The organism is Pseudomonas sp. GW821-FHT02C04, assembly GCF_059421845.1.
The window spans coordinates 605,224-661,718 of sequence record NZ_JBWKVT010000004.1 but is presented as its reverse complement, the minus strand read 5'-3'; the positions used below and the strand labels follow the sequence as shown (position 1 = coordinate 661,718).

52 protein-coding genes and 1 pseudogene (1 of these 53 running past the window's edge) are annotated in these 56,495 nt (G+C 62.0%); 28 read left to right on the top strand and 25 right to left on the bottom strand.

Features of this window, described 5'->3' with window-relative positions:
• Positions 1 to 1,283, top strand: the 3' portion of a protein-coding gene (locus tag AC07VV_RS18580; protein WP_495037055.1) for an 8-oxoguanine deaminase. The gene continues 76 nt to the left of window position 1, outside the view; the window shows 1,283 of its 1,359 coding nt (coding positions 77-1,359); the start codon falls outside the window, past its left edge; it ends in the stop codon at positions 1,281 to 1,283.
• A gap of 158 nt (positions 1,284 to 1,441) precedes the next feature.
• Here AC07VV_RS18580 and AC07VV_RS18575 read toward each other — a convergent pair whose 3' ends face one another.
• Entirely contained in the window at positions 1,442 to 2,533 is a 1,092-nt protein-coding gene (locus AC07VV_RS18575; protein WP_495037054.1) for a calcium:cation antiporter, read from the bottom strand.
• A gap of 286 nt (positions 2,534 to 2,819) precedes the next feature.
• On the opposite strand from AC07VV_RS18575, the gene AC07VV_RS18570 reads away from it, so the two are divergent.
• From AC07VV_RS18570 to AC07VV_RS18560, 3 genes are all read left to right on the top strand, one after another.
• Positions 2,820 to 3,893, top strand: coding sequence for a BMP family ABC transporter substrate-binding protein (locus AC07VV_RS18570; RefSeq protein WP_495037053.1), 1,074 nt, complete (start codon positions 2,820 to 2,822; stop codon positions 3,891 to 3,893).
• A 72-nt stretch (positions 3,894 to 3,965) separates the two neighbouring features.
• On the top strand, positions 3,966 to 4,931 hold the full coding sequence (locus tag AC07VV_RS18565) for a 2-oxoglutarate and iron-dependent oxygenase domain-containing protein (protein ID WP_495037052.1): 966 nt from the start codon (positions 3,966 to 3,968) through the stop codon (positions 4,929 to 4,931).
• Positions 4,932 to 5,013: 82 nt separating this feature from the next.
• Entirely contained in the window at positions 5,014 to 5,967 is a 954-nt protein-coding gene (locus AC07VV_RS18560) for an adenosine deaminase (protein ID WP_495037051.1), read from the top strand.
• Positions 5,968 to 6,016: 49 nt separating this feature from the next.
• Here AC07VV_RS18560 and AC07VV_RS18555 read toward each other — a convergent pair whose 3' ends face one another.
• From AC07VV_RS18555 to vimR, 3 genes are all read right to left on the bottom strand, one after another.
• Positions 6,017 to 7,396, bottom strand: coding sequence for an MFS transporter (locus tag AC07VV_RS18555; protein ID WP_495037050.1), 1,380 nt, complete (start codon positions 7,394 to 7,396; stop codon positions 6,017 to 6,019).
• A gap of 126 nt (positions 7,397 to 7,522) precedes the next feature.
• A complete protein-coding gene (locus tag AC07VV_RS18550; protein ID WP_495037049.1) occupies positions 7,523 to 8,257 on the bottom strand; it encodes an ArsR/SmtB family transcription factor in 735 nt (244 codons plus the stop codon).
• Between the two features lie 307 nt (positions 8,258 to 8,564).
• Entirely contained in the window at positions 8,565 to 9,494 is a 930-nt protein-coding gene (gene vimR / locus AC07VV_RS18545) for a transcription regulator VimR (RefSeq protein WP_495037048.1), read from the bottom strand.
• A 116-nt stretch (positions 9,495 to 9,610) separates the two neighbouring features.
• On the opposite strand from vimR, the gene AC07VV_RS18540 reads away from it, so the two are divergent.
• The 3 genes from AC07VV_RS18540 to AC07VV_RS18530 all read left to right on the top strand — a co-directional run bounded on the left by AC07VV_RS18540 (position 9,611) and on the right by AC07VV_RS18530 (position 11,289).
• Entirely contained in the window at positions 9,611 to 9,904 is a 294-nt protein-coding gene (locus AC07VV_RS18540; protein ID WP_096819697.1) for a putative quinol monooxygenase, read from the top strand.
• A 31-nt stretch (positions 9,905 to 9,935) separates the two neighbouring features.
• Positions 9,936 to 10,949, top strand: a complete 1,014-nt coding sequence (locus AC07VV_RS18535; protein ID WP_495037047.1) for a zinc-binding alcohol dehydrogenase family protein — start codon at positions 9,936 to 9,938, stop codon at positions 10,947 to 10,949.
• A gap of 166 nt (positions 10,950 to 11,115) precedes the next feature.
• Positions 11,116 to 11,289, top strand: coding sequence for a hypothetical protein (locus AC07VV_RS18530; RefSeq protein ID WP_173861408.1), 174 nt, complete (start codon positions 11,116 to 11,118; stop codon positions 11,287 to 11,289).
• A gap of 10 nt (positions 11,290 to 11,299) precedes the next feature.
• Here AC07VV_RS18530 and AC07VV_RS18525 read toward each other — a convergent pair whose 3' ends face one another.
• Both AC07VV_RS18525 and AC07VV_RS18520 read right to left on the bottom strand, forming a co-directional pair.
• Positions 11,300 to 12,502 carry a multidrug effflux MFS transporter gene (locus AC07VV_RS18525; RefSeq protein WP_495037046.1) on the bottom strand — a complete coding sequence of 401 codons (1,203 nt, stop codon included), beginning with the start codon at positions 12,500 to 12,502 and terminating at the stop codon, positions 11,300 to 11,302.
• Positions 12,503 to 12,619: 117 nt separating this feature from the next.
• Positions 12,620 to 12,817: a heavy-metal-associated domain-containing protein gene (locus AC07VV_RS18520; RefSeq protein WP_495037045.1), complete on the bottom strand. Its 198-nt coding sequence runs from the start codon at positions 12,815 to 12,817 to the stop codon at positions 12,620 to 12,622.
• 148 nt (positions 12,818 to 12,965) lie between these two features.
• On the opposite strand from AC07VV_RS18520, the gene AC07VV_RS18515 reads away from it, so the two are divergent.
• From AC07VV_RS18515 to cueR, 3 genes are all read left to right on the top strand, one after another.
• The gene (locus AC07VV_RS18515; RefSeq protein ID WP_493071204.1) at positions 12,966 to 13,349 is read left to right on the top strand and encodes a hypothetical protein; all 384 of its coding nucleotides are present in this window, start codon (positions 12,966 to 12,968) and stop codon (positions 13,347 to 13,349) included.
• A gap of 149 nt (positions 13,350 to 13,498) precedes the next feature.
• Positions 13,499 to 15,889 (top strand): heavy metal translocating P-type ATPase, encoded by a 2,391-nt coding sequence (locus AC07VV_RS18510; protein ID WP_495037044.1) that lies wholly within the window; start codon positions 13,499 to 13,501, stop codon positions 15,887 to 15,889.
• A complete protein-coding gene (gene cueR / locus AC07VV_RS18505) occupies positions 15,886 to 16,299 on the top strand; it encodes a Cu(I)-responsive transcriptional regulator (RefSeq protein WP_025111722.1) in 414 nt (137 codons plus the stop codon). The genes AC07VV_RS18510 and cueR overlap by 4 nt, the downstream gene beginning before the upstream one ends.
• Here cueR and AC07VV_RS18500 read toward each other — a convergent pair.
• Both AC07VV_RS18500 and AC07VV_RS18495 read right to left on the bottom strand, forming a co-directional pair.
• Complete coding sequence (locus tag AC07VV_RS18500; RefSeq protein ID WP_495037043.1) at positions 16,253 to 17,470, bottom strand: MFS transporter; 1,218 nt, start codon at positions 17,468 to 17,470, stop codon at positions 16,253 to 16,255. The genes cueR and AC07VV_RS18500 overlap by 47 nt on opposite strands.
• Before the next feature lie 56 nt (positions 17,471 to 17,526).
• A complete protein-coding gene (locus AC07VV_RS18495) occupies positions 17,527 to 18,423 on the bottom strand; it encodes a PA4780 family RIO1-like protein kinase (protein WP_192563381.1) in 897 nt (298 codons plus the stop codon).
• Positions 18,424 to 18,870: 447 nt separating this feature from the next.
• Here AC07VV_RS18495 and AC07VV_RS18490 point away from each other — a divergent pair.
• Positions 18,871 to 19,959: pseudogene (locus tag AC07VV_RS18490) on the top strand (cache domain-containing protein); the annotation flags it as partial.
• Positions 19,960 to 20,049: 90 nt separating this feature from the next.
• Positions 20,050 to 20,817, top strand: a complete 768-nt coding sequence (locus tag AC07VV_RS18485) for a methyl-accepting chemotaxis protein (protein ID WP_371850984.1) — start codon at positions 20,050 to 20,052, stop codon at positions 20,815 to 20,817.
• A 49-nt stretch (positions 20,818 to 20,866) separates the two neighbouring features.
• On the opposite strand, the gene AC07VV_RS18480 is transcribed toward AC07VV_RS18485, so the two are convergent.
• Complete coding sequence (locus AC07VV_RS18480; protein ID WP_249482473.1) at positions 20,867 to 22,144, bottom strand: acetyl-CoA C-acetyltransferase; 1,278 nt, start codon at positions 22,142 to 22,144, stop codon at positions 20,867 to 20,869.
• Between the two features lie 177 nt (positions 22,145 to 22,321).
• Here AC07VV_RS18480 and AC07VV_RS18475 point away from each other — a divergent pair, with 177 nt between their 5' ends.
• The 4 genes from AC07VV_RS18475 (at position 22,322) to AC07VV_RS18460 (ending at position 28,250) form a co-directional block, all read left to right on the top strand.
• Entirely contained in the window at positions 22,322 to 23,674 is a 1,353-nt protein-coding gene (locus tag AC07VV_RS18475; RefSeq protein WP_495037042.1) for a 3-oxoacyl-ACP reductase, read from the top strand.
• A gap of 2 nt (positions 23,675 to 23,676) precedes the next feature.
• Positions 23,677 to 24,531: a MaoC family dehydratase gene (locus AC07VV_RS18470; RefSeq protein WP_495037041.1), complete on the top strand. Its 855-nt coding sequence runs from the start codon at positions 23,677 to 23,679 to the stop codon at positions 24,529 to 24,531.
• A gap of 348 nt (positions 24,532 to 24,879) precedes the next feature.
• On the top strand, positions 24,880 to 26,445 hold the full coding sequence (locus tag AC07VV_RS18465; protein ID WP_495037040.1) for a collagen-like triple helix repeat-containing protein: 1,566 nt from the start codon (positions 24,880 to 24,882) through the stop codon (positions 26,443 to 26,445).
• A gap of 134 nt (positions 26,446 to 26,579) precedes the next feature.
• Positions 26,580 to 28,250 carry a ShlB/FhaC/HecB family hemolysin secretion/activation protein gene (locus AC07VV_RS18460; protein ID WP_495037039.1) on the top strand — a complete coding sequence of 557 codons (1,671 nt, stop codon included), beginning with the start codon at positions 26,580 to 26,582 and terminating at the stop codon, positions 28,248 to 28,250.
• 17 nt (positions 28,251 to 28,267) lie between these two features.
• Here the strand turns inward: AC07VV_RS18460 and AC07VV_RS18455 are convergent, their stop codons facing one another.
• The 4 genes from AC07VV_RS18455 to AC07VV_RS18440 all read right to left on the bottom strand — a co-directional run bounded on the left by AC07VV_RS18455 (position 28,268) and on the right by AC07VV_RS18440 (position 31,874).
• On the bottom strand, positions 28,268 to 30,667 hold the full coding sequence (locus tag AC07VV_RS18455; protein WP_495037038.1) for an autotransporter family protein: 2,400 nt from the start codon (positions 30,665 to 30,667) through the stop codon (positions 28,268 to 28,270).
• Positions 30,668 to 30,866: 199 nt separating this feature from the next.
• Positions 30,867 to 31,274, bottom strand: coding sequence for a response regulator (locus AC07VV_RS18450; RefSeq protein ID WP_096819712.1), 408 nt, complete (start codon positions 31,272 to 31,274; stop codon positions 30,867 to 30,869).
• A 63-nt stretch (positions 31,275 to 31,337) separates the two neighbouring features.
• A complete protein-coding gene (locus AC07VV_RS18445; protein WP_495037037.1) occupies positions 31,338 to 31,550 on the bottom strand; it encodes a Flp family type IVb pilin in 213 nt (70 codons plus the stop codon).
• Between the two features lie 114 nt (positions 31,551 to 31,664).
• Positions 31,665 to 31,874, bottom strand: coding sequence for a Flp family type IVb pilin (locus AC07VV_RS18440; protein WP_244142475.1), 210 nt, complete (start codon positions 31,872 to 31,874; stop codon positions 31,665 to 31,667).
• 341 nt (positions 31,875 to 32,215) lie between these two features.
• Here AC07VV_RS18440 and cpaB point away from each other — a divergent pair, with 341 nt between their 5' ends.
• The 8 genes from cpaB to AC07VV_RS18400 are packed head-to-tail and all read left to right on the top strand — an operon-like array spanning position 32,216 to position 39,676.
• On the top strand, positions 32,216 to 33,157 hold the full coding sequence (cpaB, locus tag AC07VV_RS18435) for a Flp pilus assembly protein CpaB (RefSeq protein ID WP_495037036.1): 942 nt from the start codon (positions 32,216 to 32,218) through the stop codon (positions 33,155 to 33,157).
• Positions 33,158 to 33,177: 20 nt separating this feature from the next.
• Positions 33,178 to 34,401 (top strand): type II and III secretion system protein family protein, encoded by a 1,224-nt coding sequence (locus AC07VV_RS18430; RefSeq protein ID WP_096819716.1) that lies wholly within the window; start codon positions 33,178 to 33,180, stop codon positions 34,399 to 34,401.
• Complete coding sequence (locus AC07VV_RS18425) at positions 34,398 to 35,588, top strand: CpaE/TadZ family protein (protein ID WP_495037035.1); 1,191 nt, start codon at positions 34,398 to 34,400, stop codon at positions 35,586 to 35,588. The genes AC07VV_RS18430 and AC07VV_RS18425 overlap by 4 nt, the downstream gene beginning before the upstream one ends.
• Positions 35,585 to 36,853, top strand: coding sequence for a TadA family conjugal transfer-associated ATPase (locus tag AC07VV_RS18420; protein WP_457382388.1), 1,269 nt, complete (start codon positions 35,585 to 35,587; stop codon positions 36,851 to 36,853). Before AC07VV_RS18425 ends, AC07VV_RS18420 begins: the two co-directional genes overlap by 4 nt.
• Before the next feature lie 18 nt (positions 36,854 to 36,871).
• A complete protein-coding gene (locus AC07VV_RS18415; protein ID WP_495037034.1) occupies positions 36,872 to 37,756 on the top strand; it encodes a type II secretion system F family protein in 885 nt (294 codons plus the stop codon).
• Between the two features lies 1 nt (position 37,757).
• Complete coding sequence (locus AC07VV_RS18410) at positions 37,758 to 38,642, top strand: type II secretion system F family protein (RefSeq protein ID WP_495037033.1); 885 nt, start codon at positions 37,758 to 37,760, stop codon at positions 38,640 to 38,642.
• A 22-nt stretch (positions 38,643 to 38,664) separates the two neighbouring features.
• On the top strand, positions 38,665 to 39,387 hold the full coding sequence (locus AC07VV_RS18405; protein WP_096819721.1) for a tetratricopeptide repeat protein: 723 nt from the start codon (positions 38,665 to 38,667) through the stop codon (positions 39,385 to 39,387).
• A 16-nt stretch (positions 39,388 to 39,403) separates the two neighbouring features.
• A complete protein-coding gene (locus tag AC07VV_RS18400) occupies positions 39,404 to 39,676 on the top strand; it encodes a DUF3613 domain-containing protein (RefSeq protein WP_495037032.1) in 273 nt (90 codons plus the stop codon).
• A gap of 68 nt (positions 39,677 to 39,744) precedes the next feature.
• Here the strand turns inward: AC07VV_RS18400 and AC07VV_RS18395 are convergent, their stop codons facing one another.
• Positions 39,745 to 40,521, bottom strand: coding sequence for a response regulator transcription factor (locus AC07VV_RS18395; RefSeq protein ID WP_495037031.1), 777 nt, complete (start codon positions 40,519 to 40,521; stop codon positions 39,745 to 39,747).
• A gap of 125 nt (positions 40,522 to 40,646) precedes the next feature.
• Positions 40,647 to 41,117: an A24 family peptidase gene (locus tag AC07VV_RS18390; protein WP_096819723.1), complete on the bottom strand. Its 471-nt coding sequence runs from the start codon at positions 41,115 to 41,117 to the stop codon at positions 40,647 to 40,649.
• Positions 41,118 to 41,192: 75 nt separating this feature from the next.
• Here AC07VV_RS18390 and AC07VV_RS18385 point away from each other — a divergent pair, with 75 nt between their 5' ends.
• Both AC07VV_RS18385 and AC07VV_RS18380 read left to right on the top strand, forming a co-directional pair.
• Positions 41,193 to 41,639, top strand: coding sequence for a TadE/TadG family type IV pilus assembly protein (locus tag AC07VV_RS18385; protein WP_096819724.1), 447 nt, complete (start codon positions 41,193 to 41,195; stop codon positions 41,637 to 41,639).
• Positions 41,636 to 44,383 (top strand): PAS domain-containing sensor histidine kinase, encoded by a 2,748-nt coding sequence (locus AC07VV_RS18380; RefSeq protein WP_495037030.1) that lies wholly within the window; start codon positions 41,636 to 41,638, stop codon positions 44,381 to 44,383. The genes AC07VV_RS18385 and AC07VV_RS18380 overlap by 4 nt, the downstream gene beginning before the upstream one ends.
• Here the strand turns inward: AC07VV_RS18380 and AC07VV_RS18375 are convergent.
• From AC07VV_RS18375 to AC07VV_RS18355, 5 genes are all read right to left on the bottom strand, one after another.
• Complete coding sequence (locus tag AC07VV_RS18375; RefSeq protein ID WP_495037029.1) at positions 44,380 to 46,368, bottom strand: pilus assembly protein TadG-related protein; 1,989 nt, start codon at positions 46,366 to 46,368, stop codon at positions 44,380 to 44,382. The genes AC07VV_RS18380 and AC07VV_RS18375 overlap by 4 nt on opposite strands.
• Positions 46,369 to 46,506: 138 nt before the next feature.
• A complete protein-coding gene (locus tag AC07VV_RS18370; RefSeq protein WP_495037028.1) occupies positions 46,507 to 47,064 on the bottom strand; it encodes a DUF4136 domain-containing protein in 558 nt (185 codons plus the stop codon).
• Between the two features lie 54 nt (positions 47,065 to 47,118).
• Positions 47,119 to 47,727: a DUF4136 domain-containing protein gene (locus AC07VV_RS18365; RefSeq protein ID WP_102620074.1), complete on the bottom strand. Its 609-nt coding sequence runs from the start codon at positions 47,725 to 47,727 to the stop codon at positions 47,119 to 47,121.
• A 12-nt stretch (positions 47,728 to 47,739) separates the two neighbouring features.
• Positions 47,740 to 48,489, bottom strand: coding sequence for a methyltransferase (locus tag AC07VV_RS18360; protein WP_495037027.1), 750 nt, complete (start codon positions 48,487 to 48,489; stop codon positions 47,740 to 47,742).
• On the bottom strand, positions 48,489 to 48,791 hold the full coding sequence (locus tag AC07VV_RS18355; RefSeq protein ID WP_134825353.1) for a MazG-like family protein: 303 nt from the start codon (positions 48,789 to 48,791) through the stop codon (positions 48,489 to 48,491). The genes AC07VV_RS18360 and AC07VV_RS18355 overlap by 1 nt, the downstream gene beginning before the upstream one ends.
• Before the next feature lie 145 nt (positions 48,792 to 48,936).
• Here AC07VV_RS18355 and AC07VV_RS18350 point away from each other — a divergent pair, with 145 nt between their 5' ends.
• On the top strand, positions 48,937 to 49,230 hold the full coding sequence (locus AC07VV_RS18350) for a hypothetical protein (protein ID WP_085732747.1): 294 nt from the start codon (positions 48,937 to 48,939) through the stop codon (positions 49,228 to 49,230).
• Positions 49,231 to 49,267: 37 nt separating this feature from the next.
• Entirely contained in the window at positions 49,268 to 50,617 is a 1,350-nt protein-coding gene (locus tag AC07VV_RS18345; RefSeq protein WP_495037026.1) for an MATE family efflux transporter, read from the top strand.
• On the opposite strand, the gene AC07VV_RS18340 is transcribed toward AC07VV_RS18345, so the two are convergent.
• The 5 genes from AC07VV_RS18340 to AC07VV_RS18320 all read right to left on the bottom strand — a co-directional run bounded on the left by AC07VV_RS18340 (position 50,611) and on the right by AC07VV_RS18320 (position 56,372).
• Positions 50,611 to 51,486 carry an alpha/beta hydrolase gene (locus tag AC07VV_RS18340; RefSeq protein WP_495037025.1) on the bottom strand — a complete coding sequence of 292 codons (876 nt, stop codon included), beginning with the start codon at positions 51,484 to 51,486 and terminating at the stop codon, positions 50,611 to 50,613. The genes AC07VV_RS18345 and AC07VV_RS18340 overlap by 7 nt on opposite strands.
• A gap of 17 nt (positions 51,487 to 51,503) precedes the next feature.
• Positions 51,504 to 52,298 (bottom strand): DUF4123 domain-containing protein, encoded by a 795-nt coding sequence (locus AC07VV_RS18335; protein WP_495037024.1) that lies wholly within the window; start codon positions 52,296 to 52,298, stop codon positions 51,504 to 51,506.
• Complete coding sequence (locus AC07VV_RS18330; protein WP_495037023.1) at positions 52,295 to 53,635, bottom strand: type VI secretion system Vgr family protein; 1,341 nt, start codon at positions 53,633 to 53,635, stop codon at positions 52,295 to 52,297. Before AC07VV_RS18330 ends, AC07VV_RS18335 begins: the two co-directional genes overlap by 4 nt.
• A gap of 232 nt (positions 53,636 to 53,867) precedes the next feature.
• Entirely contained in the window at positions 53,868 to 55,781 is a 1,914-nt protein-coding gene (gene speA / locus AC07VV_RS18325; protein WP_493071234.1) for an arginine decarboxylase, read from the bottom strand.
• Between the two features lie 219 nt (positions 55,782 to 56,000).
• Positions 56,001 to 56,372, bottom strand: coding sequence for a translation initiation factor Sui1 (locus tag AC07VV_RS18320; protein ID WP_096819734.1), 372 nt, complete (start codon positions 56,370 to 56,372; stop codon positions 56,001 to 56,003).
• Between the last annotated feature and the right edge of the window lie 123 nt (positions 56,373 to 56,495).

Genomic DNA, 56,495 nt, shown 5'->3' with positions numbered 1-56,495 from the left:
TGGTGCTGCAAGACGGTGTGATCACCGAAGTGCTCGGCGCCGGCCAGCAACCGTCGACCCCATGCAATGAAGTGTTCGACGCCCGTGAACACGTGATCCTGCCGGGCCTGATCAACACCCATCACCACTTCTATCAAACCCTGACCCGCGCCTGGGCGCCGGTGGTCAATCAGCCGTTGTTTCCGTGGCTGAAAACCCTGTACCCAGTGTGGGCGCGCCTGACGCCTGAAAAACTCGCCCTCGCCACCAAAGTAGCGCTGGCCGAGTTGCTGTTGTCGGGTTGCACCACCGCCGCCGACCACCATTACCTGTTCCCGGACGGCCTGGAAAACGCCATCGACGTGCAAGTCGAAACCGTGCGCGAACTGGGCATGCGCGCCATGCTCACCCGTGGTTCGATGAGCCTCGGCGAGAAGGATGGCGGCCTGCCTCCGCAGCAGACCGTGCAGGAAGGCCAGGTGATTCTCGACGACAGCCAGCGGCTTATTCACGAGTACCACGAACGTGGTGACGGCGCGCAAATCCAGATCGCTCTGGCGCCGTGCTCGCCGTTCTCGGTGACCCCGGAAATCATGTCCGCCAGCGCCGAGCTGGCAAACAAACTCGATGTGCGCCTGCACACTCACCTCGCGGAAACCCTCGACGAAGAGGATTTCTGCCTGCAACGCTTCGGCCTGCGCACTGTGGATTATCTGGACAGCGTCGGCTGGCTCGGCCCGCGCACGTGGCTGGCCCACGGCATCCATTTCAACCCCGACGAAATCGCCCGCCTCGGCGCGGCCGGCACCGGTATCTGTCATTGCCCGAGCTCGAACATGCGTCTGGCCTCCGGTATCTGCCCGAGCATCGACCTGACCGATGCCGGCGCACTGTTCGGTCTCGGTGTGGATGGCTCGGCGTCCAACGATGCGTCGAACATGATCCTGGAAGCGCGTCAGGCCCTGTACATCCAGCGCCTGCGTTATGGCGCCGAGAAGATCACCCCGGAACGTGTGCTGGGCTGGGCTACCAAGGGTTCGGCGAGCCTGCTGGGCCGCACCGACATCGGCGAGCTGGCGGTCGGCAAGCAGGCGGATCTGGCGTTGTTCAAGCTGGATGAACTGCGCTTCTCCGGCAGTCATGATCCGATCTCGGCGTTGCTGTTGTGCGGCGCGGATCGCGCGGATCGAGTGATGGTCGGCGGCAAGTGGCGCGTGATTGACGGACAGGTTGAAGGGCTGGATCTCAAAGGCCTGATTGCCGATCACAGCCAGGCGGCTCGGCAGTTGATCGCCGGCACCTGATCCCCCTTCTGATCGTTCCCACGTCGAGGCACTGATCATTCCCACGCTCCGCGTGGGAATGCATACCGGGACGCTCTGCGTCCCAGCGTTGGACGCGGAGCGTCCATTGCGGCATTCCCACGCAGAGCGTGGGAACGATCTGTCGGTGCTGGTCGCTCTCAAAGTCCGAGCAGCGACAACATGATGAACGTCGCAAACAGCACAAAGTGGGTCATGCCCTCGATGGCATTGGTCTCGCCGTCATTGAGATTGATCGCGCTGACGATCAGCGTGATGAAGATCATCACGGTCTGCACCGGGGTCATCGCCATCTGAAACGGCTGACCGGTGTAGAGCGCCATCGCTTCCATCACCGGCACCGTCAGGATCACCGTCGATAACGACGCGCCCATCGCAATGTTGACCACCGACTGCATACGGTTGGCCAACGCTGCGCGCAACGCGGTCAAAATCTCCGGTGCCGCCGAGATCGCCGCCACCAGAATCGCCGTGATCACCGGCGGTGCGCCCGTCCCTTCCAGACCCAGATCGAGGGTCTTGGACATCACTTCGGCCAGCGCGCCGATCACCACCACACCAAACACCAGAATGCCGATCGACAAGGCCAGGCTCACCGGTTTCGGCTCCTGCTCCTCCGGCTCTTTCTTGCGGCGTTTATCCGGGTAGCTGTAGCTGAAAAAGTAGCTGTGCGGGCCGACCTGCATGCGCAGGAACAACGTATAAAGCACCACCATCGCGCCGATGGTGAACGCCGAATAGATTTTCCAGTCGGCCTCGGGAATGAACTCCGGCACCACCATCGACACGCCCATGGCGGTGAGAATCATCACGCTGTAACTGCGGGCCGAATCGTCGTTGTAGGACTGCTCGCCATGCTTGATCCCGCCCATCAATGCGGCGAGACCGAGGATGCCGTTGATGTCGAGCATCACCGCCGAATAGATCGTGTCGCGCACCAGGGTCGGCGAGGCTTCGTTGCTCATCATGATCGCCAGGATCACCACTTCCACCAGCACGGCGGCTAGGGTCAGGATCATCGTGCCGTAAGGATCGCCGACCTTTTCCGCGAGCAGTTCGGCCTGATGGGCGACGCGCATCGAGGCGGCGACGATGAACGCGATCAACACCAGCCCGCCGGTCAGGGCGACGACCTGGCCGCTGTGCAGCAACCAGTGCTCCAGCGGATACGCCACGAGAGCGGCGATCAGGGCCAGCAGCAGAAAGCTTTCTTGCTTGAGGATCGTGAGCATGGCGGGCCTTCGGGTGCTGAGGTCGAATGAGCTACTGACTGCGGGGCGGCGCTAATGGTTCGTTACACCTTAGCGCACCAGTGGATGGCAGCTTTATCTACGCCTGCACTTTTATTGGCCTTTGCGGCCTCTTCGCAAGCAAGCCCGCTCCCACATGGGAACGCGATCCTCTGTGGGAGCGAGCTTGCTCGCGAAGGCCTCGCCGCGATTTCGAATCGATTTGTTGTCCGCTTGGTCAGTCTTTTGCATTGCCCTCCCCACACACAACAAAAGGGAGTTCGCGTTCATGCAAAAACGTCCACTGCAAACACTGCTGTGCATCGCCATGGGCCTCGGCCTCAGCCTGAGCGCCAGTGCCGCCGATCCACTGAAAGTCGGTTTCGTCTACATCGGCCCCATCGGCGACCACGGCTGGACGTATCAGCATGAACAGGGGCGCAAGGCGCTGGCGGAAAAATTCGGTTCGCAGATCACCACCAACTACGTGGAAAACGTCGCCGAAGGCGCCGATGCCGAGCGGGTGATCCGCAACATGGCCAAGGACAACTACGACCTGATCTTCACCACCTCCTTCGGCTACATGAACCCGACGGTGAAAGTCGCCAAACAGTTTCCCAAGGTGACCTTCGAACACGCCACAGGCTACAAGCAGGACAAGAACCTCGGCACCTATCTCGCGCGTACGTATGAGGGCCGTTACGTCGGCGGTTTCCTCGCGGCGAAGATGACCAAGACCAAGAAGATCGGCTACGTCGCCTCGTTCCCGATCCCGGAAGTGATCCGCGACATCAACGCCATCCAGCTGGCCCTGAACAAGTACAACCCCGGCACTGAAATCAAAGTGGTGTGGGTCAACTCGTGGTTCGATCCGGGCAAGGAAGCCGACGCCGCCAACGCGCTGATCGACCAGGGCGTGGATGTGGTGTTCCAGCACACCGACAGCCCAGCGCCGATCCAGGCCGCCGAACGACGTGGCGTGTATGCCGTGGGCTACGCTTCGGACATGGCGCACTTCGGGCCAAAAGCGGTGCTGACTTCGATCGTCAACGACTGGGCGCCGCACTACATTCAGGCGACCCAGAGCGTGATAGACCACAACTGGAAATCCCAGGACTACTGGGGCGGGTTGAAGGAGGGCACGGTCGAACTGCCGATCAGCGATCTGGTGCCGGCGCCGGTGAAGGCCGAAGCCGAGCAGATCATCGCCGACATCAAGAGCGGCGCCCTGCAACCGTTCACAGGGCCGATCAAGGATCAGGCCGGGGTCGAAAAAATCCCGGCGGGCGTGAGCGCGACCAACGTGGAGCTGGCGTCGATGAATTACTACGTCGAAGGCATGAAGGCCGAGATGCCGAAGTAATCCACCTGACGCCGACCCGACCCTGATCGTTCCCACGCGGAGCGTGGGAATGATCATTAAAGAGCATTCGAAATGAACCAACTCCCGATCATCGACATCTCGCCGCTTTACTCCAACGACCGGATCGCCTGGCCCGCCGTCGCCGAACAGATCGACCACGCCTGCCGCGAATGGGGTTTCTTCTACATCAAGGGGCATCCGATTTCAGCGCAGCGCATCGACGCCCTGCTCGACCACGCCCGGCACTTCTTCGCATTGCCGGCAGCGGAAAAGCTCAAGATCGACATCACCCAGACCACCCATCACCGTGGCTACGGCGCCATCGCCACCGAACAACTCGACCCGGACAAACCCAGCGATCTGAAGGAAACCTTCGACATGGGCCTGCACCTGTCGGTCGATCATCCCGATGTGCTGGCAGAGAAACCCTTGCGCGGCCCCAACCGTCATCCGGCCATTCCCGGCTGGGAAACGCTGATGGAGCAGCACTACCTCGACATGCAGGCCCTCGCGCAAACCCTGCTGCGAGCCATGACCCTGGCGCTGGGCATCGAGCGCGACTTCTTCGACACACGCTTCAACGAGCCGGTCAGCGTACTGCGGATGATCCATTATCCGCCGCGCCACACCGCCAGTTCCGCCGAGCAGCAAGGTGCCGGCGCGCACACCGATTACGGCTGCATCACTCTGCTGTATCAGGACGCCGCTGGCGGCTTGCAGGTGAAAAACGTCAAAGGTCAATGGATCGACGCACCGCCCATCGACGGCACGTTTGTGGTCAACCTCGGCGACATGATGGCGCGCTGGAGCAACGACCGTTATCGCTCGACCCCGCACCGGGTAATCAGCCCGTTGGGCGTTGATCGCTATTCGATGCCGTTCTTCGCCGAACCGCATCCGGACACCCGTATCGAATGCCTGCCCGGTTGCAAGGATGCACAACATCCAGCGAAATATCCGACCACCACCTGCGCCGAATTCCTGCTGTCGCGCTTCGCCGATACCTACGCCTATCGACGAGAGCAGGAAGCGGTGTGATGGATCGGTTGGTCAGGTTTTGCCAATTGTTTCGGCGGGCATCTGTAGAATGCCCGCCATTGCACCTGATGAGATTCCAATAATGTACGACTGGCTGAACGCCCTGCCCAAGGCCGAACTGCACCTGCACCTCGAAGGCTCGCTGGAGCCCGAGCTGCTGTTCGCTCTGGCCGAACGCAACAAGATCGCCCTGCCGTGGAGCGACGTCGAGACCCTGCGCAGGGCTTACGCCTTCAACAACCTGCAGGAATTCCTCGACCTGTATTACCAGGGTGCCGACGTGCTGCGCACCTCCCAGGATTTCTACGACCTGACCTGGGCCTACCTGCTGCGCTGCAAAGAACAGAACGTGATCCACACCGAACCGTTCTTCGACCCGCAGACCCACACCGACCGTGGCATTCCGTTCGAAGTGGTGCTCAACGGCATCGCCGCCGCGCTGAAGGATGGCGAGCAGCAACTGGGCATCACCAGCGGTTTGATCCTGAGCTTCCTGCGCCACCTGAGTGAAGACGAAGCGCAGAAAACCCTCGACCAGGCGCTGCCGTTCCGTGATGCATTCGTGGCAGTAGGACTGGACAGCTCCGAGATGGGTCACCCGCCGAGCAAGTTCCAGCGCGTGTTCGACCGTGCCCGTCACGAAGGCTTCCTGACCGTTGCTCACGCCGGCGAAGAAGGCCCACCGGAATACATCTGGGAAGCCATCGACCTGCTGAAAATCCAGCGTATCGACCATGGCGTGCGCGCCATCGAAGACGAGCGCCTGATGCAGCGGATCATCGACGAGCAGATCCCGCTGACCGTGTGCCCGCTGTCGAACACCAAACTCTGCGTGTTCGATCACATGTCGCAGCACAACATTCTCGACATGCTCGAACGCGGCGTGAAGGTCACGGTGAACTCCGATGACCCGGCGTACTTCGGGGGTTATGTCACCGAGAACTTCCATGCGCTGCACACGCACCTGGGCATGACTCAGGATCAGGCCAAACGCCTGGCGCAGAACAGCCTGGATGCGCGGTTGGTAAAACCGTAACAGCACAAAGCCGTTCGAACACGCGAGTGTTCGAACGGCTTTTCAGGTCTCAGCGCACAACCGCTTCAGTCAACTCTTCCAGCGTCTTGCCCCGGGTCTCCATCCCGAACAGCCACACCACCCCCGCCGCAATCGCAAAGCACAACGCCCCGAGCGCAAACACCCCGCCCTGCCCGGTGATCGGAAATACCAGCCCGGTGATCAACGGCCCGAGCAGCGACCCCACGCGCCCGATGGCCGAGGCGAAACCCGAGCCCGTCGCACGTGCCGATGTCGGGTACAACTCCGGCGTGTAGGTGTAGAGCACCGCCCACATGCCGAACAGGAAAAACTGCATCAACAGGCCCGAGCCGATCAGCAGCCCGACATTGCCGCCGAACACCGCACTCTGCCCGTACAGAAACGCCATCACCCCGCCGCCAAGCAACGTGACGATGCACACCGGCTTGCGCCCCCAGCGCTCCACCAGCCACGCCGCCATCAGAAACCCGGGAATCCCGCCCAGGGAAATCAGCACTGTGTAATACACCGACTGAGTGACCGCGAACCCCGACTGTTGCAGCAACGCGCTGAGCCAGGACGTCAGTCCGTAGAACCCGAGCAATGCAAAAAACCACAGACTCCAGAGCATCATCGTGCGCTGGCGGTACAGCGGCGACCAGATCTGGCCGAGGGCCGACAGGAAGTTGCCCGGAGGCGTGATCACGCGAGGCAGGCGAACCGGCTCCGGCAACGCAGCCCCGCCAAGCGACGCCCGCACCCGGTCCTCAATGGCGCACAGCACCTTGTCCGCCGCGTCATGCTTGCCCGCCTGTTCCAGCCAGCGTGGTGACTCGGGAATGAAAAAGCGGATCGCCAATACAAAGACCGCCGGCACCGCCAACACCAGAAAGATGTCGCGCCAGCCAATCAGCGGCAGCAGGAAATACGACAGCACCCCGGCAGCAACAAAACCCAGCGGCCAGAAGCCGTCCATCAAGGCGATGTAGCGCCCGCGACGCCGGGCCGGAATCAGCTCGGACAGCATCGACTGGGCAATCGGAAACTCCATGCCCATGCCGATCCCCAGCAGGATGCGGAACAGGGTCAGGCTCTCGACCGTCTGCGCAGTGGAGCACAGGTAGCTGGCCACGCCCCACAACACGATGCTCCACTGAAACACCGGTTTGCGACCGAAACGATCAGCCAGCAGTCCGGACAGCGATGCGCCCAGCACCATGCCGAAAAAGCTCGAACTGGCGAGCAGCCCGGCTTCGGCGCTGCTCAGGCCGAATTCGGTTTTGATCGAGCCGAGCAGGAAGGTCATCATCGCCAGATCCATGGAGTCGAAGAAAAACGCCAGGGCGATGATGATGAATATGATCCGGTGATAACCGCTGACCGGCAGGCGTTCCAGTCGATCTGCCGCGCTGAAGTTTCCCGTGTCCATGCCACCTCCGCCATCCGAAATGTCTGCGGATCGAGTGTGCGCGATAGCCGTTCAGCCTTTGTGCCAGATGCGACCTGTTCGCAGTCGTAGGCGACGCCAGTCATCCGGACAATGGTGCGAAGCGCTCTACAATGCCATTTCCAGCTCGGTTTCCCGGGCGAATCGATGAATTTCCCGCTGCCCCGCCGCCGTCAGTTGCAGGGCGCGGGAATCGTTGGGAAGCATCAACCAGCCGGACTGCATGAACAGCTGCAACAACGCTGCGCCCAGCGAACCGCCCATGTGCGGGCGTCGCTCGCTCCAGTCCGGGCACGCGCAAGCCACCTGACTATTGCGGTGCGCCAGCGCCTGGATGAAGACTCCGCGACTGGCCAACTGTGTCGATCCCTTGTGGGTGACTACCACCCGATGTTCAAGCTGTTCGATCCAGCCGGCATCGAGCAGGCGCTGATAGAGGTCGGCCGCCAGCGTACCGCCCAGATGATCATCGCAAAAACGCGCTCGCAGCAGGGAAGACGGCGCGGCCTGTGGTCTGGCGATGGGGGTGGCGCGCTTGTACACGTCAGGAACCTCCCGCGGCGCGCTGGCAAGCGTGGCGCTGGCCAGGGCCTCGATGGCCGCGCCGATTTCCGGAGCGGCCAGGCGAAAGAAGCGCTTGCGCCCGCGAGCCTCGACCTTCAACAGACCGCCCGTGGACAAGCGCCCCAGATGCGCGCTGGCCGACGAGGGCGACAGCCCCGCCAACAGAGCCAGTTCCTCGGTCTGCCGGGCCGAGCCATCCATCAACGCCCACATCATTGCGCTGCGTTTGGGATCGGCCAGCAACGTGGCGATCTGGCTGATGCAAGGTGCATGTTCCATGTATTCACTCCCTGTTGAATCGTATCGTCTACTGCTCAGAGACATCTTGACCAGTAATCAGTCGTCGGCCAAGCCGCGCAAAAACGCCTTGATCCGAGGCAAGGCAACACACTGCCACCCGGCATTCGCAGTACTTGATGCAACCGTCACCGCTTCCCGGTCAGTGCCGGTCCGAGCGAGCCTGTACCCGCGTGCCGGTGCAGGCTTCAGGCGGCCGCTAGTATAAGCGGGTTGCTCGCGGCGTCCTGCGCCGGAGCGGGTACGGCTGGTGATTGTTCCTGACAGAAATTTCGCTATTTACCTGCGACTAATGATCAACCTGCGGAAAAACGGGAAATCGGCTACTCAATTCGGCGCAACGGCTGGCGAGCATCTCCCTCAGAAGGTTCACCGGCTTACTCAATTGTGCGCGATGGGCGCACAGCAGATTCAGCGGAGCCCGCTCGCAGAGCAACCCGGGCAACAGCACTTTCAATCGCCCGGCGAGCACATCGTCGGCCACATCCAGCCAGGATTTGTAGGCGATGCCCGCCCCCGCGACGGCCCATAAACGCACCACATCGGCGTCATCGCTGAAGCGGTCGCCACTGACGGTCAGGCCGACTTCGCGTTTGCCGTCATGAAAACTCCAGTGGTCATGCACCCGACTGCCCAGCATGTACAGCAGGCAATTGTGCTGAGCGAGCTGTTCCAGTTGAGTCGGCTCGCCGTGTTTCGCCAGATAGCCGGGAGCGGCACACAGTACCCGCCGGTTCTGCGCGGCGATGGGCAACGCGACCAGACTGGAATCCTCCGGTTCGCCATAACGCAGAGCGATGTCCACCGGTTGGCGAAACAGATCGGCGATGCGGTCGCCCAACAGCAGACGCACCGTCAATTTCGGGTGTTCACGCTGAAACGCGTCGAGCCACGGCAACAGCAGGTTGCGGCCGAAATCCGACGGTGCCGACAGTTGCAGAATCCCGCTGACCTGATCCTGACCGCTGGCCAGCAGACGACGGCCTTCATCCAGGTTGCTCAGCGCCGCCCGGGCGTATTCGAGGAAGCCTTCGCCCTCGGAGGTCAGGCGCAGACTGCGGGTGGAACGCGCCAGCAACCGTGCCCCGAGTTGTTGTTCGATACGCTTGAGCGCCGCGCTGGCCACGGCGGCGGACATGTCCATCACCCGGGCCGCCGCCGACAGGCTGCCCAGATCCGCCGCCCGGACAAACAACTGCAAGTCATCGAAACGCAGCATTTCAGCCTCGATTATCAAAAAAATGTTGAAAGAGACTGCTCTTTTAGCCGGTTTTATCTCGCGTAGAAATAGCCAATCATGCCTCCCATCGAATTCATCCCGTTCCGGAGTCGAACATGTCCCAGCCCTTCACCGCCATCGCCACCCTGATTGCCAAACCTGGCCAGCAGGACGCCCTCGAACAACATCTGCGCGCATTGATCGAACCGACCCGCGCGGAAGCCGGTTGCGGCCAATACGACCTGCACCAGGACCTGGCCAATCCGCTGGCCTTCTACATGATCGAACAATGGGCCAGCGACGAAGCCCTGCAGGCCCACGACGACAGTGCGCATATCCAGCATTTCCGGGCGCAGGCCGCAGGCTTCCTCGAACACTTCGAGCTCAAGCGTCTGCGCGCCATCGCCTGAATCCTTCCATTAATCTTTTTCGGAGTCCTCCATGAAAGCCATCGCCTACTACGCATCCCTGCCGATCAGCGACGAAAAATCCCTGCAAGACATCGAACTGCCGGAGCCGGTGGCCGGCCCGCGTGACCTGCTGGTGGAAGTCAAAGCGATTTCGGTCAACCCGGTCGACACCAAGGTTCGCCAGAACGTCGCGCCAGAAGGCGGCGCCGCCAAAGTGCTGGGCTGGGATGTGGCCGGCGTGGTCAAGTCGGTCGGCAGTGAAGTGACGTTGTTCAAGGCCGGCGACAAGGTCTTCTACGCCGGCTCCATCGCCCGGGCCGGTGGCAACAGTGAACTGCACGTGGTGGACGAGCGGATCGTCGGCCATATGCCGAAAACCCTTGGTTTCGCCGAAGCCGCCGCCCTGCCGCTGACCGCCATTACGGCGTGGGAACTGTTGTTCGAACGCCTGCAGATCCGCGAAGGCAACACCGACGAAGGCCAGAGCCTGTTGATCGTCGGCGCGGCCGGTGGCGTGGGCTCGATCCTCACCCAACTGGCCAGCCAGCTGACCGGGCTCAAAGTGATCGGCACTGCCTCCCGCCCGCAAACCCGTGACTGGGTAAGTGAGCTGGGCGCCGACGTGGTGATCGATCACAGCCAGCCGTTGAGCGAAGAGCTGAAACACGCCGGCCTCACTCATGTGACCCACGTCGCCAGCCTGACTCAGACCGACCAGCATCTGGACCAACTGGTCGAGGCCCTGGCGCCGCAAGGCAAACTGGCGCTGATCGATGATCCGAAGTCGCTGGACGTCACCAAGCTCAAGCGCAAGAGCCTTTCGCTGCACTGGGAGTTCATGTACACCCGCTCGCTGTTCGAAACGCCGGACATGATCGAGCAGCACAAACTGCTCAACCGAGTGGCCGATCTGATCGATGCCGGGACGTTGAAGACCACGGTGGGCGAGCACTTCGGCAAGATCAACGCGAGCAATCTGCGCCGTGCCCATGAATTGCTGGAAAGCGGCAAGGCCAAGGGGAAAATTGTTTTAGAAAGTTTCTAAAATCTGAGAGACCGCAGCCTTCGCCAGTGCCAAAAGTATCTGGCGCGGGGGCTGCGGTCGCTTTTTGCCGTCAGTCAGATGCTTGACCCTTGTCACAATTGCGATCGTATTCGGGTCTACAATCGAAACCTCTGCGATGCAATCTTTTACGTCCGGGAGGTCAGCAATGAAGATCCTGATAAAAGAAGTGGCAAAGTCCCAGTGGCAAGTTCGTCTCGACCAGCACGCCGTGACATTCCGCAGTGAGGCCGAAGCTCGGGCCTTCACCCGCACCCTCGAAGCGCGTCTGTACGCGCCCCATCAGATTCCCGACCTCGGCCAGCAACGCGCTGTCGGCTGAGTTCCTCCGTTCAGACTTCGGCCTGCGCCTTTGCCAGCGCCCGGGCATTCTGTATGCGCCGGGTAAGCATTGCCGCGCTGACCACCAACAGACCGCACAGGCTGATGACCATGGCCATCGGTACGGCGGTGCCATCGTGCAAAACCCCCACCAGCGCCGAAGCCCCGGCGGCGACGCTGAACTGCATGCTGCCGAGCAACGCTGAGGCACTGCCGGCGCGAGCGCCCTGCCCGTTCATCGCACTCGCCGCCGCATTGGGGCTGATGCAACCCAGACTGGCCACACAGATGAACAAGGGAATCAGCAGCGGCCACAGTGCCTCGGTGTGCATCGAGCTGACCGCAAGCAGCGTCAGCCCGGCGCCGAAGTAAACCCACACTGCCCGTGACAGCAGAAAGGCCGGGCCACGCTTGGCCAACAGTCGTGCATTGACCTGCGCCACCAGAATGAACCCTGCGGCGTTGGTGCCGAACAGCCAGCCGAAATGCTCGGCGGGTACGCCATACAGCTTGATGAAAATGAACGGCGAGCCGGCAATGTAGGCAAACATCCCGGCAATCGCGATGCCGCCGGTCAGGGCATGGCCCATGTAGACCGGGTCGGTCAGCAGTCGACCGTACTGACGCAGAGCACCGGACAGTGGCTGGCGCGGAACATGGGCCGGCAGGCTTTCCGGCAGGCCGAGGGCCACCGCGAGGCCGGCCAGGGCACTGAACCCGGTCAGCACCAGGAAGATCGACTGCCACCCCGTCGTGTTGACCAGCAGGCCGCCGAGCATCGGCGCCAGGATTGGCGCCAGCCCCATCACCAGCATCAATTGCGAAAAGACTTTCGCCGAGCCCACAGCGTCGCATTTGTCAGCGACCACCGCCCGGGAAATCACCATCCCGGCGCATCCGCCCAGTGCCTGAACGAACCGCGCACCGATCAGCCACTCCAGATTCGGTGCATAAGCGCAGGCCAATGACGCCAGGGTGAACAGCACAAGGCCGGTGAGCAATGGAATCCGCCGCCCGAAACGATCCGCCACCGGCCCGTAAGCCAGTTGACCGATAGACAGGCCAAAGAAATAGGCCGACAGCGTCAGTTGGACGTGTTTCTCATCGGTGCCGAACGCCAGCGCCATGGTGGGAAACGCGGGGAGATAGAAGTCGATCGCCAACGGACCGAAAGCGGTCAAGGCACCGAGAATCAGAATGGTACGGAAGTTCATCAGGCGTCCAGGTTCGGCAGGCAGTTGGGCGGGCACTTTAGTAGAGAGTGCAGCCCGACAGTCTAGCCGCGCGAGGACGCCTTGAACATTCCGGTAGCTCGCTAACTATTAAAAAGATCAGACGAGTTTGATGACATAGCCTTCTTCGCTGATCGCCTCGATCACCTGCTCGGCGCTCAGCGCACTTTCGACGCCGACCTCCTTCGCTGCCAGATCGACTCGCACGCTGGCCGACGGATCCTTGCTCTGCACCGCTTGGGTGACGGCTTTGACGCAGTGACCGCAGGACATGCCTTCAACAGTGAACACTTGCATGGAATGACTCCTTTGAGTGAGGTTGCCGGCAGTTTCGAGCTTGCCACGATGGCAAGGTCAAGTTCTGCAAAAAACTGCCGGGCTGGCAATCGGCGCCGCGCTCGGCCAAGCTGCGTGCATCAATGACATAAATTCAGGAGATTCAGCCATGCGCTGGTCAGCTTTCAGCCTGTTTGGCTTACTCAGCCTCTTTGCCGCGATCCCTTCGGTGCATGCCGCCGGGGAAGATTTCGGAGTGCTGATCATTTCCCGCGAGCGCCTGGAAGTCGCGACCTCCTGCGAGATCGGCGTGTACATCCAGGATCAACTGTCGGCGCGCCTGTTCCAGGAACAGAGCACCTCGTTCAACCTGCCGCCGGGCAATGTCTCGCTGCGCCTGAAACTGCTGCCGGGGCAAATGCCGGGCTGCAACCCGGGCATGCTCGCGCCGGGTTCGCAGGAGATCAAACTGCATGCCGGCGACATTCTGAAGTTCCGGATTGCGATGAATGCGGAAGGCATGTACCTCAAGCGCACCGACCTCGGTTACTGAATACCGCTCGTTCCCACGTCGAGACGTCGAACCGTCTGCGTGGGAACGATCAGGCGAGCAAACGAGTAACCAGCAGCGGGAACTGGTGCTTGACCTTGCCAGCATGGCAAGGTTGATCCTGTAGGCATCCACTACAGGGAGTACGACCGATGTCCGATTCCATCACGTTCGATCTGCCCATCAGCGGCATGACCTGCGCCAGTTGCGCCGGCCGCGTCGAACGCGCCTTGAGCAAAGTCAGCGGCGCCAGTGCCGTCAGCGTCAACCTCGCCACCGAACAGGCCCGCGTGCAGGCACCCGGCGACAGCCTGCCAGCGCTGATGGAGGCGGTTCAGCGCGCCGGTTACAGCGTGCCTCAGCAAACCGTGGAATTGAACATCGACGGCATGACCTGCGCCTCCTGCGTCGGCCGTGTCGAACGCGCCCTGAACAAAGTGCCGGGGGTGAAAAGCGTCAGCGTCAACCTCGCCAATGAACGCGCCCACCTCGAACTGCTTGGCGCTGTCGATCCGCAGCTCCTGATCGCCGCCGTGAGCAAGGCCGGTTATTCGGCCAGCCTCTTCGAACTTGAACACCAGACCGACAATCGCCAGCAACGCCTGAACCACGAGCGCTGGGCGCTGATCTGCGCCATCGCCCTCGCCTTGCCGCTGGTGTTGCCGATGCTGCTGCAACCGTTCGGCATTCACTGGATGCTCCCGGCCTGGGCGCAATTCGCTCTCGCTACCCCAGTGCAATTCATCTTCGGTGCACGTTTTTATGTGGCCGCATGGAAAGCCGTGCGCGCCGGTGCCGGCAACATGGACTTGCTGGTGGCCCTGGGCACCAGCGCCGGTTACGGCCTGAGTCTCTATGAATGGGCCACCGCTGACGGGCGCATGCCGCATTTGTATTTCGAAGCCTCGGCGGTGGTCATCGCTCTGGTGCTGCTCGGCAAGTACCTGGAAAGCCGCGCCAAACGCCAGACCGCCAGTGCCATCCGCGCACTGGAGGCGTTGCGGCCGGAGCGGGCGATTCAAGTCATCGATGGCCGCGAACAGGACGTCGCCATCAGCGCCCTGCGCCTCCGCGACCTGGTACTGGTCAAACCCGGCGAGCGTTTCCCGGTGGACGGTGAAGTGCTGGAAGGCCAGAGCCACGCCGATGAAGCATTGATCAGCGGCGAAAGCCTGCCAGTGCCCAAACAACCGGGCGACAAAGTCACCGGCGGTGCGATCAACGGCGAAGGCCGCTTGCTGGTGAGCACTACGGCGCTCGGCGCGGAAAGTGTACTGGCGCGGATCATCCGCCTGGTGGAGGACGCCCAGGCCGCGAAAGCGCCGATCCAGAAACTGGTGGATAAAGTCAGCCAGGTGTTTGTGCCGACGGTTCTGCTGCTGGCCCTCGCCACCCTGATCGGCTGGTGGCTGTACGGCGCGCCGCTGGAAACCGCGTTGATCAACGCCGTCGCGGTGCTGGTGATCGCCTGCCCCTGCGCCCTCGGTCTGGCGACACCGACCGCGATCATGGCCGGCACCGGCGTGGCAGCACGCCACGGGATTCTGATCAAGGATGCCGAAGCACTCGAACGTGCCCATGAAGTCAGCGCCGTGGTGTTCGACAAGACTGGCACCCTGACCTCCGGCACCCCGCGCATCGCGCATTTCAGTGCGATCGACGGTGATGAGAACGCCCTGCTGACAGCGGCCGGCGCGCTGCAACGCGGCAGTGAACACCCCTTGGCCAAAGCGGTGCTGGATGCCTGTGCCGAACGCAATCTGACGGTGCCCGACGTCAGCGACAGTCAGTCCCTGACCGGTCGCGGCATCGCCGGCCATCTCGACGGTCGGCGCCTCGCCCTGGGCAATCGCCGACTGCTGGAAGAAAACGGTCTGGAGGCCGGCACATTGGCGGAATCCGCCAAGGCCTGGGAAACCGAAGGCCGGACACTGTCCTGGCTGATCGAACAAAGCCCCGTTCCCCGCGTGCTCGGTCTGTTCGCCTTCGGCGACACCCTCAAGCCCGGCGCGCTGCACGCCGTACAACAACTGGCAGCACGAAACATCCACAGCCACCTGCTGACCGGCGACAACCGAGGCAGTGCCCGGGTGGTGGCCGAAGCGCTGGGCATCGAAAACGTCCACGCCGAAGTGCTGCCGGCAGACAAAGCCGCCACCGTCGCCGAACTGAAAAAGACCGGCGTCGTGGCCATGGTCGGCGACGGCATCAACGACGCCCCGGCACTCGCCGCCGCCGATATCGGCATCGCCATGGGCGGCGGCACCGACGTGGCCATGCACGCCGCCGGCATCACCCTGATGCGCGGCGACCCTCGGCTGGTGCCGGCAGCGCTGGAGATCAGCCGCAAGACCTACGCGAAGATCCGGCAGAACCTGTTCTGGGCCTTCGTCTACAACCTGATCGGCATTCCGCTGGCGGCGTTCGGCTTCCTCAATCCGGTGCTGGCCGGCGCGGCGATGGCCCTGTCGAGCGTCAGCGTGGTGAGCAATGCGCTACTGTTGAAAACCTGGAAACCCGAGGATCTGGAGGACAACCGATGAACATCGGCCAAGCGGCCCGCCACAGTGGCCTGAGCGCGAAGATGATCCGTTATTACGAGTCGATCGGCCTGCTCAAGGCCGCCCATCGCACCGACAGCGGTTATCGCGTCTACGGCGACGATGACCTGCACACGCTGGCGTTCATCAAGCGCTCGCGGGACCTGGGATTTTCGCTGGAGGAAGTCGGCAAACTGCTGACGCTCTGGCAGGACCGCCAGCGCGCCAGCGCCGATGTGAAGGCCCTGGCCCGCCAGCACATCGACGAGCTGAATCAGAAGATCCGCGAACTCGGCGAACTGCGCGACACCCTGCAGGATCTGGTGGAGCACTGCAACGGCGACCATCGCCCGGACTGCCCGATCCTCAAGGAACTGGCGTCGGGCTGCTGCGCGCAACCCGCCCGCGCCTGAGCAGCAGGACTTTCATCGACAGCACAGTGGCGAGGGGAATGCCGTGGAACAGCAGCACCACGGCACCCGGCGCCCACCAGTTGTAGAACGGCGCGGCGATCAGCATGCCGACGCCGAACCCGGTCATCTGCAACAGCGTCAGGAAACTGAAGATTGGCAGGCGCAGGCGTTCCGGCTCCCGTTGCAGACGTGACATCAGGCCGACTTCCGAAAACCCGTCACCCAGTCCGGCCGGCAGCGAAAACAGCAACAGCCCGACGACGCTGTGCTGCTGAAACATCAGGATGAAACCGCAGGACATCAGCAACACTCCGCCAAAGTACCTGCGCTCAAGATGGATGTTTTCAGAGCCATTCAAGCGACTGGCAATTCGCGCGCCCAGCAATTTTCCGCTGGCCCACACCGCGAGCATCAGGCCCAGCGTGGTGCTCGCCGAGTCCGGTGTCAGCAGTTTGGAAATGATCGGAAAACCAACGTTGTGCGCAGCGCTGCCCAAGGTGTCGGCCATTGTGACAGCCAGCATCGCCGCAACCACCGGGGCGCTGCGCAGGCCTTGCAGCAACGCCGACCATTCACCCTGTTTAGCGCTGGATTCGGCCACCGGCTCCGGTGCGCTGAACCGCAGCGGCGCAATCAACACCGCCGCCAGCAGATAGGTCAGCGCATTCAACGCGAACACCGTTTCAAAGCCAAACCCCGCGACCAGCAGCCCGGACACCAGACTGCCGCCGACCATCGCCATGGAGGAGGCGGACGTGATCCAGGCATTGGTCTTGAGCAACTGCGCAGGCTCGATCAATCGCGGCAACTGGCTGTTGAGGCCGATGGCGAACATCGAATTGCCGAATCCCAGGCCGAACGCAATCAGCGGCAGCAACAACGCCTGCTGACTGACCGGGACGATCAGCAACAGTCCAAGCACAGCGGCGCGCAGCAGATCGAAGGCAATCAACGGCAAGCGGCCAATACATCGACGATAAAACGTGGTGCCGATCAGGCTGGCGAATATCCCGCCGCCCACACGACTGGCCAGGAAAATCCCGACACTCATGGCGCTGTTGCTCAGCAGGTAGACATAAGTGGCCAGCGCGACCATGTTGAGGAAAGCGCCGAAATCGGAAATCAGCCGCGCCGTGATGATCAGCCGGGCATTGCGGGAAGTGGTGTCCACAATCAATCCTTGAATGTGTAAAACCCGGCCGAAGCCGGGTTTTCTTTTTCAGATGCTTACTGCATCCACGGTGGCGGAGGCGGTTCGTCGGACTTGCCCTTGGGCTCGTCGTCCGCCGCACGGATGGCTTGCTTGCGCTCCTCATCCAGACGCGCGGCTTCGATCTCGCGCAACACCCCGCCAACATCGGCCAGATCCTCGGGATCGTCGAACTCGCCGGTCAGCACGCTGGCCGGGTGCAACGTACCCGCTTCGTACAACGCCCACATTTCCTTGGCGTATTTGGTCTTCTTCAACTCCGGGGCGAACCGGCCGAAGTACGACGCCATGTTGCCGACGTCACGCTCGAGCATGCTGAACGCGTGGTTGTTGCCGGCGGCATCCACCGCTTGCGGCAGGTCGATGATGACCGGGCCGGTCGGCGTCAGCAGCACGTTGAACTCCGAGAGGTCACCGTGCACCAGACCGGTACACAACATCAGCACGATCTGCGAAATCAGGAACGCGTGATACTCGCGGGCCTGATCCGGCTCCAGCACCACGTCATTCAGACGCGGGGCGGCATCGCCGTATTCGTCGGCCACCAGCTCCATCAGCAGCACGCCTTCGAGGAAGTCGTACGGCTTGGGCACCCGCACACCGGCACTGGCCAGGCGGAACAGCGCCGCGACTTCGGCGTTCTGCCAGGCGTCTTCGGCTTCCTTGCGCCCGAACTTGGAACCCTTGGCCATCGCCCGGGCCTGTCGGCTGTTACGAACCTTGCGGCCTTCCTGATATTCGGCCGCCTGGCGGAAACTGCGTTTGTTCGCCTCCTTGTAGACCTTTGCGCAACGTAACTGATTGCCGCAGCGCACCACATAAACAGCTGCTTCTTTGCCACTCATGAGTGGACGCAGCACTTCGTCGACCAGACCGTCCTCGATCAGGGGTTCAATGCGTTTTGGAGTCTTCATCAGCTTTTATTGTGGGTCCTTTATTACCAAACACGCGAATGTCATTCGTTATACGGCAATCCTCGCATCACGGGGAGGGGTTGCCGACCTGTGAACCTGTGGATGCACACACTGTGCCGGATCATACGGGCCAATCCGCCGCTCTTGTATCGACCGCTGCGAATCATAGCCGAGCCTGCCGAACTTGTTGGCGCAGGGACTTGAGGGCATTTGCGACAGAATCTGACATCCAGCATCACTCCACCCGTAAGAATTTTCTCTTACAGCCTCAATTTCCCTCTCCGGCAGCCGAAGCCCTCAGAGACAGAGGAATTTGTCCGACAATCGTTCCAAAAAAACAGCTTCGATGTCGCACTCAGGGAATGGAGTGGAAAACACCGTTTTCGGCTGCCAATAAACCGCGAGTCATCTGCACTGCGTGGGCCTACAAGAAAATCTGGAGCGCGGATGAACATCAAACAGAAGTTGACGTGGGCGTTTGCAATCATCGCCTGCTTGCCCGTGGTGCTGGTCGCCACGCTGGTGGTACTCAACCTGCGCAGCGATGCCCGGGAAGGTTTTGTCGACGGCAGCGGACGCGAGATCCGTCAGGTCAGCAACGCCATGCAGCTTTTTTTTGACGGCATCAGCCAGAACGTCGATTACCTGGCGACGCAACCGCTGATCAAGAACACCGACGACAGCCTCAAGACCTACATGAGCGCCAACGCCGAAAGCGTCCCGCAGGGCGAGATGGACAAAAAGGTCTTCGCCTTCCTGCAGGATCTGGGCAACAGCCACCCGGCCTACGCCTACGCGATCGTCGGCACCGCTGCCGGTGGCTACGTCTCCTGGCCCGACGATCCCAAGCTGAACAACTACGATCCGCGTCAGCGTCCCTGGTACAAGGCCGCTCAGGCCAAGCCCGGAAAGCCGTTTCGCACCGCCGCCTATTACTGGGCGCAGGACGATGCGACCTACGTCAGCACCGTGCGCACCATCGACAATAAACTCGGCAGCAACGGCGGCGTGGTCAGTATCGACGTCACGCTCAAGCAGCTCACCGAGATCGTCAAACAGATCAAACTTGGCGAAACCGGTTACCTGATGCTGCTGGAAAACAGCGGCATGGTGCTGGTTGATCCGAAACAGCCCGAGCACAACTTCAAGCCCCTCGACAGCCTCGGCGACGGTTACGCGCAACTGGCCAAGGCCGGAAAAGGGCTGGTGGAAGTCGAACTCAATGGCGAGCGCTACATGGCCAACGTCTGGCCGTCGGAGCAACTGGGCTGGACCTTCATCGGCCTGATCAAACAGAACGACGTGATGAGTTCGGCCACTAAACTTACCTGGCTGATCGCAATCATCGCTGCCGTGCTGGCGGTGCTGTTCGCCGTGGTCGGAGCCAGTTTCGCCAGCCTGATAGTACGTCCGATCCGCAGCGTGGCCAGTGGTCTGGAAGGCATCGCCCAGGGCGAAGGCGATCTGACCAAGAACCTCGATATCCGTGGCAACGACGAAACCGCGCAACTGGCCAACTGGTTCAACCAGTTCCTGACCGCGATCCGCAGCCTGATCCAGCACATCGGCGGCGCGGCCGGAAAAATCCTCGCGACCTCGCAGAGTTCGACCCGGGTTTCAGGCGACATGGCCGAAGCGGCCGGACGCCAGCGTGAAGCCGTGGACATGGTCTCGACCGCGTTCCACGAAATGGTCGCCACCGCCAACGAAGTCGCCCGCTCGTGCAGCCAGGCAGCAGAGTCGGCCGACAGCGGCCAGCGCCAGGCCCGCGAAGGTCAGCAGCAGATCGATGCGGCGGTGCACAGCGTCGATCAACTGAGCCAGGAGCTGGAGCAGTCGGCGCAGTCGATGCAGCAACTGGAACGCGACAGTAACGACATTCAGTCGATTCTCGGCACCATTCGCTCCATCGCCGAACAGACCAACCTGCTGGCACTCAACGCTGCCATCGAGGCAGCGCGGGCCGGTGAGCAAGGCCGTGGTTTTGCGGTGGTGGCCGATGAGGTTCGCGCACTGGCCAAACGCACGGCGGATTCGACGGCGGAAATCGACGGTCTGCTGGGCAACCTTGCCAAGCGCACCAGCGCCGTGACCCAACAGATGCGCGCCAGCCTCGACGTGTCGCAGCAATCGGTGGCACGGATTGGTGAGGCGCGGGAGAGCTTTGGGCAGATCCGTGAGTCGGTGGATGTGATTCGTGACATGAACACTCAGATCGCCACGGCCGCCGAAGAGCAGCATCAGGTGGCCGAGGATATCAATCGGCATATCAGCCAGATTCACGGTGATGCGCAGTTGGTGGCGGAGCTGGCCAATTCGGCGCGGCTGGATTCGCAGAGTCTGGCGGGGTTGTCGAATGAGCTGGATGGGTTGGTGCGCAGGTTCCGTACCTGAGTGATCTATGAAAGCCCCTCTCCTTTCAGGAGAGGGGCGTCTTGTTCTTTCAGCGCTCGATGATCGCCGTCACCCCCTGCCCCCCCGCCGCACAAATCGAAATCAACCCCCGCCCCCGCCCCGCCGCATCCAGCAACTTCGCCAAATTCGCCACAATCCGCCCACCCGTCGCAGCAAACGGGTGCCCCGCCGCCAATGAGCTGCCCTTGACGTTCAAGCGGCTGCGGTCAATCGATCCCAACGGTGCATCAAGCCCCAACCGGGTCTTGCAGTACTCCGGATCCTCCCAGGCCTTCAGCGTGCACAACACCTGCGCGGCAAATGCTTCGTGGATTTCGTAGTAGTCGAAATCCTGCAAGGTCAAACCATTGCGCGCCAGCAAGCGCGGCACCGCATACACCGGGGCCATCAGCAGCCCCTCGGCGCCGTTGACGAAATCCACCGCCGCCGCTTCGCCGTCGCGCAGATACGCGAGGATCGGCAAGCCACGCTCCTTGGCCCACTCTTCGCTGCCCAGCAACACCACCGAAGCGCCATCGGTCAGTGGCGTGGAGTTGCCGGCGGTCAGCGTGCCCTTGGCGCTTTTCTCGAAGGCCGGTTTCAGGGTCGCGAGCTTTTCCAGGGTCAGGTCCGGGCGCAGGTTGTTGTCGCGGGTCAGGCCGAGGAACGGCGTCATCAGGTCGTTGTGCCAGCCTTCGCTGTAGGACGCAGCCAGTTTGTGGTGGCTTTCGAGTGCCAGTTGATCCTGCTCTTCACGAGGAATGTTCCAGGTCTGTGCCATCAATTCGCAGTGTTGGCCCATCGACAGGCCGGTGCGCGGTTCGCCGTTGCGCGGGAACTCGGGGATCAGATGTTTCGGGCGCAATTGCAGGAAGGTCTTGAGCTTGTCGCCAGTGGTCTTGGCGCGGTTGGCTTGCAGAAGAATCTTGCGCAGGCCTTCACTGACACTGATCGGCGCGTCCGACGTGGTGTCGACGCCGCCGGCAATGCCGCAGTCGATCTGGCCGAGGGCGATCTTGTTCGCCACCAGCAACGCCGCTTCCAGGCCGGTGCCGCAGGCCTGCTGGATGTCGTAGGCCGGAGTCGCCGGCGACAGGCGCGAGCCAAGCACGCATTCGCGGGTCAGGTTCATATCCCGTGACAATTTCAGCACCGCCCCCGCAACCACTTCGCCGATGCGCTGGCCGTGCAGGTTGTAGCGTTCGATCAGGCCTTCAAGGGCGGCGGTGAGCATCACCTGATTGCTCGCGGTGGCATACGGCCCGTTGGAACGGGCGAACGGAATGCGGTTGCCACCAATGATCGCGACGCGGCGCAGCTGACTCATGAAAAACTCCTTGTGAAATATCCAGTCTGAAAATCGGGCACTGAAAATCCCGCCGGGCCCCAAAAACACCGGGGGCAAACTACTCTGCTGTTCTAGCGTAGGCCTTATTGCGTGGATCGAACGATTGATTGCCCTTCGCAGTCCACACTTTGAACCCCATCTTCTGGAGAGCGTTCCATGTCTGACCGCTATATCGACTTCGCCAACTCGTCCATCGGCCACCGTCTGGTCGGGGCCCTGGGCCTGCCGTCGCCGGTGCGGCTGGAACGCTGGCAGGCCGGACGCCTGCGGCCGGTGGAGGGTGCGCTGCTGATCGGCGGCGGGCCGCTGGCCGAGCGGGTCAGCGCCTTTGCCAACCGACTGACCGATGCCATTTATCGCTACGGCGATCAGCCAGCGGCCGCCACCCAATGGATTCCCGGCCATGGCCCGAAACTCAAGGCGGTGGTGTTCGACGCCAGTGAATTGCAGCACACCGACCAGCTCAAGCAGCTGCGCGAATTCTTCCAGCCATTGATGAAGAACCTCGACAGCAGCGCGCATCTGGTGATCCTCGGCCGCGCCCCGGAAACCCTGCGCGAACCGTTCGCCGCCAGTGCTCAGCGGGCACTTGAAGGTTTCTCCCGCTCGCTGGCCAAGGAGCTGCGCAGTGGCGGCACCCTGCAATTGATCTACGTGGGCGAAGGCGCCGAGGATCAACTCGAAGGGCCGCTGCGGTTTTTCCTCTCGCCGAAAAGCGCATTTGTCTCCGGGCAGGTGATTCGTCTGAATCCTTGTGCCACGCCGGTGACCGACTGGACGCGCCCGCTGGCCGGGCGCAAGGCGCTGGTCACCGGCGCGGCGCGGGGTATCGGCGCCTCCATCGCCGAGACGTTGGCCCGTGATGGCGCCGAGGTGATTCTGCTCGACGTACCGCCAGCCAAAACCGATCTCGAAGCCCTGGCCGCGCGCCTCGGCGGGCGCGCCATCACCCTCGACATCTGCGCCGAAGACGCCGCCGCGCAGCTGATCGAACAGTTGCCGGACGGCCTCGACATTCTGGTGCACAACGCCGGCATCACCCGCGACAAGACCCTGGCCAACATGACGCCCGAGTTCTGGGACGCGGTGCTGGCGGTCAATCTCAACGCCCCGCAAGTGCTGACCAAGGCGCTGCTCGACAGCGGCACCCTGCGCGATAACGCGCGGGTGATTCTGCTCGCCTCGATCAGCGGCATCGCCGGCAACCGCGGGCAAACCAATTACGCGGCGAGCAAGGCCGGACTGATCGGACTGGCCCAGGCCTGGGCACCGACGCTGCAGGAACGCGGCATCAGCATCAACGCCGTGGCGCCGGGGTTTATCGAAACCCAGATGACCGCGCACATTCCGTTCGGCCTGCGCGAGGCCGGCCGGCGCATGAGTTCGCTGGGCCAGGGTGGCCTGCCGCAGGACGTCGCCGAAGCCGTGGCCTGGCTGGCGCAACCGGGCACCGGCGCTTTCACCGGGCAAGCATTGCGGGTCTGTGGACAAAGTGTTCTGGGGGCTTAGGCATGAGCATCGAATGGCACACGTTGCACCGCGAACCGAGTCTGCCGGGTTTGTATGTCCGGGCCGCAACCCGACGCAAAATCACCGGCACCCGTTTGCCCGACAGCGGTCTGCGCTGCGGGGTCGATATCGACGGCAAACGTCTGGCGGCCTATCGCAAGGTCTGCGGCTTTGCCGATGACGGTCTGCTGCCGCCGACTTATCCACACGTCCTGGCGTTTGCGTTGCAGATGCAGTTGCTCACGGCCAAAGACTTTCCCTTCCCGCTGCTGGGGCTGATTCACCTGAGCAATCGCATCCGCATTCTGCGGCCGATGGGTGGGATCAGTCGCGCGCAAGTCAGCGTTCGGGTACACAACCTGCAACCGCATCCGAAAGGTGCGACCTTCGATCTGCTCACCACCCTCGACGATCAGCTTGGCCCGCTGTGGGAAGCCGAAAGCCAAATGCTCTGTCGAGGCGTGAAGCTTGAGGGTGAAGCGCTCGAACAGGCGTGGGAACCATCGCTGCCACTGATGCAGGTCGCGCAGTGGAAAGCCCCGGCGGACATCGGCCGGCAGTACGCCAAAGTCTCCGGCGACTACAACCCGATCCACCTGAGCGCCGCCAGTGCCAGGCTGTTCGGTTTCCCCACCGCCATTGCCCATGGTCTGTGGAACAAGGCCCGCACGCTGGCCGCGCTGGCGGATCACCTGCCCAGGGCCAACCTGGAAATCGCCGTGCATTTTCGTAAACCGGTGCGCCTGCCGAGCGAGGTATCGCTGTTCGCCAGCGCGGCGGGTTCCAGCGGTGAGTTGCGTCTGATCGGTGCCGGGGACCTGGAGCACATGGTCGGCCACTGGCAACCGATTGCCTGAATCAATAGGCTGCGCCAATCGTTACCGCGCCCCTCGCGGAGTTCGATCACAACAGCGAAACATGATCAATTGTGTGTATATAACTTAAGTTTCTGCCGCCGCTATCCAACCCCCGACCAAACATCAAGCCTTGATTCTCAAGGCTTTTTTTTGCGCGTTTATATCCTCGGCATTAGTCGTTAAGCAGCAAATCACACGCTTATATAAAGGCGTTAATACCAACTTGAGAATGGTGTGGATCCAACCTTGCGACTGATATGAGCACAACGGACGAAGGCATTGCCGGCAACAGAACCGGCTAGCCGTCGAAGACAACGAACGTTGAGACAGGTGCAAGGAATACCCATCATGAAAACTCAAGTTTGGTGCAAATCAGCAACAGCGCTGGCATTGATCCTCTCCCTCGGCCTGGCCGGTTGCAGCAGTGGCGGTGGCGGTCACCACAGCAGTTCCGGCAGCTCTTCGCCGGACAGTTCCACCGCAGGCACTGGCGGGACATCCGGCAGCGGCGGTACAACCGGGACTGGCGGCACAACCGGAACCGACGGCACCACAGTAACCGGTGGGACGGGGGGCTCGGATCCGAGCAATCCGACAAACCCGACGAATCCGACCAATCCAACCAATCCAACCAATCCAACCGACCCGACCAACCCTACTAACCCGATTACGCCTCAGCCGCTGGTTACCACAACCCTGGTGCAGGATGTCGGCAGCACCGTTGCCGGCGTCGGCAATGGCGTCGGTCAGGTCGGCGACTCACTCAGTGGTGTACCCGTGGTCGGTGGCGTGGTGCAAAGCGCGGCCAGAACCGCCGGCAATGTGGTATCCACACTGGGCGATGGCATCGGCAACGGGATTGGCAAACTGGCAACCACCGATAACGGCCTGGGCGTCACCGCGTCGGCCGTCGGTGGCGTGGTGCAGGATGTCGGCAACGGCGTGTCTGACCTGAGCGGCAAACTGGCGACCGCCACCGGCAGCGTGCCTGTGGTCGGCGGCGTTGTCACCAAAGTGGCGCCGCTGCTCAACGGGGTGGGTGAAAAAGTCACCATGCTCGGCGACACCCTTAGCACCGCCACTACCACTGGCCCACTCGGCTCGGTGACCAAAGAGGTCGGCAGCAAACTGGTGCCGGTGATCGCCATGGTCGAAAGCACCACGGACAAACTCGGCGGCACCACCGGTCTGGGTGATCCACTGAACGGCGTGCTGCAGAAAGTCGGCAGCACTGTCGACGGTGTGGGCGACAAAGTCACCGGTGCAGGCAACGGCAATGCCCTGACCAACACCGTCGGCGGCGCCCTGAGCAATGTCGGTACGGCGCTCGGCAAGACCGGCGGGCTGGCGGACAACGGCACCGGTTCCGGAACAGGCGTCGGCGGTGGCCTTGGCAACAATGGTCTGCTGCAAACCGTCGGCGGCGCGGTGGTCAACGTCGGTGCCGGGCTGGGTGGTGGCAACGGCTCCCTCGGCTCACCGGGCAATGTCCTGGCATCGGCCGGCAATACCGTGGCCTCGCTCAATACAGCAATCGGTGGTTCGGGTTCACCGATCACCACGCCCACCACTCCCCTGGCAACACTGGGCAACAACGTAGGCACCGGCCTTGCACCGGTCACCTCCGCCGTCACCAACCTGACTCAGAATGTCGGCGGTGCTACCGGTCTCGGCGCCCCGATTGCCGGCCTCACCGGTCAGGCAGGTGGTGCGGTCAGTAACCTTGGCGGTGCCATCGCCGGTACCAACAGCAACCCGGTCGTGACCGCTGTCGGCAACACCGTCGCCACCGTGGGCAACACCGTCACCGCCGTCGGCGGGCTGGTCAACGGCAGCACCGCCGCTGGCACTGGTGGCGGTCTGGGCGGAGTTCTCGGCGGCCTGACCGGCGCCTTGGGCGGCAACAAACGCTGAATTGCACCTGGCCGATTCGACGGCCTAACCTACAGCGCCTACGCTTGGTTGAGGGCGGAAGATTCCCACGAGTCTTCCGCTTTTTTCTTAGGAAAAAACCCGCCAAGTGCTGCGGTTTGAACATGGAGTGTCCTATGCGCGTTATGGCATCCCTGCTGTTCCTCAGTCTCAGTTCCGCTGCCCTCGCCGACACCCTTCCCAGCTTTCTCAACAGCAACGAAACCATCCGCAACCTGCCGGTGCCGAATCTGCCCGCCGACGCCTACCGTCCGAGCGCCGCGCCGCTGCAAGTTCCGGAACCCGGTGCCGCGGCTGCCGAGCCGTTGATGATGGGCACGAAGATCAACCTGAAAACCGTGCAGATCGAAGGCGGTACGATCTACCCGCTCAACGAACTGGCGGAGATCTACAAACCCCTGATCGGCCACGAAACCAGCCTCGCCGACCTGATTGAAGCAACACGCAACATCACCCGCCGCTACCAGAGCGACGGCTACCTGCTGTCCTACGCCTTCCTGCCGCAGCAGACTTTCGACGACGGTGCCGCGCGAGTGGTGCTGGTGGAAGGTTATGTGCGGGATGTTCAGGTCCAGGGCGATATCGGCCGGGTCAAGGGACTGATCGACAGACTGACGGCAAAGATCCAGGCGGAACGCCCGCTGACCCGCAAGACCTTCGAGCGCTACACCACGCTGATGACCCGCATCCCCGGCGTCACGATCCAGGCCCAGGTGCCACCGCCCGGCACCACCGACGGCGCAACGACCCTGATCGCCCAGGCCAGCCGAAAACCGTTCACCAGCACCCTGAGTACCACCGAAGACAACCGCAACGGCACCCAGGCCTTGCTCGGCGTCAGCAGCAACTCACAGACCTCGATGGGCGAACAGCTGAGCCTCAGCGGCCTGTTTCCACCGGGCGATGACCACGAGCATTACTATCGTCTGGACTACAGCCAGTTCCTCGATGACGAAGGCACGCAACTGAGTCTGTCCGCCTCGCGTTACCGCGCCGACCCCGGCACCAACGTGCTGCTGAACAACGGTCTGGAACTCAAGCCGCACCGCGAAAACGACCGTTACTCCATCGGTTTCAGCATGCCGCTGATTGCCGCCTCCAATGAATTGCTGACGGCCGGCTCGCGCCTGTACGCGGTCAACGACAAGACCCGCTACAACGTCATCGGCTATCCACTCAGCGCCGAAGAACGCACCGACATCCGCGCCCTCGCCTTCGAAAGCGACTGGCGCAAGGCCGACGCCCGGCAACTGCGGATTCTCAGCGGCGGGGTTTATCAAGGCTTCGACAGCATGGGCGCACACACCAACAACAGCGCCATCGACCTGCATTTCTTCCGTCTGCGACTGTCGGGGGTGCAGAGCGACAAGTTCTTCGACAACTGGCAAGGCGTGATTTCCGCCGCGTTGTACTGGAGCGACGACACCCTGCCCGACAGCGAGCGCGCGGTGTTCGGCGGGCAGAATTTCGGTCGTGGCTACCCCGACGACCAGGCGTCCGGCGACAAGGGCTGGGGGGTGGCTTACGAGATCAACTACAGCTTCAACCGCGACGGCAACTGGGTGCGCATCCTGCAACCCTACGTGGTGCTCGATCGCTCGCGCAGCTGGTTCAACCAGTTGCCGGTACAGGCCAACAGTCTGTCTTCGGCCGCGGTGGGCCTGAGGTTCGGCGACGCCAAGTACTACAACATCGCCCTGGAAGCAGCCAAACCCATGTCGGATGAAGCGCTGGACACCTACAATCGCCGACCGCGCTACAGCATCAGTTTCAGCTATCAGCTGTAACCCGGCCGGCTTCGGACTCAGAAGGCGTAGCGCACTTTCGCCGTGAAGCCGTCAGCATTGAAACCGCTGGCGGTCACGTAGTTGTAGGAACCGCCGACGCTCCACGCGCCCATCCGATAGTTGGCACCCAGGCCCAGCTCATAGCTGTCGCGTACCGGTGTCGTGCCACGGCTGGTGAAAGAATCGCCACCCAGCACGAACGAGGAAGTGGTCCCGGTCTTGTCGCCAATGACGTCGTGCCAGGCCATCAACTTCGCTTCTGGCTCAAGGCTGCCGGTGCCCACTTCAAACGCTGCGGCCAGACGCGCGCCAACACCCATTTCGCCGACTTCGTAACGTTGGCTGCCGACATTCAGCGAGGCCGAACTGCCCTTCTCGCGGTAGCTGTCCATGCTCACATTGGCGTAACGCGCACCCACCTGCGGTTCAAGCACCACATCCGGCATCAGATGCACGGTGTAACCGGCCAGCGCACTGACACCGAACACATTGCTGTCGTAGTCGCCCTTGGCCCGAGTACCGGCGATATAGCGTTTGGATTCGTTGTCGTTCCAGCCGTACATTAGCGACGAATCCACAAACCAGTTGTCATGGGTCCAGTTGCCGTACAGGGTCAGTGCGTGCCCGGTGACCTGGGTCTTGTTGCCACGATCGGATTTGACGTCGGTGTCCAGATAGCTGTACGCCAGGCCTATCGCAGTATCGGCATTCAGCTGGCCATCGGCGCCCACGGCGATACCGTGGCTGTCGGCATCGTAGCCACTGACACCACGACGCTCATCCTGGTTGGCGTCGCTGCTCAAGGCTTGCAGCCAGACGCCTTTGTCCGTTGGCACGCCGGCGGTACGCGCACGGCTGGAGCGCTCGTTGAGCACACCCGAAACCAGCGTCTGACTGTTGGTGGCGGCATGAATCACCCCACGGCTGACATCGGGGCTGAGGGTCTCGGACAGCGGTGCCAGTTGTGCATCGGTGCCGGCATTGGCGAATGCCTGGAACACCGGGTCCTGCTCATCGAGCCGGGACAACAGACCCGACACGCGACCCACCGCTGTTGCGGCATTGCGACTGCCGCCAGCCACGAGGGTGTTTTGCGCCAACGTCTCTTCGGACTTGTTGGTCACCACCGACGTGATGTCGTTGCCTGCTACTCCAAAACTCTTCACATCCAGCAACGCGGAGGTAGACGTCACGGTGAGGTTGTTGCCGCCGATGAGATTGCCCGAGCTGATCAGGGTGTATTTCGTACCGCCCGGCGTCACACGGAAGTCACTGGAGCGAGCCAGCAGGCGCAATGTCGCGCCCGGTGCGATATCGGTGGTACCGGTGACTTTCAGCACCGGCAACGCCGGGTTGGTGTCGTTGCCCAGGTACATCTCCAGCACCGACTCGGACTCTTCCATGTCGAAGTCGCCGATGATCGTGGTGTGCGGTTTCACCAGGGTCAGCGTGCCGTCCTCGATGGTCACGTAGCCGGACTTGATGGTCGAACCGTCGAAGGTTGCGTCGCCGTCGATGATCACGCCGGACAGACCGATGAGATCACCTTTGACCGTGCCGCCGAAGAAGTCGAAATAGCTTTTACCGTCATCAACCTGGATCGCCGTCGTTCCACCCTCGATCGAACCGGTCAGTTGATAAATGACAAACGGAAGCGCATTGAGTGCCTGGCCACTGACATGCACGCCAATGGACTCGCCGTAAATCGATCCAGAGTTGAACAGGTTGAAGCCACCGGTTCCGGCCGAGGTATTGAAGTTCACGCCTTCGAACGTGACAGCTTCGGCATTTGCCCCAGTGGCGCGAATGGTGCCCGTATTGTTTACGATGCCCTTGAGCGTGGCACCGTCGAGGAACAGCCCCAAAGCATCCGGACCGGCAGCATTGATTGTGCCGTCGTTGGTGATTCCACTCAGTTGGGTATGAACCAGCATGACGCCAGCAGCGGTCGCACCACTGACATCGATAACGCCATCGTTGAGCAGCGAGCCAGTGAATGTGCTTCCGATATCGGAAATACCGGTGGAACTGCCGGACCCGGCCAGACCGTGGACGGCGATAGAACCCTTGTTGATCACGTTGAAGGCGACAGTGGTCGGCGTTGCGCCGGAAGCCCCAAGGTTGATGCCCATGCCATGGTTGGCCCCATCAATCCGGATAGTGCCGTTATTACGCAACTGGTCGGCCGCCAGTCCCGTGAACTGTGCACCATAGGTCAAGGTCGATGGCGATCCGGGCACGATGGTCCCGTTGCCGTTCAAATCGATAAGCCCGTAGTTCTGCAGGTTGCTGTTCAACGCTCCGCCGCTCAGGTCGTAGTTCAGACTGGCGCCGGCAGCGGCAACAAAGGAGGCGTGCAGCGAGGCTGCAGCAATGGAAAGCGCCAGCAATGAGCGGCGCAGGCAAGCAGTATTCAATCGAGATTCCCTTCCAAAACATGAAAAACAGTTTCAGCAGGGTTATCAAGTTCACTCAGGCATCCCTACCGAACCCACCAGGTCGTCCGGTCTGGGCGCGCGGAATGTACACGAGCCATCATTTCGACACCATCAAAAAGTCAAAGAGATGGCGTCAATTTTCAAAGCGACGCATTCGAAATCGAGGCTGCCTGGGCACTCAGGAGACATTGACCTTGGGCTTGGGAAACAGATTGTCCAGGGTCTCCAGTAGCCGCACGTGATAGATCGGCTTGCGGAACAGGTCCAGCACCTGCAACCGCAGCATGTCGCTCACGTCCTCCATGTCCGCATGCCCCGACGTCACGATCACCGGCAGATGCTGGCGTGAGGTGTGTTCGCGCAGACGCTTGATCAGCGACATGCCGCTTTCCTCCGGCATGCGCAGATCGGTGATCACCAGGGCGATATCGGGATGGCGAGTCAGGTGATGCAGGGCGAGCTTCACCGAGGTCGCGGTATGACAGACGAAGCCCTCGCCCTCCAGCAACTCCGCCAGCTCCAGCAATGCGTCCTCTTCGTCGTCAACCAGAAGCAACTGTTGGCGGGGCAGTGAGGAAGCAGTCATGGGGCAATCCCTGAGAAACTGAAGGTGGGTCCGAGTGTAGTGTGAGATTCACCAACCATCGAGTCAGGGCAGCTGCGTCGGCGCAGTCTGTGACGGACCGCCCAGGGCCACGAGGATGTTGTTGAAGATCGCGAACACCTTGCCACCAACCGGCGTCACGAACACCACGACCACCACCGCGACCATTGCCACCACAATCGCGTATTCGATAGCCGACGCGGCTTCGGTACTCGTCAGAAGCAACCGAGCACGCATCATCAGGTATTCAAAGAGCATGGGAGTTCTCCTTACATGCCAGGGGCTGCCGGGCACCGGAAAGACAATGGGCGGGCAATGCCTGCGCGCTTTTTTCTCGGCAGCCGGCAGGCATGGATGGAGAGAAGGACTCGGTCAGGGGATGGTGGGTTTGGCCGGGACCGTACCATTCAGCGACGTCATTATCGTAGTGAAGATGTTGTAGACCTTGGTGCCCATCGGGGACACGAACACCACGACCACCACCGCCACCATGGCTACCACAATCGCGTACTCGATAGCCGATGCTCCTTCATCGCTCTTGAGGAACAGCCGCACCCTGGCTGCCAGATAGTCGAGACTCATACGAAACATACGTCTACTCCTTCGCGCCTTTGGCGCTGATGTCACGCGACAGCGGCAAGGTTCCACCGTGCCATTTGAGCATTGTCAACAAACTCCCTCCCAACAACTGTAAGAACGAACTAATCACAAAGGATTAGTCGCTTCGTCATTTCCGGCATTTCGACTGCTAATTGGCCAACCCCCATACTTTCGTAGGTTATTTACCCGCCAGTAATGGCGTTTTGGCTTGTTTCAGCTAGCGTGGAAATAGCGAAATAGTTGGATGTTCATAGCTGCCTGATTGCGATGTTCCCTTGGTAGGAAGTGCGGGCTGGTAGTGCAGCAGGATAGGGAGAGCCGTCATGAACAGTCGTGTCACCATGGGCCTTGCAGCGGTGCTTTTACTGGGGGCCATTGTTGTCGGGTATTGGGGCCTGGTGCTCAGCCGGCAACCTGCTCCGGTTGCCGAGGCACCCGTGCCGGCGGTGGTCACCGTCGAAAAAACCGTCGCCGCCGCCGAAGACCAGACCCGCCAGCCAGTGGTGGTACTGGTGCATGACGTCCCGCCGTTCACCCCCCTCACCGCCGCCGACCTGGCTGTTGAAAAACTGCGCAGTGCGCCTGCCGGCAGCCTCGGCACCATCGAACAGGCTGTGGGCCGCACGCCGTGGCGCCACCTGAGTGCAGGAACCTGGCTCAACGATGAAAGCTTCGAGGCTGGCGGGACACTGGCGCGCATGATTCACCGCGATGAGCGCGCGCTGGCGGTGTCGGTCGATGAAGTCATCGGCGCGGCCGGGCAATTGGTTCCCGGGGATTACGTCGATGTGCTGCTGTTCCTGCGCCAGGACGCCAGCAACCTGCAGCAGTCTGCGCAGATTGTGGTGCCGGCCATGCGCGTGCTCGGTGTCGGCGAGCAATACGGCCTGACCAATGACGGTCAACCGTCCGCCCCCGCGTTGAGCGCCGACGACAAGATCAAACAGGATCAGCGCCGGATCGCCGCGCGCACCGTGGTGCTGGCGGTGCCCGAACAACTGCTGAGTCGAATGATGCTCGCCACCCAGGTCGGGACATTGCGCCTGGCCGTGCGCAGCAGCGAAGAACAGCGCCTGGCCAAGTATTGGGCCGGCGAAAGCCAGGCACCGGACAAACTGGTTGCCGCCAACAGCCAACTCTTCCAGTTCACTCAGCTGGCGCTGGGGACTGCGCCGAAAGCGCCGCCGAGCGCCGACCACGCGGGTGCGATACGGCCTGCGGTGGAAGTGATTCGCGGCAATCAGATCAACCAACAAACCCCATGACTGAGCAAGGATCCAAGTGCATGCAGAGTCGTTCCTGGCCGACCTTCAATCCCGTGCTCCGGGCCTTGCTGTTGATGGGACTGTCGATTAACGCGGCTCATGCGGCCAGCAGTAACTGCTCGGCCCTCGGGCGCCTGCCGCCGGTGATCGAAATCAACGAAGGCTGGCAACAGGACATGCAATCACCGGTGGCGATCACGCGCCTGGCCATTGGCGATCCGAAAATCGCCGACGTGCATGCCAACGGCAGTTCCTCGTTCCTGCTCACCGGCATGGCGCCGGGCGCCACCAGCCTGATGGTCTGGACGGGCTGTTCCGGTGAACCGCGTCAGAGCATGGTGTTCGTCAAGGGCGCCGCCACCTCGGCCCTGACCAGCACCGGTGCCTTGCCTTCGGATGATGCGCTGTTGCCCTCGCAAGTGCAGACCGACATTCGTTTTGTCGAAGTCAGCCGCACCAAACTCAAACAGGCCTCGGCCAAGCTGATCGGCACCCGCGGCAATTTCCTGTTCGGCTCCCCAGGGACACTGCCGCCCATCGATGGCGTCCCGCAGCCGCGACTGCCGGTGGATAACTCGCTGTTCAACTTCTCGTGGATCGGCGGCAATACCATGGCGATCATCAATGCCCTTGAGGGCAGCGGCTTCGCCTACACCCTGGCGCGGCCAAGCCTGGTAGCGCTGAACGGGCAGAGCGCGAGCTTCCTCGCAGGCGGGCAGATTCCGATTCCAGTGCCCAGTTCCGGCAGTGACAGCGTGTCGATCGAATACAAGGAATTCGGCATCCGCCTGACGCTGACGCCCACGATCATCAGCCACGACCGCATCGCCCTGAAAGTCGCGCCGGAAGTCAGCGAACTGGACTTCAGCAATTCCGTGCAGATCGCCGGCACCACGGTGCCGGCCCTGACCATCCGCCGCACCGACACCAGTATTTCCCTGGCTGATGGCGAGAGCTTTGTCATCAGCGGTTTGATCAGCACCACCAACAGTTCCCAGGTCGACAAGTTTCCGGGGCTGGGCGATATCCCGGTGCTCGGAGCATTTTTCAAAAGCTCGCAGATCAAGCGCGAAGAGCGTGAACTGCTGATGATCGTCACCCCGCATCTGGTGCGGCCGTTGTCGGCAGACGCGCAACTGCCGTCGTTGCCGGGCGAAAAACTGCGCAACTACGACCCGAATTTCTACCGCATGTTCTTCCTGGAAAACGGCAACTTCGACAAGCGCAGCGGGTTGTCCCAATGAGCCAGAACCTGAGTCAGACCTTTCTCGCCATCACCCGCAACAGCACCGATCTGGAGTGGCTGCAAAGCGCCCTCGCGCCCTTGGGCCAAGTGGTCAGCGCCGGTGCCGGCAGCCTCGATGAATTGCTCGCACTGGTGGATGTCACCTTCGCCAGCCTGGTATTTGTCGGTCTCGATCGCGAACACGTGGTGGCCCAAAGCGCGCTGATCGAAGGCGCGCTGGAGGCCAAGCCGATGCTGGCAATCGTTGCCCTCGGCGACGGCATGGACAACCAGTTGGTGCTAAACGCCATGCGCGCCGGAGCGCGAGACTTTGTCGCCTATGGTTCGCGCTCCAGCGAAGTGGCCGGGCTGGTGCGTCGTTTGAGCAAACGCATGCCGCCGGTGACCCACAACACGCAGTTGGGTGGCCTGACCGTTTTGTACGGCGTGCAGAGCAGTTCCGACGGCGCGTTACTGGCCAACCATATGGCGCTGGTGGTGCAGAAAAGCGGACAACAGACGCTGTTGCTGGATCTCGGCCTGCCCCGAGGCGACAGCCTTGCACTGCTGGGGCTGGAGAGTTCGTTCCACTTCGGTGATGCCTTGCGCCACCTGCGCAGGCTCGACGCCACGCTGATCGACAGCGCCTTCACCAGCGCCGAAGCCGGGCTGCGGATTCTGGCGTACGCCGACAATGACGAGCCACTGGAAAGCACCAGTGCCGCCGAGCTGTACATGTTGCTCAGCGCCTTGCGCCAGCACTTCCAGCACATCGTCGTGAACCTCACCGGCCAGCCCGACAGCGAAGCGTTGCGTACCTTTGTCAGCCACTGCGACAAGTTGCTGTGGTACACCGACCAGAATGTGCTTGATTGCCGGCGCAACCTGGCGGTGTTCAATCTGTGGCGGGAAAAAGGCATGAAACTCGATCACGGACGACTGCTGGTCGACCGCTATCTGAGCAACGTCGCGCCGGATGCAGACACCCTCGGCAAGACCTTCAATCTGGAAGTGATCGCCGTGCTGGCCTTGAGTCCGGAGCTGCGCATGAACGCCAAGAACCAGGGCGTCAGCCTGTTTGAACTGGCCCCCCGGGAAAAACTGACCCAGAGCCTGCGGGCGCTTGGCGAACGTCTGGCCAAACGTTCCGAAGGCCTGGCCAAACCCAAGGTCACCTGGTTCGACCGGTTGCGAGGCACCTCATGAGTCCGGAAAAACTCTTCGGTGCCCCCGCGCGAGGCCAGTCGGGCAACACCGACCACGAAGGCCTGAAGCTGGTCCTGCATCGCTACATCATCGATGCCATCGAGGAGTCCGGGAAAAACCTGCTGGAAGGTTCGCGGCAGTTGCTGGCGCAGTTCGTCACCGACAAGGTCGCCGAATACATCGCCCGTTTGCACCTGGCGATTTCACGCTACGAGATGGAGCGGCTGGCGGAAGAAATCGTCGATGAACTGACCGGATTCGGCCCGCTGGAAGTCTTGTTGCGAGACCCCGCCGTAACCGAAATTCTGGTCAACGGCCCGCACCGGGTATTCGTCGAGCGCGACGGCGTACTGCATCAGAGTGATCTGCGTTTCATCGATGCGCACCACGTCGAACGGGTCATGCAGCGCATTCTGGCGCCGCTCGGGCGACGGCTGGACGAGTCTTCGCCGATGGTCGATGCGCGCCTGCCCGACGGCAGCCGGGTCAACGCGATCATTCCGCCGATCGCCCTTGATGGCCCGTGTCTGTCGATTCGAAAATTCCGCAAGGACATGCTCAAGAGCAGCGACCTGATCGCCATGCAGACCATCGATCTGGCGATTTTCGAGTGTTTCCAGGACGCGGTGGGCAAGCGCTGCAACATCCTGATCAGCGGCGGCACCGGCACCGGCAAGACCACGTTGCTGAACATCCTCAGCCAATTGATCAACCCCCACGAACGGTTGGTGACCATCGAAGACGTCGCCGAATTGCAGCTCGGCCACCCGCACGTGGTGCGTCTGGAAACCCGGCCGCCGAACGCCGAGGGCCATGGCGAGGTCAAGGCCAGCGACCTGATCCGCAACGCCCTGCGGATGCGCCCGGACCGGATCATTCTCGGCGAGATCCGTGGTGTCGAAGTGCTCGACGTGCTCACCGCAATGAACACCGGCCACGACGGCTCGATGAGCACGGTGCACGCCAACAACGCCCAGGATGCGTTGCTGCGCCTGGAAACCCTGGTCGGCCTGACCGGGCGTACCGTGGCCGAGCGCACCCTGCGCCAGATGATCTGCGCGGCGCTCGACGTGATCATCCAGCTGACCCGCATGCCCGATGGCCGCCGCTGCGTCAGCGAAGTGGTGGAGGTGGTCGGCGTGCGCGAAGACGTCTACGTCACCAACACGCTGTTCCGACTTGATCGACGCACCGGTTTCGGCTTCCTGCGCGAAGCGGTCAACCCGGCCGGCGACAAGTTGCGGCACGAGTCGAGTCTGGGCTGAGCGCATGGAGCCTTCGTCATGATCGGAGCGGTGATCCTGATCGTCATTTGCCTGCTGATGCTGGGGCTGTCGATTCGCCTGTTTCTGCATGGTGTGCGCAAGACTGCCAATGAACGAGTGCTGACGCGGCTGGCCGCCGGGCAACCGCAGGCGGCGGCCGAAAAATCCTCGTGGGCGGGGCTGGAGCGGATGTTCCTGCGAGCAGGCCTCGGGCGTCCGAGCGAGCACTTCGGGTTATGGCTGGCGTTGTGGGTCCTGGCCATGATGCTGGGTTACCTGGCGGCCGAATGGATCGGCCTGTTGATCCTGATGCTGGCGCCACCCCTGATTCTGCGGTTGTACATCGCCTGGCGGTACCGGCGCCGGCTCAACCGCATGATCGAACAATTGCCGCAGTTGCTGGACCACACCGTGCGCAGCCTCAAGTCCGGCCGGACCCTGAGCGACGCGGTGATGGGCGGCATCGAAACCAGTGACGACCCGTTGAAGTCGGCGATGGGCCGGGTGCAGCGCAACGTGCAACTGGGGGTCAACCTGCCGGACGCGGTGAGCGATTTCGCCGAACTCTACGAGCAGGATGAACTGCGCATGTTCGCCCTGGGCCTGAAGGTCAATCATCGCTACGGCGGCAACGCCAGCGAATTGCTGGAAAACCTGATCAAACTGATTCGCGAGCGCGACCAGGGTGCCCGCCAACTGCGCGCCCTGACCGGTGAAACCCGCATGACCGCTTGGGTGCTCGGATCGCTGCCCTTGATCCTGGTGAGCTATTTCATGCTGACCAATCCCGGCTACATGCTCGGCATGTGGAACGACTCCGGGGGCCAGATGATGCTGATTATCGCGGTGGTGCTGCAGGTGCTCGGTTGCCTGGCGCTGTGGCGCATGTTGAGGAGTGTCTGACATGGTGATGCTGGCCAGTCTCATGCTGTTGCTCGGCGCCCTGTTGCTGGTCGGCAACCACCTGTTGACCGAGCGCCGTCGGGTGCGTCAGGTCAACCAGCGTCTGCAGGGCTATCTGGTGCGTGAAAGCCGCTTGCGCACCTGGTTGCGAGCGCTGGGCAACAGCCGCTTCGGCCAGCGTTCGGTGAGCATGGACAGCGAAACCCAGACCCTGCTCAACCGCCTCGGCTGGCGTCGGGCCAGTGAGCGCTCGCTGTTTGCGGCGTGCCAGATCGGTACGCCGTTATTGGCACTGGGCATCGGGTTGTTTCTGCAGGAAGTGTTCTTTCCCCAGGCGCCCAAGGGCTGGCTGGTGCCGATGTTCGCTACCGGCACCGGCTACCTGCTGCCCAAGCGCCTGCTGGCCTATGCCGCCGCCCGGCGGCAGAAGATCATTTCGGTGGAAGTGTCGACGTTCATTCCCCTGCTGCGCATCCTGTTCGAGTCCGGCATGGCCGTCGAGCAGGCCTTGCGCGTGCTCAGCATCGAGGGGCAAAAACTGCTGCCGGAACTGACCAGCGAACTGCGCCTGATTCTGGCGCGTGTCGACTCGGGTCTGGAACTCGGCCAGGAACTGAACAAGGCTGCGGCGATGCTGGCAGTGGATGAATTCACCGACACCTGCGTGATCCTGCAACAACTGATTCAACAGGGCGGCGGGGCGATGAAATCGCTGCTGGCGCTCAAGCAACTGCTCGATGACCGCCGCCTGACGCGCCTGCAGGAATACATCTCGAAGATGTCGGCGAAGATGTCGGTGGTCATGATGTTGTTCCTGTTTCCGGCCTTGCTGATCGTTTTGGCAGGCCCCGGATTTACCGCAATCACCCGGGCGTTTGCGTCCTGACACTGGCGATGGAGAGCATTTGATGAAAGCACTGATGGTCGTGGCAAGTCTGTTGCTGCTGGGAGGTTGCGCAACGGACGGTCAGGCGCCGTGGACGACGATGCTGGCGCCGGCCAGTTGCAGCAAGCTGAGTTCCGAGCAGGAGCTGTCGCTGAATCTGGTAGATGACCTGGCCAACGACGGCAAGCTGCACGCCAGTCTGGCCAACCTGCAGAGTCTGCCCGACAACCTCGTCGAGGTGCGGCTGCGCAAGGCCAGGGTCTACCGCCTGCTGGGGCGCAGTGAAGCCGAGCCGTTGTATCGCGGCCTGCTCGGTACTTGCCTGAGCGCCGACGCCGAACATGGTCTGGGCCAGTTGTATGCTGCCCGTGGCGACAACGGTCAGGCGCAGGCCCACTTGCAACGGGCGGTGCGACTGGCGCCCACCAACGAAAACATCCGCAACGATCTGGGCGTGGTGTACCTCAATCAGCTGCGACTCCAGGACGCCCGGTTCGAGTTTCTGACCGCCATCGAGTTGAAGCAGAACAATCAATTGGCGACGCTGAATCTGGTCACCCTGTTGATCTACCAGAACAACTGGCAGCAAGCCGCCGAAGTCGTCAGCCGCGCGCACCTGACCCCGGAACAGTTCACCGATGCCCAGGAGCGCGCGGAAAAACTCAAGGCTCCGGTGCCGGCCAAACCCGCCGCGAGCAATCAGGTTGCGGTGGTGGCTGACCCGCAACCGGCGACGATCAAGTGAACCTCCAGGAGGCGCCATGAACACGTTCAAGACCCTGTGCTGCCTGAGCCTGCTGAGCCTGCCGCTCGGTGCCTTCGCCATCGACGCCGGCCCGGCATCGGCCCAGCAGCAGGAAACCGAAGGCTGGCTGTTGCTGCAAAGCCGCAACAAGGCCGCGTCCCCTGACCCGCAAGCGGCCACGGCCACCGAGCGAGAACTGGCGATGCAGCGCTGGCTGAAGAAATACAAATATGAAATCCCCGATTTCTATGACCCGGATGCCGGGGGCAAAATCGAGACGAAGAACTAAGTCGATAGTGGCGCAGAGGTCGCCATTGCGGGTATCCCGGTCGGCCCGAAGGCCGCCGGGGATCAAGACTAGTGGGCCGTAACCCGCTGCCGCATGGCCGCCGCACTCGGTGACAAGGCCAGTGCCAGTTGCGTGCGGTTGTGCATGTGGGTCAGGCGCAACACCTGCGAAACGTAAAGCTTCACGGTGTTTTCGGTAATGCCCAACTCGCACGCAATCTGATAATTGGTCTGCCCCTTGCCCACCAGGCGTGCCACGTCCAGTTGCCGTGGCGACAGCTGATTGAAGATCGCCGGAATCTCCAGTGCATCGGCCTCGCTCGGCACCTCGTTACTGACGGGCCCAGGGCCGCGACGAACCTTGTCCAGATCCTGATAAAGATCATCGATGGACGACGACAGGTCCTGAAGCTTCTGATTCAGATGGCCCAGTTGCAGGGTTTTCTGCCGCTCCTGCAGCACCACCTCCTGACGCTGCAGGCCCTCCAGCAACTCGTCCAGATTGACCGGTTTCTGGTAGTAGTCGGCAATCCCGGCGCGCAACGCCTTGATCACATCCTGCTTGTCGGCGCGGCCGGTGAGCATGATCGCTTCGAACGCCCGGTGTTTGCCGGCCAGCCGTTGCAGCTCCTGCACCAGTTGGATGCCGTCCATGTCCGGCATGTGCAGATCGCACAGCACCAGGCCGATCGCGGTGTCGTCCGTAAAACGCTCGATCGCCTCTTTACTGGACTCGCACGGAACACAGCGGTAGCCGCTGCTCTCGAGAAATTCACAGAGTTCTTCGACGATCAGAGCCTGATCATCGACAACGAGGACTTTTACCGCAGATGTAAGCTTGTTCACGTGCCACTCCATGCCCAGGCCAAAACTGACCATTCCTGTACTGTCAGCCGTTGGCCGTATAACCAGTACCTTTGAAAGTAGACGCACTTTCCGACTATGTACATAAGACTAGTGGCGTTTAGCGACTAATGGATCCAGGGTAGTGCCAGTAAAAATCCGATCAGCACGAACGGAGCAAATGGCAGCTTTTTTGACATCGATGGCGCCATATATCGAAGACGATGCCTAAGCCCTTGACTCATATGCAGCCAGACTCTTGGCGCCAGCAGAATCCAGATCAGGCTCGCCGCGCCGGCACCGATAAAAATCCCGAGCAGCGACGTGCCGTCCGTCGCAAGGCCAAGAGCTGTCATTAATTTCACATCGCCGGCGCCCATTCGCCCCATGAAATACCCGGGCAACGTGAACGCCAGCGCCACCAGGCAAGCCCAACCGCCCTGCCCCGCTTCGGCGCCCATCCAGGTGGTGCCGAAATACACCAGATAAACCAGCGCCAGGGTGCCGACACCCAGGGTCAGGGCATTGGCAATCCGTCGTTGCCGGGCATCCTGTGCCGCGCAGACCGCCAGCCAGATCAGTAGGACAAGACTTTGCATCCGGTAAAAACCGTCCGTTTTTGCTGAATGATTCTATGCTGATACTACGCAGTGACTGTCAGGGTAGACGCACGGATGAAAACCGGCTCTCGGAAGGCGCAAAAAGGTGCGGTGGCGATCGAGTTCGCCCTGGTGTTCGTGATCTTTTTTGCGGTGTTTTACGGCCTCGTCAGCTACAGCCTGCCGTTTGTGTTGATGCAGACGTTCAACCAGGTCACGGCCGAAGCGATACGCCGCGCCGTAGCGGTCGATCCCACGATCCCCAACTATTCGACCGTGCTGGTCAGTACCGCCAATGCTGCGTTGACCCAGCAATTGTCGGTGCTGCCGTCGTCACTGAATGTGGTGGTCGGCACTGATACGTCAGCGGTCTATGACCCGACACTTGGCACCCTCACCGTCAGCGTCAATTACCCGGTCAGCAAACTGAATCAGGTCATCCCGTTTCTGGTGTTGCCGGGCGTCGGCACTGTGCCCAGCCTGCCCACCAACCTGACCGCCATCTCGAGCCTGAAATTTTGACCCCGGGTGACAACCTGCTCGGCCGCCTGATGAAGCGGGGCATGCTCGCCAACGATTTGCCGGACGTGCTCGGTTCGCCTTTGACGGGCCTGCATATCCACCTCGACAGCGAAGGCGGCGTGTTGCAAATGGCCGGCCCGCTGCGCCTGCTGCTGGCGCAACAGACGCCTCGTGACAAACCGTTGCCACTGCACGACTACCTGCTGCCTCACAGCACGCTGGCCATCGAGGGCCGGCCGCTGGACTGGCAAGGGCAACTGCTGGATCTGGATTTCCCAGGCCTGAGCGACCAGACCTTGCACCTTCGGGGCTGGGTCCAGCCGCTAGGCAGCGGCTGGCTGATGCAACTGATGGACATTGCCGACCTGTTGCTCGAACGCCAGCAATCACGTCAGCGCGAAGCGTGCCATCTGATCGCAGAGCAGATCAGCAAGCAGCTGCGCAGCTGCAGCCTGGGACGATTGCCGATGCTTGTCAGCGAACAATTGCAGGTGATCGCCCAGCGCTGGCAGATCCCGTGCCTGGCGCTCGCCCTGCTCGATGAACAGGAACAGGGCTGGCAGATCCACCAGCAATTCCACGCCCATGACGCACCGGCGCTGTGGCATGACGGCCAGCGTCTGGGCACGCCGCTCGATAGCCTCAATGGCACCGGCCCGCAGCGCCTGGGTGCGCATTACGGCCAGTATGAACACTCGCGGGTCCAGGGCCTGTTCGGCAACGCCGAAGGTTTCGCTGTGCCTTATAGCGATGATCGAGGCGTGATGGCGTGGCTACTCTGCGGCTTTTACGCGGTGGACAAGACTGCGCCGTATCTGACCGATCGCGACTGGCTGATGCTGGCCGGCGCACTGGCGGGGCCGCTGCTCGGGCGCCTGCGTGAACAGCAGCATCAGCTGCAACTGGAGCGATTGGAATCCTTGCAGACATTGCTCGGCACCGGCTGGTGGGAAATCGACAATGGCGAACAAATTCACCTGGCTCCGACGCTGGCCGCCCTCCTGCAACAGGACAGGCCGACACTGACGCTGGAAAACTGGCTGACGCTGATCCATCCCGCTGACCGCGAAGAAGTCCGCAGCCGCCTGCAAGCCCTGCAACTGCACGGGGAAATCCTCGACCTGTGCGTGCGTTTGCATCATCCCGACGCCGGTCAGATGCCGGCGTGGTATCGCCTTCAAGGGCAAGTCACCGGCACCGGCGATCACCGCCGGCTGGTAGGTTTCATGCTCGACATCAGCGACATCAAGAACCAGCAGCAACTGGCCGCTGCAGCCCATGCGCGGCTGGACAACCTGATCGCCAGTTCGCCGGCAGTCATCTATGTCCAGCACTACGCCGAAGGGGCGTTGCTGCCGGCGTTTTTCAGCGCCAGTCTGCAACCGTTAATGGGCTGGAGCCTGGAAGACTGCGACGCTGGTGCGCTGGCAGAACGGATTCATCCGGATGACCGGCCCCTGTATTTCGAACGAACCCGACAGCTGTTGCGCGAAGGCTCGGTGCGCGCCCGTTATCGGTTGCGCGACAGTCGCGGCGATTATCACTGGCTGCTCGACGAAGCCCGGCTGCTGCGCAATGATCTCGGCCTGCCGGTGGAGGCCGTCGGTTTGTGGCTGGACGTCACCGAAGCGACGCTGGCTGCCGAACAGGTCAGACAGAGTGAAGAGCGCTACCGGATTCTGGTGGAAGACTCGCCGGCGATGATCTGCCGCTATCGCCCGGACCTGATCCTGACCTTCGGCAACCGGCCACTGGCGACGTATCTGGAATGCGCTCCGGAAGCCCTGGCGGGCGTCGATCTGGGCAGCTGGATGTCCGACGTTCAACGCGCCGCCTTCGTGGAGCGCCTGGCGTTGCTGACCCCGCAATCCCCCGTCAGCACCGCGGAAATAAACTTGCAGTTGCCCGGGCGCGAACATGCATGGTGGGTGTGGTCGGATCGCGGGGTGTTCGATGAGCACGGAAAACTGATCGAAGTGCAGGCGGTGGGCCGCGACAACACCGAAGTGCGCCGCTCCCAACAACAACTCACGCAAAGCGCAAAAATGGCCACCCTCGGCGAAATGGCCACAGGTCTCGCCCACGAAATCAATCAGCCGCTGAACGTCATGCGCATGGCCATCGTCAACGTGCAGAAGCGCCTGAGCAACGGCGATGTGCAGATCGATTACCTGACCGACAAACTCAATCGTATCGACGCGCAGGTCCAGCGCGCCGCGAAAGTAGTGGATCACATGCGGGTGTTCGGCCGCCGTTCCGAGATCGAGCAGCAACTGTTCAACCCGGCCAGCGCCATCGAAGGCACGCTGTCGCTGCTGGCCGAGGGCATGCGCGGCAAAGGCGTGGATTTGCGCATCAGTGAAACCGCGTTTGAAGTTCAGGTGCGCGGTTATGTCGATCAGCTTGAGCAGGTGTTGATCAACCTGATGGTCAACGCTCGGGATGCGTTGCTGGGCAAGCGCGAGTCCGACTCAGGGTTCAAACCGTGGATCTCGATCTATGCCGAACGTGACGAGTCGAAGATACGACTGTGGGTCGAGGACAACGGCGGCGGTATCGACCCGCGTCTGCTGGAGCGGATTTTCGAGCCGTTCTTCACCACCAAACCGGTGGGTGTCGGCACCGGTCTGGGGCTGTCGGTGAGTTACGGGATCATCGAGAACATGGGTGGTCATCTCAGTGTGCGCAACTCGGTGGACGGCGCACGGTTCTGCATCGAACTGCCGATCGCCCTCGACGACTAGATCACCAGATACGCCTTGCCGGTCTGGCCACAGGTCATGTTGGCGCCGACGTCGACATCCATCAGATTGATCCCCAACCCGCTGAGCAAATTGTTGAGCAGCGGGTCGAGCAGCGGGCTTACCAGATTGGTAATCAACGGTTGCAGGATTGTCGTGACGCTGCTGATCAGGCTCGCAACGCCAGCGACAACGGCGCCCAAGGGATTGCTGCCGATCGGTTGATAGACGATCAGATTGATCCCGGCCAGGGTGTTCGCCAGGCTGTTGACGATGTTGCTGGAGGGCGCTGCGGAAATCACGCTCGGCGGCAGCTTCAGGTTTGGCGGCGTGGCGAATGGTGTGCCACTGGAAAACACCAGATCCTGAGTGTTCTGCGCCACGCTTGTGTTGACCATGATCGCGATGCCGCCGGCGGCGTATTGCACGTGGGTACTCGAGTCGCAGCTGCCAATACCTAAAATCGTATGGCAGGTCACAACACCCAGGTCCACCAGCGGCAACGGGGTGACCGTGGGTTCGGCAGAGGATGAAAACGCGTTGGTCGGGTCGATCTTGCCAAGTTTGAGGTCGGCAACCGAAGTGATGGTGTGGGCCGTCAGGCTTTTGGTGCCCGTGTTGTCGGTCGGGCAACTGTAGTCGGTGACGTAGCTGATGGCGCCGCCGGCATCCAGGCTGATGTCGATTTCCGGTGATGGCAACAATAACGGGTCCATTCGTTGGCAACTGAGGCAAAGAAGTGAGTTCGCCAACGAGACCAGATTCAGGGTCAACAGCTGATTGACGGTCGTGCTCAGAGTGCCGACCAGCCCCAATACCGCGTTGCTCAGCCCGGCCACCCCGGACAGCACAGGCAAATTGACCGAAAGCATCGTGCGAATCTGCGCCGTGCGCACATAAATCCGGTTCGGCCCGGTGGGATTGGCCTTGGCCAGCGCCGGATCGCCGATGGCGGAGAACTGCGGCGGCTCGATGACCTTGACCCGCACCGTGACATTCGCCAGCCCCAGCACGCTGATCGGCAAGGTCGCGGCCACCGCACTTTTGCTGTTGGCCAACTGGATCACGCCCTGGACCAGTTGCAACAACTGCAGATTGGCATCCAGCCCGGCCGCCGTGGTGCCGGTCTGCAGTTGCAGAATATCGCCGAGCTTCACCGGCGCAGCATTGATCGCCGCCACTTGCAGCTGGCCCAACGCAGTGATCACGTCGGCTGTCGCGCCATTGAGTTGCACCACCGAGACAGCGGCCTGAATCAGTTGCGTCACCGTGGCCTGGGTATTGAGCAACTGGGTGTAGTTGCCGGCGGCCACGTTGAGGTTGATCGCCAGTTGATTCAGGTAGCTGAGCAGGTTGATGTCGGTGTTGAGCAGGCCGTTCCAGCCCAGGGCCGTCAGGTTGACGTTGCCACCGAGTAATCCGGAAAACAGCGGGTTGAGGATGTTCGACTGGGCGGTGTTGATGCTGGCCAGGTTGCTGCGGATATTCAGTTGGGCGACGGTCGGCTTTGGCAGGGCAGCCACCGCCGAGGCGTAGAGCACCGTGTTGAGACTGACCGGCGTGCTACTGAACAGCGCCTGCACGCCCCCGGCAAAACTGGTGGTCACGGTGTGGTTGGCCGCGACCTTGACCGCCGCCGATTGCGTGGCATCCACTGTAAACGTACGCAGGCCGCTGGCGGCGGTCACCAGGGTGCCGCAATCGACCACGATGACGTTGTTGGCATCGGCGGTAAAACCGTTGCGGGTCGCACTTTGCCCGGCGTAACTGGCGGCGGTGAGGCCCGGCAGGCAATTGCCGCCACGGCTGACGGCTTCCAGAGCGGCGGTATCCACCAGTCGCTGCAGTTTGCGTTGCTCCATGTACAACCGGCCGGTGTCCACCACCAGCAGCATCAATATCAGCGCCAGGCTGAGGGTGGCAGCCGCCATCAAGCCGATGGCCCCCCGCTGCCGGGCCGGGCCGCCACACTGTGAATGACGCGACATGGCGCACTCCTTTGCCGGCGCATAGCCGGGCGCAACCTCCATGGGTGGGTGTCAGTGTAGACGTGGCACAAAGAGACTGCTGGCAACGCGCCATGCAAAAAAACGGGAGCCAATGGCTCCCGTTTTTTTTGCACTGGCTTAGCGCGGTGGGTAGTTCGACAGGATTCGAGTCACCGTCTCACGAATGGCGTTGCTGCGATCCGCCGGGTTCGGCGTGCGGCTGAGCATCTGTTCATCGCTACCGCGCCACACCAGTTTGCCGTCCTTGCCGTCGAGCAGGTCGATCTGGATCGTCGCGACCTTGTAGGTGATGTTGCGGGTTTCGTTGTACATCGGTGCGCCCCAGTAACCGTTCCATGGGCCACCCCAACCGCCGCCGTAGTTGGTGGTCACCTGTTGCTGGCGATCCTCGACGATCAGATAGGTCTGCACACTCAAGTCACCTTTGCTGCCCGCAGCGGCCGGACGCAGGCCACGCTGGTCGAGTTGATCGGCGACGGACTGGCGGATGCGCTGTTCGGTCAGGTCGCTCTTGATCCGTGGGTCGTCGGGACGGTATTGCAGGGCGGGTTCTTTCCAGCTCCAGCTGCGGTAGGCGGCAAAGTCGCGGCTGGCGTCGAAGTCATGATTGACCTGGTTCGCGGCGCACGCACTGAGCAGCGCGGCCACGGCCAGTAAAGCGAGACGGCGGAACATGGTTTTTCTCCGATGGAAGACATGAACCTGGGGGAGCTTCTCATTGGCAGGAAGCTAACTGGGAGGATACGCCGACATTGCCTTTTCGACAGCCTCCCGGATCGCATCGGCCCGGTCACTCTGGTTGCCCTGGGTGCCGGTTTCGGCGCTGGCACTCCAGACCGGCTGACCGCTGCCGGCATCGAACAGATCGACTCGAACCACCACGACCTGCTCCTGATAGGTGCGTACGATCGGCACCGTGTTGTACATCCCGTAGCCTCGGCCGTAACGGTCATAACCACCGTATCCGCCATACCCGTAATCGTCCTGAACCTGGCGCAAGCGGGTTTCCAGACTCAGGTTGGCACTGACAAACAGGTCGGCCGGACGATTGTCATGCAGCGGGCGTAAGCCTCGCTGATCCAGCGCATTGCTGACCGCCTCGGCCACTTGCGCCGAATCCGCCCAGGCCGAGCCCGGCGGCAAGCGCCCATTGAGCCACGCCCAACTGCGGTAGCGCCCGTAATCCCGAGGCGGCGCGGGATAAGCGCTGCGATCGAAAGTGGTCGCGGCTTGCGGTGGCGCCGGCGGCAATGGCCGCGACTGCGCCACATAGGGGTTGCTGCCCTGGCACGCGGCCAACCCCAGACAGATCAGCAGTAACCCTGAATGACCTTTCATTTCACGCTCCGATCAGATCGGCCGGCAGATCCAGTGCAAGTAACGCCCAAGCCCGGCGAAGCTTGGGTGACGACGGTGGGCGAGCTCCATCTCGAGCAAATCAATCAACTCGGCGCGGGCCTGAAACTCCACCGGCATGTAATCGTGGAAAACCCGCACCCCGCTCTGACTTTCGACCTGCCACAACCCTTCGAGTTGCGCGGCCAGCTCCCGTGGATCGAGCGGCTGCTGCGGGGTCAGGCTCTGCTTCTCGCCGGCCATGTCGTTCTTGCGCATTTTCTTGAAATGGCCCTTGAGCAGATTGCGATAAACCAGCGCATCACGGTTATAGAACGCCAGCGACAGCCAGCCGCCGGGTTTGGTCAGTTGATGCAGCACCGGCAGGATCGCGTGGGGTTCGGCCAGCCATTCGAGCACGGCGTGGCAGATCACCACGTCATAGGGTTCGGTGAGCTGGCCGAGCAGTTCCTGCCACGGCGCCTGAATGAACGTCGCGGTCTGCCCGGCCTCGGCGAAACGCTGACGTGCGCCTTCGAGCATCGGCTCGGCCGGCTCGGTGAAGGTCACGTCGTGCCCACGCTCGGCCAGCCACAGCGACATGTGGCCGAGACCACCGCCGATGTCCAGCACCCGCAACGGGCGATCCGGCAGGGCTTCGGCAAGATCCGCCTGCAACACCGCGAGGCGGATCGCGCCTTTGGCACCGCCGTAGATTTTTTCGGCGAAACGGGTCGCCAACTGATCGAAATGACGGTCGCTCATCAGCTGAACCGCCGTTCGCTGTCGGCGAGCTTGCTGCGCACCACTTCATTCATGTCCAGCCCCAGTTCGCTGCACAGCAGCAACAGATAGAGGACGATATCACCGACTTCCTGGCCAGCATGGGCCAGTTTGTCCGCGGGCAATTCGCGCGACTGGTCTTCGCTCAGCCACTGGAAGATTTCCACCAGCTCGGACATTTCCACGCTGGCGGCCATGGCCAGGTTTTTCGGGCTGTGAAATTGCCGCCAGTCATTGCGGTCGCGAATGGCGTGCAGGCGTTCGGTCAGTTCAACAAGGTTCATCGATTTCTCCTGAAGGCGTATAGCTTCGGGGGGATGCTGCGCGAAGGCAAGGGGCAGCCACCACCCGGCAAACCCTCTATGCTTGCAGGGAACTCGGCCGCCCCCGGCGCGGCCCAAGGCTCAGCTCTTTCATCAGGATGCAAACATGCAGGTAGAAAGCTTTTTCGAATGGCTGGGCCAGGCGCTCGGCTCGATCATCCGCTTCATCGTCGACGGCCTGAGCGGCCTGTTCAACATCTTGGGCAATGCCGGCGGCAACTTCGTCGACGGGCTGGCGAAGGCCTTGGGCATGGACACCTCGATCATCAGCATCATCGCGTTGATCGTCGGCCTGATGCTGCTGTGGTCGGCGATCCGCGCGTTCATGAATGCGTCGATCATTGCTGGAATCATCTGGTTGCTACTGGGGTTGTGGCTGTTGAGCTGGATCATTCACTGACCCCACCCGCTACAATGCCGCTCCCCAAGGAGCCCGCATGTCCAACCTGACCGCCGACTGGCGCGACCGCCCGACCCATCGCCGGGTCTGGGCTCTCGCCGCCCCCATGATCCTTTCCAACATTTCCGTGCCGCTGGTGGCGCTGGTCGACAGCACCGTCATCGGTCACCTGCCCCACGCTCATCAATTGGGCGCGGTGGCGGTCGGGGCCAGCCTGTACACCTTTCTGGCCTGGGCCATGGGTTTTCTGCGCATGGGCACCACCGGGTTCGCCGCACAGGCTGCCGGGCGCAGCGATGGTGCGGCGCTGCGGCAGATCCTGCTGCAAGGTTTGTTGCTGGCGATGGGGCTGGCGTTGCTGCTGGGTGCCGTGGGTGTGCCGCTGAGCGGCGTCGCCCTGCACTTCATGCAGCCGTCGCCAGAGCTCAATCAACTGACCCGCGACTTCTTCCACACCCGCCTGTTCGGGCTGCCGGCGGCACTGGCCAGTTATGCGCTGGTCGGCTGGTTCCTCGGCACCCAGAACGCCCGGGCGCCGCTGGCGATTCTGCTGACGACCAACCTGATCAACATCGTGCTGAACCTGTGGTTCGTGATAGGTCTGGACTGGGGCGTGGTTGGCTCGGCCCGGGCCTCGGTGATCGCCGAGTGGAGCGGCGCCTTGCTCGGCCTGGCGCTGACCCGCAAGGCCCTGCGCGCGTATCCCGGACACATCGCTTGGGCGGCGTTGAAGTTATGGCAGAGCTGGCGACCGCTGCTGGGGGTCAACCGCGACATCTTCATCCGCAGCCTGGCGCTGCAGTCGGTGTTTTTCCTGATCACCGTACAAGGCGCGCGCCTGGGTGACGCTACGGTCGCGGCCAACGCGCTGCTGCTCAACGGCCTGCTGCTGACCGCCCATGCGCTGGACGGTCTCGCCCACGCGGTCGAGGCCTTGTGCGGACATGCCATCGGCGCCCGAGATCGTCTTGCGTTGCGTCGTTCGCTGGTGGTGGCCGGCGGCTGGTCGCTGCTCGCCAGCCTGGGGTTCGCCGCGCTGTTCCTGTTTGCCGGGCACCTGTTCATCGAAATGCAGACCGATATCCAGAGCGTGCGCGAGACCGCGTTCATCTATCTGCCTTACCTTGCCGTCCTGCCATTGATTGCGGTCTGGAGCTACTTGCTCGACGGTCTGTTCATCGGCGCCACCCGCGCCCGGGAAATGCGCAACGGCATGCTGCTGACGGTTGCTCTGCTGGTGCCGTTCGCCTGGGCGCTGAACGGGCTGGGCAATCACGGACTGTGGATTTCATTCCTGCTGTTCATGGTGCTGCGCAGCCTGACCCTCGGCACATTGGCGTGGCGACTGCGGCGCAACGACGGCTGGTTTGCTGGCGCCACTCACTGAGGCGGCGTGTGCCGGATAAAACCGACAACCTGATCCAGTACCGGCGACAGCCAGCGCAATGGCCGCGACAGTGTTGCCACCAGCGTCACGTGGTTGGGCCGGGCATAGTACAAGTCCTGCACCGGCACGCCGGCCTCGCGCAGTGTTCGCGCCAGTCCGCCGGTATTGCGGGTCGGGTCGACCAGACTGTCGCGGCTCGCGGCTATCAGCAGTGCCGGTGGCGCACCGGGGCTGACATGCCGGATCGGCTGTGATTGCGGCGATGAGTCCGGCCAGAAAAACACCGGACGCACCTCGGGATTCTTGATCGGCAGAAAATCGTAAGGCCCGGCCAGACCGATCCAGCCGCTCAGGTCTGTCGGCGACATCCCGACCGCGCCCAACAGGTGCGGATCCAGCGCCAGCATCGATGCGTTATAAGCCCCGGAACTGTGCCCCATCAGGTACAGCCGCCGGGGGTTGCCGGAATACTCATGGATATGGGCCTTGGTCCACCCGACGGCGCGGGCCCCGTCCTCGAGAAACAACGGGTAACGCACCTGCGGATACAAGCGATAGTCCGCCAGCACCGCCACGATGCCCCGTGAGGCCAGCGCCTCGCCGACAAACCGGTAATCGCCACGGTCGCCACTGTTCCAGCTGCCGCCATAGAAAAACACCACCACCGGGGCGTCTTCGAGCAGATGGCGCGGCACGTAGACATCGAGCTTCTGACGCGGATCCTCGCCGTAGGCGATGTCCGCAGTTTTGACATAGCTGTCCGCAGGCGTCAGGCCGTTGAGCATTTTCAGCGGCGAACAGCCACTGAGCATCAACAGCAAAAAAACGGCAGGGATCGCGCAAAACCAATGCCGTAAAGAGTGGGCCATGCGCGCGAAACCTCGTGTCAGGGTGAGTCGTTCTGCCAGCGTCGACGCAGATGGTCGAGCCGCTCCCGTGGATTCAATCCTGGCGGCGGCTGCACCAGCTCTGCGCGCGGATGCTGCAAGCGTAGCCACAACCAGTCGTCCAGCACGGCCCGTTCGCTGAAACCCAATGCCAGGCCCTGTTCAACGTGGGAGGACAATGTGCGGTAATCGGTTCCCGTCGATTGGCTCCAGCGCCAGATATGTTGTTCCAGCAGGCAGCGGTGCAAGCGTTCACGCTGATGACGGGTCAGTGCCTGTTCGATCTTCAGTGGCTCGACGGCCAGTCCCGGATTTCGCAGCTGTTGCCAGCCCAGGCTGCCGCTCGCCCGGTCGGCCCAGGTGCCGCCGAACCAGCGCAGCCAACTGATCGGCCCGAGCCAGCGGCTCAACTGACGGGCATCGCAGGCGTCGAAAAAGTAGCTGGCGGTCTGCCGGTCGTAGTAATTGAGCAGTGCACGATGATTCAGGCCGACAGAAACCGTCAGCATCCGTTGCAAATGTTCACGCAGTGATTCGCTGGAGGCATCGCTGCCCAGCAGCAGCCCGCACCAGGTCTGCGGGTCTGTGTGACACAACGCCGACAGCACCGGACAATCGCGCAGATCGACCAACAACGGCCCCTGCTCGCACACCGGCTGAAACTCCGTGCCGTCCAACAGCTTCAGGCTCGGTACGCCGGAGAACGCCTGACGCAACACGCTCAACGCCTGCGGTGCATGCCCGACATCCAGCAAAAGCCATTGCGCACGCTGCCCCGGCGCCTTGCCACTCATCGTCCATCGCCAGGGCTGAACCCGGCGACCAGTCGGCAGCTGCACACCGACTCCCGGCAGTGGCGATAACTGCCACCTCCCGGCATCAGGCACAGCAGCAGCAAGGGCTCGCCTGTCGTCAGCCAGGGCGCCAAGCCTTCACTCGCCAGGGTGTCGGGCAGTGGCGGCTCGTCATCCTCATGGCACTCAGTGGTTGCCGCAGGCTGCAGAACACCGCTGATCACCGGTTGCTCGGGATCGCCTTCGAGAAAGCTCACTACCACCTCGACACCTTCACGCAATGACGTCAGCGCCGTATCCGCCAACGCGGGAGCCAACGGCAGCCAGCAGTGGCTGGGTTTTGCCCCTTCGCCCTGATAGAGCCAGTCGAATTGCACCGCGACCGGCCGCGAGCGATCCGGTCGCGGCTCATCGACCGCCACCACCCAGGCCCGCTGCAGACTGCCCATGCGCAATGCTGAACGTTCTACGACCGGTTCACACGCCTGCAAGTGTTCGGCGGCACAGAGGCGGTTGCTGTAGGAGGGTTCGAGCGTCTGATCGGCGCGGTGCTCGATACGGGTCAACAGCCAGTGGGTGTCGCTCTCTGCAAACGGCTGCGGGGACAAATTCAGCCACCGACCGCAACGCAGGGTCGGCACATCGGAATGCCCCTGCGCCGTTCGGGCCCGCAAGGCGCAATCACCGGGCCCACGGGCCTGTTCCCGCATCAGCCAGCGGCGCACTGCTGGCGCACGCCCCTGCGCCGCGAAACTCACCCTCCCCGTTTGCGGCAGCAACGCCGGATCGTCACCGAACACCAGGCAATGGTTCTCGCGTCCATGCTCGAAGTGATAGTGGATCCGCGACTCCGCGCACAGGCGCTGCACCAGTTGCAGGTCCGATTCGCCGTATTGGGTGCAAAACGTGCGGGACGGATGGTCAGCCTGCAATTCGAACCGGCGCTGGTGACCGCTGATGCCGTGCTCCCTGAGCACCTGATCGAGGATCTGCGGCACCGATCGGCCACTGAAGATTCGCTGGCTATGGCGCAGGCCCAGACAACTCAGTTTCGGGCTCAGTCGCGCCCGGCACAATCTGGCGCCATGACTCTGTTCGTGCTGGACAAGCCCCTGCAACTGTCCGTGCACGCCGTTGCCCGAAGGCCCGAAACACAGGCGCGCCGAGCGGTACAACAGGCCGGCAAGGTCGAGATGAGGGTCGTCGATCAACAGATCGATTTCGAACGAAAATGGCTCGCTGATCGCCTCGCAACCGGTAAAGGCCAGGACTTCGAGCGGGGCGGACAGACCCGCGACATCGAGACGAAACGACGACTCGTCGGCTGGATCGAACATGGGCGATTCTCTACAGGAGGGGCGGCCGGGGATTCTCGCCGAGAGCCATGGCCGAGTAGAGAGCCGAAGTACAAATTAGGAAATGGCCTACGCGAAAAGCAGACAACATCACTTTTCTTGTGAGGATGAAGGCCAATTCGCTAGCAGAAAAAGACAAGTCTCATCAGGTCATCCGAAACTTCCGCTGCGTGCGGAACAATTTCAGACAACCTGATGGATTCGGAACCTGACGTCAGGAAGACAGGTAGGAGGAGCGGGTCAGACCCAGGCGCAGCGCATCGAGGAACTGGGTACGTTCGGTAGCGCTGATACGGGCACTGGCGCACTTGTCGCGGTAGTGGGTCATCAGCTCTTCCGGCGACAAGTGCACATAGCGCAGCATGTCTTCGATGGTGTCGTGGGTTTCGATCCCGGCGTGGTACACGCTGCCGTCGGCGTTCTGATAGATGTTCACCGAGTCGGTGTCACCGAACAGGTTGTGCATGTCGCCGAGGATTTCCTGATAGGCGCCCACCAGGAAGATACCCAGCAGGTAATCCTCACCTTCATTCAACCCGTGCACCGGCAGACTGGTCTCGATGCTCTGCTCGTCGACGTATTGCTTGATCTTGCCGTCGGAGTCGCAGGTCAGGTCTTGCAGGACAGCACGACGCAGCGGCTCTTCGTCGAGACGGTGCAGCGGCAGAATCGGCAACACCTGGCCGATGGCCCAGGTATCCGGCAGGCTCTGGAACACCGAGAAGTTGCAGATGTACTTGTCGGCCAGCTTGTCGTTGAGCTCGTCCAGCACCTGACGGTGCGAACGCTGACGCGCCTTCAGCGAGTTGTGCAGGCGACGGCACACGGCGAAGTAGCACTGTTCGGCCAGGGCTTTCTCGGCCAGGGTCAGTTTGCCATCGGCGTACTGGGCGGCCACGTCGCTCATGTAGTGAGTGGCGCGCCAGTAGGTTTCGGTGACCATTTCGATGTCGGTCGGACCGAGCAGATCAACCAGCCATTGCACGGTTTCCGGCAGCGACTCCTTGTTCTCGATCTGCGGCACGTCGTCGTTGTGCTTCTCGACGTCGGTGACTTGCACCACCAGCATGGCGTGGTGCGCGGTCAGCGAACGGCCACTTTCGGAGAAAATGTTCGGATGCGGCAGGCTCTGCGCGTCGCAGAATTCCTTGAGCATGCCGACCACGACACCGGCGTAGTCGTCCATGTCGTAGTTGATCGAACTGGCATTGCGCGAGTGGGTACCGTCGTAGTCGACGCCCAGACCGCCACCGACGTCGATGTGATCGACCGGCAGACCCAGGTTGCGCAACTCGCCGTAATAACGGATCGCTTCCTTGAAGCCGTGCTGGTAGTCGGCCAGGTTGGCAATCTGCGAACCCATGTGGAAGTGCAGCAGGCGGATGCCCTGATCCAGGCCGGCGGCGCGGAAGCGCTCGACCACGGACAGCAGTTGCGCTGCCGACAGACCGAACTTGGATTTCTCGCCACCGGTGTCCGCCCACTTCGACGAAGCCAGCGACGACAGGCGAACACGCAGGCCGACCTGTGGCTTGACCTTCAGCGAAGCCGCTTCTTCGATCACCAGACCGACTTCGGATTCTTTCTCGATCACGATGAACACGTTGTGGCCGAGCTTCTGGCCCATCAGCGCCAGACGGATGAACTCGCGGTCCTTGTAACCGTTGCAGACGATGGTGCCGCCCTTCGGTGCCAGCGCCAGCACGGCCAGCAGCTCAGGCTTGGAGCCGGCTTCCAGACCGATGGAAACATTCTGGGTCGCGATGATGTTCTCGATCACCGCTTCCTGCTGGTTGACCTTGATCGGGTACAGCGCGGTGTACTTGCTCTGGTACTCCAGACGCTCGATGTTGGCATCGAACGCACCGGTCAGCTGGCGGACGCGGTCTTGCAGAATGTCGGGGAAACGCACCAGCAGCGGCAAGGACAGACCGCTCTTGCGCAACTGGTCGACTTGTTCGAACAGGTCGATCGGTGAACTGCTCGGGCCGTTCGGACGAACTTCGACGCGACCGGCGTCATTGATCGCGAAATACCCGGCCCCCCAATGGCGAATCCCGTAAACACTGCGGCTGTCCGCAACTGTCCATTGGCTGCCATCGTCTTTGCGTGTGCGTCGTACGGACATCGAAGTCCCCTATAAAGAAGTCATAGTGCGTCGCCTGATTGCAGGCCGGCGCAGTCTAAAGAATGAAAATGACGGTTCGTCAGCGGGGCGGTAGACCGCGCTGACAGCGTTGAGTTTAGAAACCGGTCATGAACAGGCTCTGTGAAAACCATGGAGACGACGCCGGGACTGATGACAATCAGAGCCGGATCAAGCCGCTGGTGGTTTTCACAGAGGCTGCTAGCCGCCGGACTTCTTCGCCTTGAAACCGTGCTTGATCAACTCGGCCAAGAGTAGCTCGACATGATCGCCCTGGATTTCGATGATCCCGTCTTTCAACGCACCGCCGGTGCCGCAACGCTTCTTCAACGTTGTCGCCAGCTCCTTGAGTGCGTCTTCGGCCAGGGGCACGCCGGTGATGGTGGTCACCGTCTTGCCGCCACGGCCCTTGCTCTCGCGGCGCACGCGGGCAATGCCGTCGCCGGCCGGGATCACGGTTTGTCTGCAGATACAGGCGTCCACCGGCTTACTGCATTCCGGGCAATGACGACCTGCGTCGGTGGAAAATACCAGGCCGCCCAGGGCGGCGAAGGATGCGGCTTTTTTGGCCACCGGCAATCCTCTTGGGAGGACAAAGACTGATCGCAGCCTTGGGCAAGGCTATCGACCGCGAAGCCCCACTCAGGCAGGGGCAGCGCTACTGTGCCGGTTGCTCCTGTAAAGCAGGCCGGCACA

What these genes read in the sequence shown, in the direction of transcription:
- AC07VV_RS18575 (WP_495037054.1), bottom strand. Translation starts at nt 2,533, where the DNA reads ATGCTCACGATCCTCAAGCAAGAAAGCTTTCTGCTGCTGGCCCTGATC.
- AC07VV_RS18570 (WP_495037053.1), top strand. Translation starts at nt 2,820, where the DNA reads ATGCAAAAACGTCCACTGCAAACACTGCTGTGCATCGCCATGGGCCTC.
- AC07VV_RS18565 (WP_495037052.1), top strand. Translation starts at nt 3,966, where the DNA reads ATGAACCAACTCCCGATCATCGACATCTCGCCGCTTTACTCCAACGAC.
- AC07VV_RS18560 (WP_495037051.1), top strand. Translation starts at nt 5,014, where the DNA reads ATGTACGACTGGCTGAACGCCCTGCCCAAGGCCGAACTGCACCTGCAC.
- AC07VV_RS18555 (WP_495037050.1), bottom strand. Translation starts at nt 7,396, where the DNA reads ATGGACACGGGAAACTTCAGCGCGGCAGATCGACTGGAACGCCTGCCG.
- AC07VV_RS18550 (WP_495037049.1), bottom strand. Translation starts at nt 8,257, where the DNA reads ATGGAACATGCACCTTGCATCAGCCAGATCGCCACGTTGCTGGCCGAT.
- vimR (WP_495037048.1), bottom strand. Translation starts at nt 9,494, where the DNA reads ATGCTGCGTTTCGATGACTTGCAGTTGTTTGTCCGGGCGGCGGATCTG.
- AC07VV_RS18540 (WP_096819697.1), top strand. Translation starts at nt 9,611, where the DNA reads ATGTCCCAGCCCTTCACCGCCATCGCCACCCTGATTGCCAAACCTGGC.
- AC07VV_RS18535 (WP_495037047.1), top strand. Translation starts at nt 9,936, where the DNA reads ATGAAAGCCATCGCCTACTACGCATCCCTGCCGATCAGCGACGAAAAA.
- AC07VV_RS18530 (WP_173861408.1), top strand. Translation starts at nt 11,116, where the DNA reads ATGAAGATCCTGATAAAAGAAGTGGCAAAGTCCCAGTGGCAAGTTCGT.
- AC07VV_RS18525 (WP_495037046.1), bottom strand. Translation starts at nt 12,502, where the DNA reads ATGAACTTCCGTACCATTCTGATTCTCGGTGCCTTGACCGCTTTCGGT.
- AC07VV_RS18520 (WP_495037045.1), bottom strand. Translation starts at nt 12,817, where the DNA reads ATGCAAGTGTTCACTGTTGAAGGCATGTCCTGCGGTCACTGCGTCAAA.
- AC07VV_RS18515 (WP_493071204.1), top strand. Translation starts at nt 12,966, where the DNA reads ATGCGCTGGTCAGCTTTCAGCCTGTTTGGCTTACTCAGCCTCTTTGCC.
- AC07VV_RS18510 (WP_495037044.1), top strand. Translation starts at nt 13,499, where the DNA reads ATGTCCGATTCCATCACGTTCGATCTGCCCATCAGCGGCATGACCTGC.
- cueR (WP_025111722.1), top strand. Translation starts at nt 15,886, where the DNA reads ATGAACATCGGCCAAGCGGCCCGCCACAGTGGCCTGAGCGCGAAGATG.
- AC07VV_RS18495 (WP_192563381.1), bottom strand. Translation starts at nt 18,423, where the DNA reads ATGAAGACTCCAAAACGCATTGAACCCCTGATCGAGGACGGTCTGGTC.
- AC07VV_RS18485 (WP_371850984.1), top strand. Translation starts at nt 20,050, where the DNA reads ATGGCCGAAGCGGCCGGACGCCAGCGTGAAGCCGTGGACATGGTCTCG.
- AC07VV_RS18480 (WP_249482473.1), bottom strand. Translation starts at nt 22,144, where the DNA reads ATGAGTCAGCTGCGCCGCGTCGCGATCATTGGTGGCAACCGCATTCCG.
- AC07VV_RS18475 (WP_495037042.1), top strand. Translation starts at nt 22,322, where the DNA reads ATGTCTGACCGCTATATCGACTTCGCCAACTCGTCCATCGGCCACCGT.
- AC07VV_RS18470 (WP_495037041.1), top strand. Translation starts at nt 23,677, where the DNA reads ATGAGCATCGAATGGCACACGTTGCACCGCGAACCGAGTCTGCCGGGT.
- AC07VV_RS18465 (WP_495037040.1), top strand. Translation starts at nt 24,880, where the DNA reads ATGAAAACTCAAGTTTGGTGCAAATCAGCAACAGCGCTGGCATTGATC.
- AC07VV_RS18460 (WP_495037039.1), top strand. Translation starts at nt 26,580, where the DNA reads ATGCGCGTTATGGCATCCCTGCTGTTCCTCAGTCTCAGTTCCGCTGCC.
- AC07VV_RS18450 (WP_096819712.1), bottom strand. Translation starts at nt 31,274, where the DNA reads ATGACTGCTTCCTCACTGCCCCGCCAACAGTTGCTTCTGGTTGACGAC.
- AC07VV_RS18445 (WP_495037037.1), bottom strand. Translation starts at nt 31,550, where the DNA reads ATGCTCTTTGAATACCTGATGATGCGTGCTCGGTTGCTTCTGACGAGT.
- AC07VV_RS18440 (WP_244142475.1), bottom strand. Translation starts at nt 31,874, where the DNA reads ATGAGTCTCGACTATCTGGCAGCCAGGGTGCGGCTGTTCCTCAAGAGC.
- cpaB (WP_495037036.1), top strand. Translation starts at nt 32,216, where the DNA reads ATGAACAGTCGTGTCACCATGGGCCTTGCAGCGGTGCTTTTACTGGGG.
- AC07VV_RS18430 (WP_096819716.1), top strand. Translation starts at nt 33,178, where the DNA reads ATGCAGAGTCGTTCCTGGCCGACCTTCAATCCCGTGCTCCGGGCCTTG.
- AC07VV_RS18425 (WP_495037035.1), top strand. Translation starts at nt 34,398, where the DNA reads ATGAGCCAGAACCTGAGTCAGACCTTTCTCGCCATCACCCGCAACAGC.
- AC07VV_RS18420 (WP_457382388.1), top strand. Translation starts at nt 35,585, where the DNA reads ATGAGTCCGGAAAAACTCTTCGGTGCCCCCGCGCGAGGCCAGTCGGGC.
- AC07VV_RS18415 (WP_495037034.1), top strand. Translation starts at nt 36,872, where the DNA reads ATGATCGGAGCGGTGATCCTGATCGTCATTTGCCTGCTGATGCTGGGG.
- AC07VV_RS18410 (WP_495037033.1), top strand. Translation starts at nt 37,758, where the DNA reads ATGGTGATGCTGGCCAGTCTCATGCTGTTGCTCGGCGCCCTGTTGCTG.
- AC07VV_RS18405 (WP_096819721.1), top strand. Translation starts at nt 38,665, where the DNA reads ATGAAAGCACTGATGGTCGTGGCAAGTCTGTTGCTGCTGGGAGGTTGC.
- AC07VV_RS18400 (WP_495037032.1), top strand. Translation starts at nt 39,404, where the DNA reads ATGAACACGTTCAAGACCCTGTGCTGCCTGAGCCTGCTGAGCCTGCCG.
- AC07VV_RS18390 (WP_096819723.1), bottom strand. Translation starts at nt 41,117, where the DNA reads ATGCAAAGTCTTGTCCTACTGATCTGGCTGGCGGTCTGCGCGGCACAG.
- AC07VV_RS18385 (WP_096819724.1), top strand. Translation starts at nt 41,193, where the DNA reads ATGAAAACCGGCTCTCGGAAGGCGCAAAAAGGTGCGGTGGCGATCGAG.
- AC07VV_RS18375 (WP_495037029.1), bottom strand. Translation starts at nt 46,368, where the DNA reads ATGTCGCGTCATTCACAGTGTGGCGGCCCGGCCCGGCAGCGGGGGGCC.
- AC07VV_RS18370 (WP_495037028.1), bottom strand. Translation starts at nt 47,064, where the DNA reads ATGTTCCGCCGTCTCGCTTTACTGGCCGTGGCCGCGCTGCTCAGTGCG.
- AC07VV_RS18365 (WP_102620074.1), bottom strand. Translation starts at nt 47,727, where the DNA reads ATGAAAGGTCATTCAGGGTTACTGCTGATCTGTCTGGGGTTGGCCGCG.
- AC07VV_RS18360 (WP_495037027.1), bottom strand. Translation starts at nt 48,489, where the DNA reads ATGAGCGACCGTCATTTCGATCAGTTGGCGACCCGTTTCGCCGAAAAA.
- AC07VV_RS18355 (WP_134825353.1), bottom strand. Translation starts at nt 48,791, where the DNA reads ATGAACCTTGTTGAACTGACCGAACGCCTGCACGCCATTCGCGACCGC.
- AC07VV_RS18350 (WP_085732747.1), top strand. Translation starts at nt 48,937, where the DNA reads ATGCAGGTAGAAAGCTTTTTCGAATGGCTGGGCCAGGCGCTCGGCTCG.
- AC07VV_RS18345 (WP_495037026.1), top strand. Translation starts at nt 49,268, where the DNA reads ATGTCCAACCTGACCGCCGACTGGCGCGACCGCCCGACCCATCGCCGG.
- AC07VV_RS18340 (WP_495037025.1), bottom strand. Translation starts at nt 51,486, where the DNA reads ATGGCCCACTCTTTACGGCATTGGTTTTGCGCGATCCCTGCCGTTTTT.
- AC07VV_RS18335 (WP_495037024.1), bottom strand. Translation starts at nt 52,298, where the DNA reads ATGAGTGGCAAGGCGCCGGGGCAGCGTGCGCAATGGCTTTTGCTGGAT.
- AC07VV_RS18330 (WP_495037023.1), bottom strand. Translation starts at nt 53,635, where the DNA reads ATGTTCGATCCAGCCGACGAGTCGTCGTTTCGTCTCGATGTCGCGGGT.
- speA (WP_493071234.1), bottom strand. Translation starts at nt 55,781, where the DNA reads ATGTCCGTACGACGCACACGCAAAGACGATGGCAGCCAATGGACAGTT.